Genomic DNA, 54,204 nt, shown 5'->3' on the forward strand with positions numbered 1-54,204 from the left:
CTTCGTCGTACCGCTCGTGGCGCTCATCGCCGGGATCGGCCTTGTCGGCTTTTTCACGGCTCGCACGCTCAACGGGCATATGACCGTCACGCGCGAAACGATCAACAACCTTTCGGATTTCCAGGCCCTTCGCAGCGCGTTTCAGGCTTTTGCCGACGATCCGAGCGAGGCGACGCGCGCCGCGTTGGTAGAGGCGATCGACGAGCAGGAGGCGGGGGTGAACGCGCTCGAAGCCCTGTTGGCGCGCGACGCGGACAAGGCCCAGATCGCTTCCGTTGTCGCCCTGGGCGGGCAGATGCGCAGCCAGACGGAGAAGCTCTGGGCCGTCGAGGTCGATCGGGACAGGGTGACGAACTCGCTGGAATCAGCGCTCGCCGAAATGACGAAGAACGGCAATCACGCCTACAAGCAGATCGACATCCTGCGGGAGGAGGCCGGGGAGAAGGAGGCTTTCGCCAAGGCATTGCTTTTCGATGCGGCGGCCTATCAAGGCCTGGCAGAGCGGATCAAGAAATTCCGCCTGCCGGTGACGATGGCCGTCAATCCCGACGCAAAGATCGAGCAGGCGAACAAGCTGCTGCCGCATCTGATGAAGCAGATCGACCAGGCGGAGGAGATCGCTTCTGAAAAGGTCAAGCAGCGGATCGGCGAGCTCAGGGCGCAGGCAGACAAGGTCAAAACCATTCTTGCCGGATCGGACGAGAATGAGAAGAAGAAGAATGCCCTCGTGCCGATCCTCAGCAAGTTCTCGAAGTATGAAGCGGACTTTGCCAAAGAGGCGGCGAAGAATTCCGATACTGCGGCAAAGCGCTTCGTCAGCATGGATGGCGAAATTTCGACGCTGAAGACGCTGATCACGCTGATGGGCGATACGTTCAAGGGTCTCGACAGCACGCGCCTCCACATCAGCGAATTGCATCGCAGGCTCGAGGCGGCAAGCCGTGACCTCGTGGTCGCCGATCTCAAGGCGGTTCGCGAAACGGCCGGCAAGCTGTCGGAGCTCGGCGGCAAGAATGCGACGCTGCAAGGCCTGCCGGCCAAGCTCGGTCCGTCGCTCGACAATATTGAAAAGGACAGTGCTGCTCTGATCGACGCCGGCACTCGCTGGAACACCGCCAAGAGCGAGGCGCTGGCCCTGGTCGCGGATGCCAGCGGCACGCTCGAAGGCTTCGTCAGCCAGGCCCAGGAAGCCGGCAAGCAGGACAGCCAGCGCTCGGCGACGATGTCGCTTGTCGCGATGGTCGCCGGAACCCTGCTTGCCATTGTCGGCGGGCTGATGCTGGTCGAGACGCTCAGGGGTCCGCTGAGACGCGTTACCGAAACCATGACCCGCCTCGCCAATGGCGACCTCGAAGTGGCGATCGAGGGCCGCAATCGTGGCGACGAGATCGGCGACATGGTGCGCTCCGTCGCGGTCTTCCGCGACAATGCGGTGGAAAACGTGCGTCTCGAGCGCGAGGCCGAGGCAGCTCGCAGGCTTTCGGCCGAGGAGGAGGCGCGTCGGTCTCAGGAACGCGCGCGCATCGAGGCAGAGCAGATGCAGGCCCTCGACGCGCTTTCCGACGTCTTGTCCCAGCTCGCCGCAGGTAACCTGGAGGAAGGCATGGCAGAGGACCTGCCGGCCGATTACGTCGTCATGGCGCGGACCTACAACAATGCGGTCGAAGCCCTGCGGGCGACGCTGATCGATGTCAGAACCGTGACGGACGAAATCACCGGAGGCACGGGTAACCTGTCGGCCTCGGCCGACGATCTTGCTCGCCGCACCGAGCAGCAGGCGGCAGCTCTCGAGGAAAGCTCAAGGGCGCTCCGGCAACTCACCGAGATCGTCCGCGCGACGGCGGAGAGCGCCAGGCAGACGACCGTCTCCGTGGACGAGACGAACTCCTACGCGCAGCATTCCGGCGAGGTCGTGGCCAAGGCGATCGACGCCATGGCGGCGATCAATCGATCATCGGAGAAGATCGGCACGATCATCGGGGTGATCGACGAGATAGCGTTCCAGACCAACCTCCTGGCTCTGAACGCCGGCGTCGAGGCGGCGAGGGCGGGGGAGGCAGGCCGCGGCTTCGCCGTCGTGGCGCAAGAGGTTCGCGAACTTGCCCAGCGATGCGCGAGCGCCGCCCGCGAGATCAAGGAACTGATTTCCGCGAGCTCCGTCCAGGTGCGCAGCGGCGTCGAGCTGGTTCAGGAAACCGGCAACGCGCTGTCGGTCATCAACGACCACATCGCGACCATTCACAGCCTCGTCAGCAATATCGAAGCTGCCGCCGCCGACCAGTACCGCGGCCTGAGCGAGGTCAATGCTGCGGTTCATGAGGTCGAACTGATCACCCAGCAGAATGCCGCGATGGTCGAGGAGAACACGGCCGAAATCCACGGCCTGCGCCGCCAGGTGGACATGCTCAACGAGAAGATCGAACGTTTCAAGACCGGGACGAGCAATGTGCCGTCGAGCTTTGGACACGAGCACTATCGCTCAGGCTATGCGGCGTAGGCGCAGTCGCGTCGGAAAAGGAGCTCCCCGCTGTACGCGTAACAGCGGGGCTTTTCACTTGGCGCCAATATCGGAACTGCGAGTGTGAACACCCCGCTCTGCCCTGCCGGGCAGAGGGGGGTGTTTCCTGAAGAGCAGGTCACCCCGCCACTCACCCCCCGGTCACACTCATATGCCGCGCGACCGCCGGGCGGTTGTGTTCGCGGTCGATGACGAAGTCGTGGCCCTTGGGCTTGCGGCCGATCGCCTCGTCGATGACCTGCGACAGGTAGGCGTCGTCGTCGGTGGCGCGCAGAGCCGCGCGCAGATCGGCGGCGTCGTTCTGGCCGAGGCACATGTAGAGCGTGCCGGTGCAGGTGAGGCGGACGCGATTGCAGCTTTCGCAGAAATTGTGCGTGAGCGGAGTGATGAGGCCAAGCCGACCGCCGGTCTCCTCGACCTCAACGTAACGGGCGGGGCCTCCCGTACGGTAAGGTATGTCCTTGAGCGTGAACTGCGTCGCGAGCCGCTCGCGCATCTCGGAGAGCGGCAGATAGTGGTCCGTGCGGTCCTCGTCGACCTCGCCCATCGGCATGGTCTCGATCAAGGTCAGGTCCATGCCGCGCCCATGCGCCCAGCGCATCAGCTCGGGGATCTCGGCGTCGTTGAAGCCTTTCAGCGCTACCGTATTGATCTTGACCTTGAGACCGGCGCTCTGGGCCGCATCGATCCCTTCGAGCACCTTCGCCAGTTCGCCCCAGCGGGTGACGTGGCGGAATTTTTCGGCATCGCGGGTATCGAGCGAGACGTTGATCCGCCGTACGCCGCAGTCGGCGAGCTCGGCGGCGTATCTCGACAGTTGCGAGCCGTTCGTCGTCAGCGTCAATTCGTCGAGCCGGCCGGCCTTAATCTCGTTCCCGAGTTCGCGCACGAGAAACATGATGTTCTTGCGCACCAGCGGTTCGCCGCCGGTGAGCCGCAGCTTGCGCACCCCCTTGGCGATGAAGGCGGAACAGAGCCGGTGAAGTTCCTCGAGTGTCAAGAGGTCCTTCTTCGGCAGGAAGGTCATGTGCTCGGCCATGCAATAGGTGCAGCGGAAATCGCAGCGATCGGTGACCGAGACCCGCAGATAGGTGATCGCCCGGCCGAATGGGTCGATCATCGGCGCGGTCGTCTCGGTCAGCGGGCGTGCTTTTGCGGGGTCGATGGTGGTGCTGTTCAATTTTCTTCTCCGGGCCTTCAATTTCGTGGCCAAAGGAGGTCGCGTCAAGGCGAACGCACCCGTAAAATGTTTCAAATTTCAGGAAAGCCATGCCTGAGCGTTTTCGCCCGGTCAATTCTGCTTTACTGAGACCATGACGAATGCGGGAGCGTTGATGATGAGTGATTTTTGGCCGATAGAACTGCGCGTATCGAAGGACCGCCAACTGCTCACCGTGACCTTCGACGACGGCGCCTCCTTCAAGCTTCCGGCGGAACTCTTGCGGGTGCTGTCACCTTCGGCCGAGGTGCAGGGGCACGGGCCCGGGCAGCGGGTCACGGTACCTGGAAAGCGCAACGTCCAGATCATCTCGGTGCAGCCGACGGGGAATTATGCGGTCAGAATCGGTTTCGACGATTTTCATGATACCGGCATCTTCACCTGGACCTATCTCCGCGAGCTCGGCGAGAAGGGCGACGACCTGTTCAAGGCATACGAGAAGGAGCTCGCCGACAAGGGCATGTCGCGCGACAAGGCCGAGAAGCCCCGCTGATCGCTTCGGCGGGCCAAGTAAGTCTTTGAATCCACGCCTTGTGCTTTCCGAAATCGGTTCCGATCTTCGGGCCGGTGCACTTGCAGCGCCGCACGTCCTATCAGACGCGCAAAGGTCGCTGTAGCACTTTGAATCGCTGCATGTCTTTGTCCTTGAATCGAGGTCGATTTAAGGAGACATGCAGTAGACCATCTGACGAATTCAGGACAGCTCGCGATCTTCCTTGAGCAGGACGGCGATCATCCGTTCCATCGATTCTGCGATCTTCATGCAGTCCTCGATTGGAGCTCCCCCGTGCGAGTCATCGATCAGAGCCGTCTGGATCTCCATCGCCTCTTCGGTCAGGACCCGTCCGGCGGCAGTCAGGGAAAGGCGCAAGATGCGCTTGTCCCTGGCATCGCCGCGCCGTTCGATCAGCCCCCGCTTCTCGAGCTGAGGCAACAGCATGCTCATGTTGGAGCGGCCGACGAGCAGTTTGCGGGCCAGCTCCTGCTGCGTGATTCCGTCAAAGCGATAGAGATTGATCAAGATATCGAGGTGAGGCGGCTTGATGTCGAGATGGGCGAGCCTGCGCGTCAACGTCTGCTGCATCAACTGACAGGCGCGCGCCACGGCGATCCAGCTGCGAAAACGCGGATGGTCCCAGGGAAAATGGTGATGCTCGTTACTCACTTGCTTTTTGTTCATCCTTGTACAATCATGTTCAGCATTGAACATTTATGGCGGTTTCACTATGGCATCCTTTGCGACCAAGGTCATCTCACTCGCGCTGAAGGCGGTATCGGCGGCCTCACCCGAAACGGCGGGCAGGATCGCATTCCGGCTATTCTGCCGTACGCCAAGCCGCAAGCCGAAGAACGTCAAAGAGCGGACGGCGCTTGCCGCGGCGGCGCCGATAATTGCGCGGTCGCAAAGGGTGACCTTGTCCTTCGCCGGCGGCTGGGTCGTTGCCCGGCATTTCAGACGGCACGCGGGTGGAGAGGGGCCGCGCGTCCTGCTTGTGCACGGATGGGGATCGCGCAGCGACTATCTTGCGACGATGATCGACGGCCTGCTCGCCGCCGGGTCGGAAGTGGTGGCGCTCGACTGGCCGGGCCACGGCGCCTCGCCGCGGCGTTCGCTGACGATGATCGAGGCGGTGAGGGCGGTGGACGCGGCCTGGCGGCATTTCGACGGCTTCGATGTCGGGATCGGCCATTCCTTCGGCGGCGCCAGCCTGGCTTGCGCGGCGGGAGCGGTGGTTTGCGACGTGCCGGCACGCGTGCCGGAGAAACTGGTGCTGATCGGCGCACCGAGTGAGATGAATTGGCTCGTCAAAGGCTTCGGCCGGATGCTCGCCCTGTCGCCGGCGGCGCAGGCGGCATTCGAGGGAATGATGGAGCGGCTCTCCGGGCGCCCGATCGACGGCTTCGATGCGGCGCGTATCCTCGCGGCGCTGAGAATATCGGTGCTGGTCATCCACGCCCAGGACGACAAGGAGGTCCCCGCCGCTCATGCCCGCCGTTACGGCGCCGCCGGGCCGAACATCAGCCTGCACTGGGCCAACGGCCTCGGGCACCGGCGCATCGTTTCGGCTCAGCCGGTCATCGACAAGGTGACGTCATTCATCCGAGAGGAGGAGTATGAAAGGCGGCAAGTGCTGATCGCCTGATGCGGTCATCGCTGTGTCATGCTATCCAGCCAAGGTCGGAGAGGGCGACGATCTGGCGCTGGAACGGCCGGGCCGCGGGAGAGCAAGATGACGATCGTAAGTACAGTCGAGGAACTGAAGGCGCTCTACGGCGAAACGAGCGAGGCGTCGGTCGCCAAGGTGACGGCGGCTCTCACAGGCGAATACCGGCGGATGATCGAGGCATCGCCATTCTTGGCGCTGGCGACCGTCGGGCCGGAGGGTCTCGATTGTTCGCCGCGCGGAGACGAGCGCTCGGTCGTCCGTGTCGCCGACGATCGGACCGTGTTGATCCCCGACTGGCGCGGCAACAACCGGGTCGACTCTCTCGCCAATATCGTTCGTGATCCGCGGGTGGCGCTGCTTTTTCTCGTTCCCGGCTCGAACACGACGATCCGCATCAACGGCAGGGCTGTCGTCAGCGTCGACCCGGCGCTGGTGGAGTCTTTCGAGGCCGACGGCAGACACCCGCGCAGCGTCATCGTCATCACGATCGACGAAGTCTATTTCCAATGCGCCCGGGCACTTCTGCGCTCGCAGCTCTGGAACCCTGAGCGTTTTGCCGACCCAGGGTCGCTCCCGACGCCCGGCGCCCTCCTGAAAGCGGCCAAGGCCGATTTCGACAAGGAGACCTATGATCGCGAATGGCCCGACCGTGCGGCGAAGACGATGTGGTAGGCTCGACGGAAGAGGGGCAATAGCCGGGTACTGCACCGACTGGGGCAAAACCTAGCGGATCTCTCGCGCCACCGATTGGAGTTTTCTGAACGCCTCGTATCTCTGCGCATGCAGCATGGCGGTTTCACCACCGGCAGGCGCGAAAGTGCGGTCCGTTCGGGAAAGCCTCGCCATCGCCGAGCGAACGTCCGGAAATTCGGCAGCCGCCACGCTTCCGAGGATTGCTGCGCCGAGCAGTACAGGCTCCTCGGAGCCTGTCGCCAGAACCGGTTTTCCGGTCGCGTCCGCCAGCAGCTGGCGGACGAGATCGAACTGGCCGGCGCCGCCGCTGATGACGATCTTGTCGATCACGGCACCGGAAGATGCCTGCGTATCGATGATCTGCCGCAGCCCGTAGCCGATGCCGCATAACCCCGCGACGTAGAGCGAGACCAGATTGTCGAGATCGCGCTCCATGCCGAGGCCCGCGACCACCGCCCGGGCATGCGGATCGGCAAATGGCGCGCGGTTGCCGAGGAATTCTGGGACGACATGGAGCCCGCCGGCGAGCCGCACCGACTCCGAGAAGGTCCGAGCCTGCGTCGCAGCGAGCTCCGCCAGTAGAGCGGGGAGCGAGACACCGCGGCGCTCTGCCATCTCCCGCGCCTCACCGGCCGCCGGGTGGAACGACAGAAGCTGCTCGATCGCTGCACCCGCCGCGGACTGGCCACCCTCGTTCAGCCACATGCCGGGAACCATTGCCGAATAATAGGGCCCCCAGACGCCTGGCACGAAGACCGGCTCCATCGTGGAAGTCATCGTGCAGGAGGAGGTTCCAAAAACATAGGCGAGATTGCTCTCCGGCGGGCCGTCGACGCCCACCGTGCCGATTCCGCCGGCATGGGCGTCGATCATGCCGGCTCCGACCGCTGTTCCGGGCCGCAGGCCGAGCTCTTTGGCGGCGCGCGGCGTCAGCCCGGTTCCGACCGGTGTGCCCGGATCCACGATACGCTGGCCTATGCGGGCGAAATTCTCGTCCGCGAGCTTCCCAAGGCCGATCTCACGGAAATAGTCCGGATCCCAGCGCTTCTCATGGGCGAGATAAGTCCACTTGCACGTCACCGTACAGGTCGAACGGGCGAGGTCGCCGGTCGCACGCCAGGTCAGGAAATCCGCAAGATCGAAGAACTGCCAGGCAGCATCGAAGACGTGAGGGCGGTTCTCAAGCAGCCAGAGAAGCTTCGGCGTCTCCATCTCGGGCGATATGCGCCCGCCGACATAGCGCAGCACAGCGTGCCCCTTGGCGTTGATTCGTTCCGCCTGGTCGACGGCGCGGTGATCCATCCAGACAATGATGTCACGCTCGGGGTCCTCGGACGGTCCGACCGGAAGGGATCGCCCATCCTCGCCAAGGACGACCAGCGAGCAGGTCGCGTCGAAGCCGATGCTTGCCACCTTTGCAGGATCGACGCCCGCCGCCGAAACCGCCTCGCGAACGGCTTCGCAGACCGCAGACCAGATCTCGGTGCTCGACTGTTCGACGATCGAACCGGCTTCGTGAAAGAGCGTGATGTCGCGCTTGCCAGTGGACAAGAGCTGTCCGCTCAGATCGAAAAGACCTGCTCTGGCGCTTCCGGTGCCGACATCAACGCCGATGAGATATCGATCGTTGGCCGCGGCGCGCGCGGAGGAAACATTGGTCATGGTCTACCGCCTGCAATCAGGAACTTCTATCGGCGGAGGCCTGAGCCTTGCGCCGGCGGGGGCAATCAGAGATCGACGCTGTTGGGCAGGATCACCAGATCGCGGATCGTGACGTTGCGCGGACGCGTCAGCATGAAGAGCACAGCATCCGCCACCTCTTTCGGTTGCATCAGGCTACCGTTGGCAAGCGCTTCCTCCATCTTCGCCTTGGGCCAATCATCGATGAGCGCCGTCACCACCGGTCCGGGCAACACGGCCCCGACACGCACGCCGTGGGGTGCGACCTGCCGACGGGTGCTGTGCACAAAAGCCTGTACGGCGAATTTCGACGCGGTGTAGATCGGCTCCCAGACCACCGGGACGACACCGGCGATCGAACTCGTGAAGAGGATGTCGCCCGATTTCTGCTCGATCATGTACGGCAGCACCGCGTGGACCGAGCGAAAGGCCGCATTGATGTTGAGGTTGAGCATGCGGTCCCAGGCGTCCGGGTCGCCCTCGGCCACCGGACCGCCGATATAGGCGCCGGCATTGGCATGGAAGACGTCCAGTTTGCCGGCGAGATCGAGGATGCCCGCAAGCATGCCGGAGACTTCCGCCGGGTTCAAAAGATCGACCACCAGCGGACGGGCATTCTCGCCAAGTTCGCCGCAGAGCTGTTCCAGCTTGTCTCCGGCGCGATCCACGAGAACAACCGTCGCGCCTTCCGCCAGGAGCGTGCGGGCGCATTCCAGCCCGATGCCGGATGCGGCGCCCGTGATGGCGGCAACCTTGCCTTTCATGAGGTCAGCCATGGTGAGAACTCCATTCCGATGGTTGGATCAGGCGCGTCCGTGGCTGACGCGGGAGCGACGGGCGAGCGAGTCGACGATGACCGCGACTGCCAGAACGCCGCCGGTGATCATGTAGCGGAGCGACGAGCTGAGATTGAGCAGCGTCAGGCCGTTTGAGATCGCCTGGATCACGATGATCCCGAGCAGGGCGGAATAGGCACTGCCGCGTCCGCCGAAGAGGCTTGTGCCGCCGATGACCGCAGCCGCAATCGCATTGAGGTTGACGTCGCCGGTGCCGGCCTGCTGGCTCGACGAAGCAAGACGCGCCGCCGAAAGGATGCCGCCGAGCGTCGCCAATGTGGAGCAGAGCACGAAGGCGCTCAGATAGATCCGGCGCACGTTGATGCCGGACCGCCGCGCCGCTTCGCGATTGCCGCCGACGGCGAACATCGAGCGGCCCCACTTCGTGCGCGTCAGCGCATAGTTGAGAACTACGGCAAGCGCGACGAACAGTCCGAACATCCACGGCACGCCGCGGCCGAGATTGAGATAGAAGATCGCCAGTTCAAGGATGACCGTAAGCGCCACCGCCTTGACGATCAGGGCGCCGACCGGCTGAGTGGAAAGATTCACGGTCTGCCGCTGGCGCCTCGTCCTTATGCCCTTGCCGATCATTACCAGACCGGGCAGAAGCGCCACTGCGTGGGAGAACCAGTCCGGCATGATCAGGATCTGCCCGAAGCGGACGAGCGGAGAGGCATAGGGCAGGTTGATCGAGCCGGTCGGGCCGAGGATATAAAGCTGCATGCCGAGGAGCGCGAGAAGACCTGCGAGCGTGGCAATGAAACTCGGCATGCCGAGGCGATTGTAAAGCGTCGCATATATCAGCCCCACCGCAACGCCCACCAGCAGCGCGACGACGATCGCTGCGGCGACCGGCCAGCCGGAACCGACCCACAGAACGCCGACGATGGCCGAAGCCAATCCGCTCATGGAGCCGACCGAAAGGTCGATTTCGCCCAGCACCAGGACGCAGATGATCCCAAGCGAGATCACGCCGACAGTGGCGCAGTCGAAGAGCAGGTTCACGAGATTGTTGGGCGCGAGAAAGACCGGATTGAGCGCCGAGAATATCGTCGAGATGACGATGAGGCCGACGGCGACCGGCAGCATGCCGAGATCGCCGGAGCGCACCCGGTCGATGAAGCCCCATGCCATGTCGAGGACCCCCTCGTCTTGGCGCAGGCGCTCGTCGGTGCGGTCAAGCCTCTGCTCCGCCCGGACAGCGGTGTTCGACGGGTTCTGGCTCATGCGGCTCCTCCGCTCTGCTCGTTCGCCAGACCGGCCTTGCGGTCGATGCGACGTGAAACGGCGTTTTCCGTGGCGCCGGTGATCGCGGCGACGAGTTCCTGGTTCGAAGCATCCGGCGAGAAGACACCGTTGTTTCGCCCAAGCCGAAGCACGACGACGCGGTCGGCCACAGCGCGCACGTCTTCCATGTTGTGGCTGATGATGATGACCCCCAGTCCGCGATCGCGAACCCTTTCGATCAGGTTGAGGACTTCCGCCGTCTGGGCCACGCCGAGCGCCGCAGTCGGCTCATCGAGCATGATGACCTTCGGGTCGAGCAGGAGCGACCGCGCAATGGCAACGGTTTGGCGCTGGCCGCCGGAAAGCGAGGCAATCGGCAGACGGACAGAGGGAATGCGCGCGGCCAGCTCGCGCAGAAGCGTCCAGGCGCGTACCTCCATCGCCACCTCGTCCAGTTGCCACGGCGACAGCTCGTGGCCGAGAAAGAGATTGGCGACGACATCGAGGTTTTCGCAGAGTGCAAGATCCTGAAAGACTGTCGCGATGCCGAGCGCCAATGCCTTTCGAGGATTCTCGATCTCTACGGGCTGCCCGCAAAACTCTATCGTGCCCGCGGATTGTTGGTGCACGCCGGCGAGGATCTTGATGAGTGTCGACTTGCCGGCACCGTTGTCCCCGACGAGTGCGACGACTTCGCCGGCATTGACCTCGAGCTCGATGTCCGTGAGGGCGGAAACCGCTCCGAAATTCTTGGATATGCCGCTAAGGCGCAGCACTGGCTCACCCTTGGCGGGAGCCGTCTGGATGTTGCGTGTCATCGCCCCACCTTTCGACGAAAAGAGGTGCCCGGTCGCAATCGGCGCGCCGGGCACGACGGCAAACTTACTTGATGATGCCAAGTTTGCGGCAGCCTTCAACATATTCTCCGGTGCAGATCTCTTCCGGCTTGTTGATGCCCTTGTCGAAGATCTCGGCCTTGATGTTCTCGGCCGTGACCACTGCCGGAACGAAGAGCTGAGAAGGTGTTTCGTAGAGCTTGTGGGTCGCCTCCGGCGTTTCACCCTTGATCAGCTTCACGGCGACGTTGGCCGCTGCGGCTGCCACGATCTCCGAAGGTTTCGAGATCGTGTTGTATTGGTCCCCGGAAATGATCAGCTGCAATGCGGCAGTCGTCGCATCGTTGCCGGTGACCGGGGGGAGCGGCTTGACGCCAGCCGCCTTGAGAGCGGCGATCGCACCGCCGCCGGTTCCGTCATTGGCCGCGACGATGCCCTTGATCTGGTCGCCGAAGCGGGTGATCTGCCCCGCGGTCCATTCCTGCGCTTTCGGCGGCGCCCAGTCCGGCGTGTCGTACTCGGCGAGCGTCTTGTAGCCGGACGCGTCGAGTGCGGAATCGATACCGTCGCGAATGAGACCGGCCGCCGCATCGGTCGGCGAACCATTGATCTGCAGCACGCCGGAACCTTCCGGAACGCCGCTCGCCTTCATGTGGTCGACGAGCGACTGCGCAATCGCGCGCCCGATGCCTTCATTATCGAACGAGACGTAGTAGTCGGCCGGAGTATCGGGGATCGGGCGGTCATAGGCGATCACCTTGACGTCCTGGGAATGGGCGATTTCGACGAGTGCCGCGGCGGCGGCTGAATCCACCGGATCGAGTACGACGACCTTGGCGCCCTGGGCGATCGCGGAGTTGAACTGCTGCTGCTGAAGCGCAACGTCCGCATTGGCATTCTGGTAGATGACCGTGCAGCTGGGGCAGAGCTTCTCCATTTCCGCCTTGAAGCCCGGATAGTCGTGCTCCTCATAGCGGGTGGAAGCCTGGTCCGGCATCAGGAAGGCCACGGTGGCCGCTTCCTGCGCGACGGCCACACTGTTGAGCGACACGGCAAGGCCGGTCGAGGCAAGCAAGTAACAGATCGTCTTCATAAGTTTCCTCCACGGTTGGTTTTCCGCAGGCGGCCTGAAGCTTCTGAAGGGCGACACCCCTCAATGTCAGGAGGTCGCCTGGATCAAGTTTCGCCCACGGCTCCCGCTTGCCCGTCCGGGCGTCGCCAGTCGCTCGCTGCAGCGGGTGTTGCAGCGCTGGATTATTGGTTTTTGTCTGACTCCTCCGGCCAGATTTTGGCGGCTTCATCGATTGTGCTCGCTTGCTCAATCGATGAAGCAGCATTGCTCCGTAACGCCATTGATGTCAAGGTGGCGCGTGAAAGTGGAGATCGAAATTCGTGAAGCGTGCAAGTCAGACGAAGAGGACTACGATCTACGACCTGGCCGAAATGGCCGGGACCTCGGCAAGCGCGGTGAGCGCCGTGCTCAATGGAAACTGGAAGAAGCGCCGCATCAGCGCCCAGCTTGCAGAAAAGATCACGCGGCTCGCCGAGGAACAGGGCTATGCCTTGAACATGCAGGCGAGCGTTCTGCGCCGCGAGCGATCGAAGATCGTCGGCATGATCGTCCCGAAATACGACAACCGCTACTTCGGCTCGATCGTCGAACAGTTCGAGGCCATGGCCCGGGAGAGGGGGCTCTTCCCGATCGTCACCTGCACACGCCGGGATCCGGCGCTGGAAATCGAGGCTGCGCGCGCCATGCTCTCATACCAGGTGGACTGCCTGATCGCGACGGGAGCGACCGATCCGGATCGCATCGCCGAAATCTGTTCTGCCGCCGGCGTCCGCGCCGTGAATCTCGACTTGCCGGGTTCACGTGTCCCCTCGGTCATCTCGGACAACTTCTCCGGAGCGCTCGAGCTCACCCGGCGCGTGCTTGCGAACTGCGAGAGGGAGTTCGGCGAAAAGACGCCGCTCCTGTTCGTCGGCGGCCGCGGGACCGATCACAACACATCGGAGCGCGTGAGAGGATTCCGCACGGCCCACGCCGAAACAGGGGTGGCGGTCGACGAGACGCTGGTGCTGACCTGCGGCTATGCGCCCGAGAAGGCGGAGAGCGCCATGAAGTCGCTCGCGGCAAGGGTTGAAACGCTTCCGCGGGGCATGTTCGTCAATTCGACCATCTCGCTTGAAGGGGTCATGCGATGGATCCGACGCTCCGGCCACTATACGGACCAGGTGCCGCTCCTCGGCTGCTTCGACTGGGATCCCTTTGTGGCCATGCTCGGGGATCACATCGAAATGATCCGCCAGGATGTTCCGAGAATGCTCGACGCGGTCTTCGAGATCATTGAGTCCGGCGCGACAGACGCGAAGGTGATCCAGATTCCGCCGATCGTGGAGAAGATCGGGTAACGCGGGCGCCGCGCGTCTTTTCAGGCGCCAAAGGTCGCAGTGACTCGAGGCGCTACTCGCCGCCGCGCGCCCGCGCGATCGCCTCGATCATCGCCGCCAACTCGGCTTCCGCAGCGTCAAGACGGGATGCGTCGCGTGCCCTGATGACGATCTCGGTCGAGAAGCTGTTGCCATCGAACTTCGGGTAGGACCCGATGCTGGTCTCCGGGTGGTTCTTCTGAACCTCGGCCAAGGCGACGCCGATATCCCCTTCGCCGTAAGGCGAGCGCACCGTTCGGGAGTGGATGGGCGTGCCCGTCGCAAGACTGGGCAGAAGACCGTCGAGCATTGCCTGGAAGACCTGCGGCACTCCCGCCATCACATAGACATTGCCGATCCTGAAGCCCGGCGCGGTCGATACCGGGTTGGCGATATGCTCGGCGCCCGCCGGCATGCGCGCCATCCGCTTGCGCGCCTCCGTGAACTCGATGCCCCGCCTGGCATACATCTGACCGAGCAAGTCCATGGCCTTCGGATCATGGATGCATTCAAGCCCGAAAGCCCTTGAAATCGCATCGGCAGTGATGTCGTCATGGGTCGGGCCGATGCCGCCGGAGGTGAAGACGTGATCGTAGCGGACACGCAGCGCATTGACCGCTTCGACGATCGCTTCCTCGTCGTCGGCAACGATCCGGACCTCGCGCAGATCGATGCCGATCATCGTCAGGGCATCGGCAAGATGGCCGATGTTCTTGTCCTTCGTGCGGCCCGAGAGAAGCTCGTCGCCGATGGCAAGCATTGCGGCGGTGACGATCGTGGCATTGGTCATGGCAACTCCCGGTATATGTGGGATCGTTCAACAGGATCTCTTCACTGTTCAAGAAAGATGAACAGTCTGTCGACTGCTCGGGTTCTGGCAACAGCATGCGATTTGATAAATCCTCCCGCCCGCGGCGATCAAGCGGAATTGCCGGACACCGAAGGAGTATTACTGTTGGCTAAGGTATTGGTTCTCTACTATTCGGCTTACGGGCATATCGAGAAGATGGCCTATGCTGTGGCGGAAGGCGCAAGATCGGCCGGTGCCGATGTGGACGTGAAGCGCGTCCCGGAACTCGTGCCGGAAGATGTGGCGAAGGCTTCCCACTACAAGATCGACCAGGCCGCTCCGGTCGCGACGGTGGAGGAACTGGTGGAATACGACGCGATCATCTTCGGAGCAGGAACGCGCTACGGGACGGTCGCATCGCAATTGCGCAATTTCATCGACCAGACCGGTGGACTTTGGGCGAAGGGCAAGCTCGTCGGCAAGGTCGGCTCCGCCTTCACCTCATCGGCCACGCAGCATGGCGGCCAGGAGTCCACTATCCTCGGTCTCATTCCGACGATGATGCATCACGGCATGGTGGTCGTCGGTCTTCCTTATGCCTTCCAGGGTCAGATGGGTGTCGAGGAGGTCAAGGGCGGCTCGCCCTATGGTGCATCCACGATCACCGGCGGTGACGGGTCCCGCCAGCCGTCCGAGGTCGAACTCGACGCCGCGCGTTTCCAGGGTGCGCACGTTGCCAGGATTGCCGCAAAGCTTGCATCCTGATCGCACCGGTACAACACATGCGAGCGCGGTTCCGCCACGGAGCCGCGCTCTTTTTTTCGGCAGGGGAAAGGGCGGAGCGGTGGCGGGAAGGCATATGAGCGACACCGCTCAAACGTCCTCAGCCTTGCAGCGAAGGTGTTTCCCTCCAAAGGCGCAGCCATCGATCAAAATTGGCACAACGATAGTTAATTTGTGTTAACATTGCGCCGCCTGGCACCGTCACAGGCAAGGAGGAGCATGGGGGCCGTGCGCGCACGGCCCGGCGAGAGCGATGTGCGTCGTCTCGGGCGCACCAGGGAAGGCTGTCGCACGTGAATGCTGCACGTTCTTTTCCCGAGGTCGGATACGCCTGGGGAAGACATGGGGTGGGCAGCATTGCCCTTTGAAAGTCCACGGGAGTGAAGGATGACGCGGATCACATATTCGATCGTTCCACACGACGGAGGCTGGGCTTACATGGCGGCCGACGTATATTCGGAGCCCTTTCCCACGCGCGACATGGCACTGACGGCGGCGAGGATTGCGGCTGCCGAGCAGCAGGTCGGCGGCGACGATGAGGAAATCAGCTTCCAGGACGAGAAGGGCAACTGGCATTTCGAACATGCCGATGGAGGAGATCGACCCGAAGCAATGGTCGAGGACGGCTGAAAACTGTGTCTGGAGGGCCTGTCCGGGGAAACGCCCGGAGGGAGCCCCTTCTGTGGTGATGACGCGAGGGAGGAGTTCTATGCATTACAATGTTCAGATCTTCACTTGGACCGCGCGCCAGGGATTGCATCAGGTGGGTTCGCCCATCGAAGTTGATGCGCCCAATCCCAAGGCAGCGGCAGTGTCGCTGCTCGGGTTACGGCTCGACGACAAGGGCGACTCGTCCAAGCTCGCAGTCCGGGTCTGGCGTCGCGAGGACGCGGTGAAGGCCGACTGCGACTGTTTCTACTATCACTGAGGTTCCGAAACACACGGCGCGGCGCGCCTCAGCGCCGCGCGTCTTAGCAGACGCGCAAAGCTCGAAGCTTTGGATTGCTGGAGGTCCTTGCCCTTGAATTGAGGTCACGCAGCTGCCGCGGTTTGGCGTGTCGTCAGCGCGGCTTGCGGACGAACATTCGTATCCAAGCCCGATGCTGGCCATAAGACTCGCTTGCCCGCAGTTCCGCCTGGCGCGCTGCGATGGCGTTTGCGAAAGCCTCCTTCATCGCATCGATCGAAAGCTGCGCCTCGGCAAGTTCGTCGCGATCAGCCGGAGCTTCATTCGTCATGCCGGGCTCTTCTGTTTCGGAGAGTGACTGACGAAGGCACGTGCGGCGATCAGCAAGGGTTGCTCGTTCCGGTTTCCTGCCTGGTACGCATGAATCAGCATCCTCGCGAGTCTAAGCGATTGCGCGCACTCACGCGGCCACTGGAAATCATCGCACAAGCGATCGAACACACGTTGAAGCGTGGCGAGATCCTCGGGGAACAAGGGGGTGTCGGATGCTTGCCGTGGACGCACGCAATGACCCTCGGGCGTAATGGGGACAGTTGGCGCTTACCTTGCCAGAAACACGCATGGATTGAGCCCCTGTGGAATGAGGGGTCGTGCAGATTTTTCTGCTGAGGCATCCAAGTGGATTCATCCGACGCCGCATAAAGCTGGCAAAGCAAAACCGTGGAACGGCGGCGCGAACCCAGTTCAGCGAATACCGCTCGAACCGGCAGGAGTTTATCTTGCTTCGAACGGACCGACCAATCCGGTCGCGATAACGGTGGAAATGGACAACAGAACCTGTGCTGCGAGGACAAGTGGCCGATATAGCCCTCCGAAATGCCCATCTTCGGCATTCAGTCCTCTTGGAGGAAGCGTTGTTCTGCTCGTTCCAGCACTTTTTCTCGAAACCACTGTTGACCGGCGAGGTTTCTTCTTCGTTGTTCTTTGTGGAACCTATTCACTCCACACGAGTTTCACCTGCGGCGTGAGGAATGAAGGAGAACTTCAATGACAGATAGAGATCCGCAGATAATCAATACCGGTGGAGGCGGCAGTGGTGGCGGCTGGGCGGTCGCTGCGATCGTCGTGGTACTGGTGCTCGTCGGCGCCTTGTTCCTCTTCCGTGGCGAGATTTTCACCGGCGGCGGCGGTGGTGGCACTGACGTCGACGTGAACGCGCCAACGGTCGAGACGCCCGCCGAGGGTGGTGGCACTGACGTCGACGTGAACGCGCCAACGATCGAGACGCCCGCCGAGGGCGGTGGCGCCGAGGCTCCGGCCGGCGGAGGCACAACGCCTGCACCCGCAGGTGGCGAAGGCACGCAGCCGGCACCGGCGCAATAGCCGACGATCGGCCGCGCCTCCCGTCCGCCGATGCATTGAAACCGGGCGGATCGCATTGGCGACGGAGGCGCGCCGAGGTGGGCATCATCGCCGGCGAACCCATGCGCCGGGCTCCGCCTTGGTTATGGGGAGGAGGGCAATTGCTGCAGGTGGACGGGTGTGGTGCGGACGACGGGGATCGAACCCGTACGGGCAAGCCCGAGGGATTTTAAGTCCCTTGCGTCTACCAGTTTCGCCACGTCCGCTTGCGGCTTAAATCAGGTACTTGGACGATTCAGTCAAGGAAATGTTTTCCAGACAACTCGCGCGTTTTTCAACTGAGGTTCGCCTTGCCCAGTGGGCCAGCCCTGGATGTGCCATCGAGTTTCGAGTTTCAGATTTCAACCAGAGGATCTTCATTTGAAGCGCGGCGGAGTGAGCCGCCGCGCTCTATTGCGCCGCGTGTCTTTTCAGGTCCTCTTCGCCCGGCGACATGTTCGTCGAGCCTGATCGTTCTCACCGGTAGTTGGTGGGAACCAGTGCCGCCCTGTACCGGGGCGCCTCCACTTCCGTCCGATCGAGGGCCAGGATGCTCATCACGAGAGAGACGAGGACGAGTATCAGCGCCAGAAATGCGATGCCTGCCTTATCCATGCCCCATCATGGTCGGGTGAATGCGGACATATCGGGGCGCCGGCGGACAAGAACGTCACCGATGCTTGTCATGGTAAATTTTGCCTGAACAAAGCCAAGGCATGACGCGGGCAGGGCGGGGGGTCCTCATTCGCACGACACCGGCAATATTCAAATGTGAGAAGCGCGGCGACGGAATGACTTGTGCGGCGGTCCGGAGAGCGGCCCGCTTGCTATTCCGCCGCGATCTTGAAGGGCTGGTCGACGGTCGCGCTCTTGCCGCCATGGATGTCGTTGAAGCGGAAGCGCAGGACATAATCGCCTGCCGGGGCGCCGCCGACGTCTACTGTGAGCGTTGCGTAGATTTCCTGGTTCCTGTGATAGCCGGTGAAGGTGAAGTCGCCGAAGGCGTTACGGCTGGCCAGGACGTCGCCTTTCGGGCTCATCACGTCGAGATCGACGGTGAAGCGCGTCTCGAGCTTGCCTTCGGCACCCGCATCCCTCCAGGTGAGCCCGACGGGCTCGACATAGGAGACGAGCTTCTCGCGGGGCTTGAAGGCCGAACCCTCCTTCTCTTCGTACATCCCGTAGCCCGTAGGTGTGGCGGTCACGAACACGGCCTTGCCGATCGCGAAGGGCAGGGTCCTTAAAAAATCGCCGACGGCCCGGCGCAGCGTTTCGCGGGCGGCATCCGCGTCGCCGGAGCTTGCCTGCTGCTCGGCCTTGGCCGCCGCATCGGCCAGCGGTCCCGCTTCGACGCGAGAGCCGGACGTCATCACGCTCGCCACGACGGCGGCCGCAAGAAAGGGCAGGTGTTTTCGCATCGCGTTCCCCAGACCCGATATATTGAAAGACTTTGGGGATTTGCGGTTGCAAGTCAAGATAACCAAAAAGGGCGAGCCTGTTCGGGCTCCCGCGTCTTAAGGCGAGAAGGCCGATGCCGGCGCGGCCGTTGTGCGGTTCAAATCGATGGCCTCCGGCATGACAATGTGCGATAGCCACAGCGATCGGCAACGAACGGATGATGTCACGAGATGAGGCAGGATGTTGGACAGGCGGCAGCGGCAATGCGCGAGATTTTCCCGGCAACGCCGCTGCAGCTCAACGAGCACTTGAGTGCGCGCTACGGCGCCTCCGTGTTTCTGAAGCGAGAGGATCTATCGCCGGTGCGCTCTTACAAGATCCGCGGCGCCTTCAACTTCTTCCGCAAGGCCATCTCCGCAGGTGCGGCGGGCAAGACCTTCGTCTGCGCTTCCGCAGGAAATCACGCCCAGGGCTTTGCCTTCGTCTGCCGGCACTTCGGCGTTCCTGGCGTCGTCTTCATGCCGGTGACCACGCCGCAGCAGAAGATCGACAAGACCCGCATGTTCGGCGGCGAATTCATAAGCATCCGCCTCGTTGGCGATATCTTCGACCAGTGCTACCAGGCGGCGCGCGATCATGTCGAGGCGATCGAAGGTGTCATGGTGCCGCCTTTCGACCACGAAGACATCATAGAGGGGCAGGCGACGGTCGCGGCGGAGATTTCCGAGCAATTGCCCGAGGGTGTCGTGCCCGACCTTGTCGTCCTGCCCGTCGGCGGCGGCGGGCTCGCCGCCGGCGTAACCGGATATTTCGGGGCCAGCCTTTCTTCCGATCGCTTTCTGTTCTGCGAGCCCGCGGGCGCGCCGAGCCTCCGGCAGAGCCTCGAGGCGGGCAGCGTCGTCACGCTCGATCAGGTGGATAATTTCGTCGATGGCGCGGCCGTTGCGCGGATCGGGGATCTCAATTTCGCGGCGCTCAGCGCCTATTCGCCGGAGCAGGTACTGCTTCTGCCCGAAAATGCCATCTGTCTCACGATCACCGAGATGCTCAATGTCGAAGGGGTGGTGCTGGAGCCGGCCGGCGCGCTTTCGATAACGGCGCTGGAGACACTCGGTCGCGAAGGGCTCGAAGGCAAGACGGTGGTTGCCGTCGTTTCCGGCGGCAATTTCGATTTCGAACGCCTGCCCGATGTCAAGGAGCGGGCGATGCGGCATGCCGGGCTCAAGAAGTACTTTATCCTGCGCATGGCGCAGCGGCCGGGCGCCTTGCGCGACTTCCTCAATCTGCTCGGTGACGAAGACGATATCGCCCGCTTCGAGTATCTGAAGAAGTCGGCGCGCAATTTCGGCTCGGTGCTGATCGGCATTGAAACGAAGCACGCCGAAAACTTTCCGGTGCTGAAGCAGCGCTTCGATGCCGCCGGACTGCGATACCAGGACATCACGGAAAACGAGGTTCTTGCCAACCTCATCATCTGAGGCCCAGGCGGCCATGCGGCGCAACTTTGGCTTTGACAGCGTCCGCCGCGGCGACTAACCATAAGCCATGGCATCGTTTTTCTCGAAACTCTTCGGCTTCTCGGGTGGCTCCGAAAAAGAGGCGCAGCCTGCGGCTGGCAAGGCGGAGAACTATGCGGATTGCCTGATCCGCGCGGCGCCGATTCGCGAGGGATCGCAGTACCGGCTCGCCGGCAGCATCGAAAAGACGATGCCGGACGGCACGACCAAGGTGCGCAATTTCATTCGTGCCGATCTCTTCTCGTCCGAGCAGGATGCCATCGACTCGGCGCTCCGCAAGGGGCGGCAGATCGTCGACGAGCAGCGTTCGTCCCTCTTCTCCGACGATACGCCGACCCGGTCCGTCTGAGGTTTCCGCGGTAGAATCTCTACGGGACGCGGGGTTAACGTGATTTTTTCACGGCTTGCGTGAGGCCGGACGCCTCCATGACGGGCGCCGATTGCATCGCCGCCCGTCGCTCACCGTTTCTCAGAGCCGGATGCGAAAGCGGGCAAATCCGTCGGGGCCTTCGCCGGCATCCTCAAGGGCAACCGCCTTGACCTCGGCAAGGAACTGCCGTGCCTTCGGGCTGCTGTCGAAGACGACGCTGGTGTTCTCCATGGCCGAGAATTTCCAATTGGCGTCGGCCGACGGATTGATCGTTCCCTGCTCGATGATGTAGCGCACGATCACGTCCCGGTTGGTGTCGGGGGCGACGAAGACGACCTTGTCGGCCGCAATCTCGGGGAAATGGCCGCCGCCGCCGGCGCGGTAGTTGTTGGTCGCAACCGCGAATTTTTGCGCGGGATCGATCGGCTTGCCGTCGAATTTCAGATCGCGGATGCGTTCGGCTTCCGGGTTCACCAGGTTTCCGTCCTTGTCGAACCTGGCCGGCTGCGACAGGTCGATCTCATAGGTGACGCCGTCGATCACGTCGAAATTGTAGGACGGGAAGTCGCCATTGATCAGGCCGGCGTCCGTGGCGCCGGGCGTGATCCGGTTGAAGATGCCGGCGGACATTTCGAGCCAGTTGCGCACCTGCTGGCCGGTGATGACCACGGCCTGCACGGTGTTGGGGTAGAGATAGAGGTCGGCGACGTTCTTGATCGCAATATCGCCTGCCGGGACGTCGGTGTAATAATCGGCGCCGCCGCGACCGCCGGCCTTGAAGGGAGCGGCGGCGGAAAGCACCGGCAGGTCCTTGTGCTCGGTGTCCTTGAGCATCTCGCGGATATACCAGGTCTGCGCCTGGCTGACGATCTGTACCGAGGGGTCGTCAGCAACGAGGGCGAAGTAGGAGTAGAGCGGCGCGGAGGTCTTGCCGACGGGGGTGCGGACATAGGCAAGCGTCGCCTCGTGATCCTTCGCGGCGGCCGCCAGGACCTCGGGCTTGTCGCCGACCTCGGCGATTACCTTCTTTTCCTCCCGCCTGAAGATCGGCCGCGCCTCGCTGGTCGAGCCGACCACCCGCCAGCTGCTACCGTCGCGTTCGAGGAGCAGGTCGATCAATCCCAGATGCGAGCCCCAGAAGCCGCCCATCACGCCCGGCTTGCCGGAGATCAGTCCCTTGGCATTGTCGACGCCGGCGAGGCCTTCGAATTTCGGGCCGGGGAAATCGAGATGGCTGTGGCCGGTGACGATGGCGTCGATGCCGTCGATTGCCGCCAGTGGAACGGAGGCGTTTTCGAGGTCCTCGGCATAGGCCTCCTGGCCAATTCCGGAATGGGAGAGCGCGATCACGATGTCCGCGCCTTCCTCCCGCATCTGCGGCACCCAGGCCTCGGCCGCCTTGACGATGTCGCGGGCATTCGCCTTGCCTTCGAGGTTCTTCGCGTCCCAGGTCATGATCTGCGGCGGTACGAAACCGATCAGGCCGATGCGGATCGGGTGCTCCTGGCCGCTGCCGTCCTTGATCTTGCGGTCGAGAATGACATAGGGCTTGAGGAAGAGCGCATCCTCGCGGGGATTGGCGGCTAGCGAGCCCTTCGTCAGGTTGGCGCAGACGAGCGGGAAATCCGCGCCGTTCAAGACGTTGAACATGAAGTCCAGGCCGTAATTGAATTCGTGGTTGCCAAGCGTGCCGCAATCGTAGCCGAGCACGTTCATCGCCGCGATGACCGGATGCATGTCGCCTTCCTTCATGCCGCGCTCGTAGGCGATGTAATCCCCCATCGGATTGCCCTGCAGGAAATCGCCGTTGTCGACGAGGATGGAATTCGTCGCCTCGGCGCGGATGCCGTCGATGATCGAGGCAGTGCGAGCGAGCCCCATCGTGTCGTTCGGCTTGTCGGCGTAGTAGTCATAGGGAAAGACGTGAACGTGCAGGTCGGTCGTTTCCATGATCCGCAGATGCGCCTGGTTCGCAGCCGCGCGGGCGGAGAAGGGATGGAGCAGCGCAAGCGCCGAGGAGGCGGCCAGGCCGCCGATGAGCGCGCGGCGGGAAATCGGAAAGAGAGCGGTCGTCGAAGGCATGAGCGAATCTCCGGGGACTGACATTGTTCGGGGCGGTACGTGAGTCGCCACCCCGGAGGGCGATCTTAGTACAACTTGACCGCGTGACCATGACGGAATGTGCGGCGCCGCCACGCCCCTCAGGGTTCGATGCCGATCTCTCCGTCGAGACGCACTTTCTCGAAATCGCTGACAAGGATCTCGACGCGCACATGCCAGGTTCCCGGCAGCGGGAGGGCCGCTTGGTCGATCCGCCAGTTCGTTTCGTCGTCCCTGACCGCCGCACGCCTGAACGGCTCGATCCCGGAATCGGGTTTCGACAGGACGAGCGTCACCTCCTTGGCATCGAGTGCTGCATATTCGCCTGTGAGGATGTTGATCGATATGTCGACCGGGCCGGCACGCCCGGGCAAGACCTCTATGAGGGCCATCGCCCGGTCGGTGTGGATGTGCTCGGTCGCGGGTCGGGCCGCCATGGCCGCGAGCGTGCGCGGCGGTGGCGTGAAGCGCCAGCAAGCTGCGACGGTCAAGATCAGGAGCACGATCACCGTTTCGGCTGCGATCGACCGGATCAGCCGGTAGGTGGCGGTGGCCCCACCCGCCAGCGCTGGCACGGTCAGGTGCCAGCGGTTGAAGGCCGCGAGCAGGAACAGCCCGGCAACGAGAAGCAACTTGACGATGAGCACATTGCCATAGGCGGTTCCGACGAGCGCGCCGGGCTCGCGGACCTGAACCACGGCCAGCACGACGCCGGCGGCAACGAGCACAAGCACGACATAGGGGATGGTTGCGGAGAAGCGGCGGAGCGCGGCGGCGGCCGCCGGATCGCCTCGCTTCAGCGCGAGGCCGAGAGGGACCAGCGCTCCCACCCAGTAGGCGATCGCGATGGCGTGAAGGAAAACCGCCGTACGCATGAGCCATTGCGGCTCGGCGGTGGCCACATGTCCGCTTAGCGACAGCGCCGCGCCAACGCAGAGGAGGGCTGCGAGCGACGAAATGCGTGAGGTCCAGCCGCGAGCCAGAAGAGCCGCCGCCGCCAGGGTGAAGCCCATGATGGCAATGGCGGCAGTGCGGCCGAGGCTGGTCGCCATCGCGGTGGACCACACGGCGAATTCATTGATACGTGTCAGGCGCTCGTCGAGCGCATCGAGTCCCTGGAAGCCGAGGGAAAGAAATATGCCGAGGAGGCCCACGCCGAGCGCCGCCGCGACGGCACGGCGCCCGGTTCGAACTCCGCCAAGTAGCCAGCGCGAGGCGAATGCGCCGCCGATGCCGACGAACAGGCCGAGGTAAAGCGCCAGTTTCGAGCTGAGGACGCCGGCGCGCACGACCCAGTCGATCTGCTCCCCGGTGGAAAGCGGCACGGCGGTTGCCGCGCCGATCGAGAAAACGACCGACCCGCCGACCGGATGCCCATCCGCGGAGGTCACGCGCCAGCTCAGCACATGCGTGCCCTGGGCAAGATCGGCCGGTGCGGCGATTTCGACGGTTCGATCCTTGACCTCGAACCGGTCGAGTGGGGTCGAGGCTCCGTCCGGTCGGACCAGCTTGAGCGACAACGGCGACACCGGTTCACTGAATGTCAGCGAATAGGTCGACGGCGCCGCCGCGACGACGGCGCCGTCCCTTGGGTCGGTCGAAATGAGAGACGCGTGCGCCCATGCCACGGCAATCTGCGCGAGAAGGCCGATCAGGGCCAGCGCCGCCAGCCCTACAAGGCGAACAAGGCGTTGTGACAGAACGAGCGGCATGGGACTCTCATTCAGTTGGCGGATCGCGGATCTGCGGGACGGGAAAGCCGATCCGATCAGTGGTCGCTTTTCTTTTCAAGCAGCCTAATCGCCGGTGCCGGGTATTCGAGATCATCTCCCGACTGCCCTTCCGCCGGGATCTCGATCCAGCGCTCGGCCGCGCCATCCGGGCATTCCTGCACGACCGGCACATGGAGCAACTTTCCGACAGGCAGGCTGTCGGTCAGGAAAGCGCGAAACACGAACTCGTCATACTCGTCGTCGGCGAGGTTGCCGCCTTTCCAGACGATCTCCTTCACACCCTCGGTGGTCGGCGTGCCGTGGTAGTCGTAGGATTTCTCGTACGGCCCCTTGACCTTTTCGACTGTCCAGCCCGGCTTCGGCATCGGCTTCGCCGCAATGACGCCTTCCGGAATCTGGACCCGCACAGCGATCGTCGGCTTGCCCTCGCAGCCATGCGGCACCCGGATCACCGCCTTGTACGCGGAGCCTACCGGCGCTTCCGTGGTTTCGAGGCTCGCATGGGCGAAAGCCGCTGTCGCGCTGACGGCGATCATGGCAGTGGCGGTCATCAGCTTTTTCAACATTTCGTGTTTCCTTCGAGGTATTGCATTTCTTTTCGGTGTGCCGTGCTGGCGGATGCGCCAGCCTCGCGTGGTTGCGCGCAGGGGAGGTGCGCCAATATCGCGGACGTTCGTCGCAGGGCGTGGAACGACCTTGCTCGAGCCGAAGTCAAACGCGGTGTGGCGCTCAGGGGATGATCGCGGGCACGCCCCGTGGTGAGCCGAAAAGGCGCAATCCAGGTTCAGGAGCAAGCCGCAGGCACCACCCTTCGACTGCAGGGCGTCGAGGCACGGAGCGGTAAGCGATCAGGAAATCAGCTTTGGGGGAGCGCGGGGGTATCCGGGATAATGGCCAGCGGCACGGACCGGGGCCTCCGGCGTGCGGATTGGGCCCGCCGTGGGCGATGCGGGGATCGGCAGCACCCAGCTCGCATCCGAACTGGCAGCGAGTTGCGAGGACGCCCAGCACCCGAGCATGCAGCAATCGGTAGCATGTCCGGAGCCGCCGCCATGGTCGCCGGTATCGGAGTGGTCCGCGCTCAAGCAGAGCGGATTGCCGAATGCGTCGAGTTGCGGGGAGGCGGGCATTCCGCCAAGCGCATGGGCACCGAGAACGGTTTGCAGGACGAGCAGGCAGGCTGCGACAAGCGCCAGTCCCCATCCGTTGCGTCGTCTCAACACGATCCCGATCTCCCTTCCGGCATCCCGCGAGAATGCCGCGGACAACGGATAACTATGCGGGACCGGTACACGCTTCATTGCGCCGCATCAAGCAGGCGGGCGATTTTCCGAGCTGCTTCAGCGGCACCCCGAAAGCGTTGAAATCCTGTGGGTTAGCGTCGCCGGTGCCCTGAAAGAGGAAGCTTTATTCAAGCTTTAACCTTAAGTAACGACTGGGTTGAATCGGAAGTCGCGCATGCCAAACGCCAATCTCATGCTCTTCCTCGGTGAGGCGCTGGTTTATGTCGCGGCCATGATCGGGTTGCTCCACCTGCGTTCGCGCCTCGGGCTCGGCGTTTTCGTCGCGGCACTCGGCGTCATGCATTTCATCGAGACCTATCTCGCTGCGGTCTTTTATGTCGAGCTTCCGTTCGGGGTGATTTCTCCCGGCTCCGCCGTCCTCTTCTCCGGCAAGCTGATGATGATACTCCTGCTCTACGTGAAGGAGGATGCGGCAACCGTCCGCCAGCCGATCTATGGTCTGCTCGTCGGCAATTTCCTGACCGTCGCGCTCAGCCTGCTGCTGCGGCAGCACGATACCGTCGATATCATTCCGAACCGCGCCGCGGATATCGCCTTTATCGACGAAATGGGATGGCTGATGCTCTGGGGCACGACGCTGCTCTATTTCGATTCGATCATCATCATCCTGCTCTATGAAAAGCTGGGCCGGTGGTTCCGCCGCTTCGTAACGATCCGGTTCCTCATCAGCGGCGCGACCGTGCTGACCTTCGACCAGATCGGCTTCTACATCGCGCTTTATTTCGTCAACGGTGCGCCTGCCGACGTCTTCTGGGGCGGGTGGATGGCAAAGATGTTGGCGGCGCCTTTCTATGCTCTGGCGATCGGCTTCTATCTCAATGCCTCCCGCCATGCGTTTCTGGCGATCTCGGATCGGCCGCTGGGGGATGTCTTCAACGATCTGACCTTCCGCGAACGTTATGAGGACCTCTTGTCGCGTTCCGGACAGGACACGCTGACGGGAGCGCTCGACCGCGGCCGCTTCGAACTCGAGGGGCGACAGATGCTGTACGAGGCGGCCACGAACAACGCTCCGGTCAGCCTGATGCTCATCGACGTCGATCAGTTCAAGAGCGTGAATGACGGGTTCGGCCATATGGAAGGCGATCGCGTCCTGAAAAAACTGGTCGAGACGATAAGCGTCGGGCTTCGTCCGACGGATCGTCTGTTCCGCTATGGCGGCGAAGAATTCGTGGCGCTTTGTCCCGGTCTTGCCTACGGTGATGCGCATGCCCGTGCCGAAGATATCAGGCTCGCGGTTTCGAAAAGGGTGGCGACGTCCGACGGTCACCCGGTTACGATCAGCATCGGCCTTTCCTCGACGCGTGCCGACGGCACCGGCGTTGGCGAACTTCTGTCACAGGCCGACATTCGCCTCTACGCCGCCAAGCGTGGCGGCCGTGATCGCGTCGTCGGTCGCTAGCGCACCGGCCCGAAAATCGGAACCGACCCGCGCCGTTCATATCCCCACGTTCGGGCGGTCGATGATTTCGCGAAGCGAGAAGCTCGAATTGATCTTGACCACGTGCGGCAGCGCGGACAGCCAGTCGCGGTGGATGCGTTCGTAGTCCTCGAGGTCTTTTGCCGCCACCCGCAGGATATAGTCGTACTCCCCCGACATCAGATAGCACACCAGAACGTTCGGGCAGAGCTTCACGGCCGCCTCGAATTCGGCAAGCGTCTTGGCGAACTGGCCGGACAGCGAAATATGCACGATGACCATGATCTTGTAGTCGAGCGCCTTGTGGGCGATGCGGGCGTGATAGCCGGCGATCGTTCCGGATTTCTCGAGAATGTCGACGCGCCGGGAGCAGGCGGAAGGCGACAGGCCCACCTTGGCGGCAAGATCCGCATTTGAGATCCGACCGTTCTGCTGCAGGATGCGTAGAATCGAACGATCAATGGCATCAAGCTCGCTCATTGGTGATTTCCATCAACGTGATAGGTGTTTGCGCAAGGATACACGAAATCAATGCGCGGTTGGGTGCGTCTTTGCAAGGACATTCGCGGCGTCATCTGTTTTGCTGAGCTTCTGGTTGAAACGCGGCGAAGGCCACAGACAGGAGAGGAACGCAAGGATGCGTGTCGGTTGCCCGAAGGAAATCAAAAACCATGAATACCGTGTCGGCCTGACGCCCGGATCGGTCCGTGAATATGTCGCCCATGGTCATGAGGTCATCGTCGAGACCAAGGCCGGGGTGGGGATCGGGGCCGATGACGACGCCTACCGCGCCGCCGGCGCGAGGATCGTCCCTACGGCCAAGGAAGTGTTCGGGAAATCGGACATGGTCGTCAAGGTCAAGGAGCCGCAACCCTCCGAATGGGCGCAGTTGCGCGAGGGCCAGATTCTTTACACCTATCTTCATCTGGCGCCTGATCCCGATCAGACGCGCGGACTCCTGAACTCGGGCGTCGCCGCGGTCGCCTACGAGACGGTCACGGATGAACGCGGCGGCCTGCCGCTGCTCGCGCCGATGTCCGAAGTCGCGGGCAGGCTTGCCATCCAGGCGGGCGCGACCTCATTGCAAAAGGCAAATGGCGGCCGGGGCATTCTGCTCGGCGGCGTTCCCGGCGTGCTGCCGGCAAAGGTCGCCATTATCGGCGGCGGCGTCGTCGGCCTGAATGCGGCGAAGATGGCGATCGGCCTCGGTGCCGACGTTTCTATCCTCGACCGGTCGATCCCGCGGCTCCGTCAACTCGACGACATTTTCAACGGTCGCGTTCATACCCGCTACTCGACGATCGATGCGCTCGAGGAGGAGGTGTTCTCGGCGGATCTGGTGGTGGGCGCCGTGCTCATTCCGGGTGCCGCCGCGCCGAAGCTCGTCACTCGGGAGATGCTGTCGGGAATGAAAAAGGGCTCCGTCGTGGTTGACGTCGCGATCGACCAGGGCGGTTGCTTCGAAACCTCGCATGCCACGACGCATTCGGAGCCGACCTACGAGGTGGATGGGATAGTGCACTACTGCGTCGCCAACATGCCGGGCGCCGTGCCGATCACCTCGACCAACGCACTCAACAACGCGACCCTCCAATACGGCCTGCAACTCGCCGACCGCGGCCTTCAGGCGATCGCCGAGGACCGGCACCTGCGCGCGGGTCTGAACGTGCACAGGGGTCGAGTGACGAATGCGGCCGTCGCCGAGGCGCTTGGCTACGATGCTTTCACGCCCGAGGCGGTGCTCAACGTCGCCTAGCGCATCGGTCCGAGGATCGGACCGATTTTTTGGAGAGCTCGCTGCGCAAAGAGGCACGACCCTGCGCGTCCGATAAGCAGCGCTTTAGAAAAATCGAACCGGCCCGCCGATCCTGCGGCGGGCCATTCAGGCTGCATATGGCGCTCTGCCGCGCTCATAAGACCCGCATTTCGATGCGGCACTGGTAGCAATTGTATTTGGCCGACCGCACATGGACGAAGGCGACATCGGGGCGCGTCAGCAATTCTTCGGCGCGCTCCTCGATCCTTGCCTGCGGAACGACCCCTCCGGTCCCGTAAACGATGCGTTCGTCCGCCCCGTATCCCCGCAGGAGATATTCGGTGCTGGCGGTCAGGATGGCCGGCCTTGCGTTCCCGTCCGGGGCGGGGCATTTGTCTGCATGCAGGAAGATCGGTCCGGTTTCGGCGTAAGGCTGGGCGGATGAAAAAGGCCGATATGCCAGGACCAGATAGGGCTCGCCATGCTCGACGTTGCGAAGGCAATGCCGACACGGCACGCCGTCACCGTCCGAAATGTTCTGCTCGGGCCGGTTGCCATAGGCGTCGTGGCCGCCCTGTTGCAGCTGCTCCGCCACGTCGTCGGGCATCGCGATATAGCGCAAAGTCATCGGACATCTCCTCGTAAGTCTTTGAAACTGCTGATCGCGCTTTCCGTAGATCGATTCCGATCTTCGGGTCGGTGCGGCAGAAGCCGTCGAGGAAAAATGCGCCTTCGCGCGGGGTCACGACACCCGAAACTTGCCGCGTGCCTGAAATGGGCACGGCGGCGCGATTGTCACGGCATCTGGGCGCCGGAAACCGCAACATAGATCGCGTACAGCGACGTCGTTGCGGTGATGAAGAGACGGTTACGGCGCCGACCGCCGAAGGTGAGATTCGCAACCGTCTGTGGCACCAGGATCTTGCCGATGAGCCTGCCGTCCGGCGCGAAGCAGTGGACGCCGTCACCGGCGCTCGACCAGAGATTTCCGGCCAGGTCGGTCCGGATGCCATCGGGAATGCCGTTGTCGATCGTCGCGAAGACACGTTCGTCGGCAGGCCGGCCATCGATGATGTCGAAGGCACGGATATGTCTTGGCAGATTGTCATCGTGACTGGCGCCCGAGTCCGCAACATAGAGCGTCTTTTCGTCGGGCGAGAAGGCAAGGCCGTTGGGCTGGTTGAAGTCGGTGACCACGGCGTCGAGTGCGCCGGTCCGAGGATCCAGCCGATAGACGTTCCGGCACGGCTGCTCGGGCTCGGCGCGGTAGCCCTCATAGTCTGAAAGGATGCCGTAGGTCGGGTCGGTGAACCAGATCGTGCCGTCGGCCTGGACGACGACGTCGTTGGGCGAATTGAGCCGCTTTCCCCGGTAGCTTTCAACGAGCGTCGTAATCGAGCCGTCGATCTCGGTGCGGGTGACCCGCCGCGTTCCGTGCTCGCAGGAGATCAACCGACCCTGCCGGTCGCGGGTGTGACCATTGGCGAAATTCGATGGCTGTCTGAAGAGCGAGACGCCGCCTTCCGGGGTCCAGCGCAGCATGCGCTCGTTCGGAATGTCGCTCCAGATCAACTGGTTGGCATCGCTGAACCAGACCGGCCCCTCCGCCCAACGGCAGCCGGTATAGAGTTCCTCGAGGCGCGCGCTGCCGACGATGAGATGGGTGAAGCGCGGGTCGTGAATCTCGTAGATGGAGTCTCTGGCCATGTGATCCGCCTTCGTACTTAGCGCGCCCCCGGCTGCCGCCCGCCTGCGAGCATGATGACGCTGATGATGATGAGCCCGGTCATGATCAGGCGGAAGCCTGCGCCGAGGCCGTAGGTGTTAAGCATGGAGACGACCAGGAACATGAAGAGCGAAGCGCCCCAGATGCCCGGTACGTTCGAGTCGCCGCCGGCCACCGCAGTGCCGCCGAGAACCACGACGGCGATCGACATGAGGAGGTATTCCGTGCCCATGTTGAGTGCCGCGCCGCCCGAGAAGCAGGCGAGGAGATAGCCCGCGAGCGAAGCGAGCACGGCGCAGAACACGTAAGTGATGAAACGGATACCGTCGACGGGAATGCCGGCCATGCGCGCTGCCGGGGTGCTCTGCCCGATCGCGGAGATCCAGCGCCCGTAAATGGTCTTTTCGAGCAGGAACCAGGCGATGACGGAAATCACCAGCGCCACAAGGGAAACATTGGGCACGCCGAGCGTCGTGGATGTCGTGAAGTCCGCGAGGAAGCTCGGTGGTTTGATGCGCAGGCCACGATTGGTCCAGATCGCCGCCGACTGGACGATGAAGCTCATCGACAGGGTCGCGATGATCGGCGGGATGCGCAGGGCCTTGATGAGTGCGTAGTTCGTAATGCCGACGGCGATCCCGATCAGGATTGCCGTTATCAGCCCCGGCAGGATCATGGCGTTGTCCACGTCCATGAGCTTGAGCGCGACTGTGCCTGCGAGCGTCATCGTGGCGGGAACCGACAGGTCGATGTTACCGGGACCAAGCGTGATGACGAACATCTGGCCGATGCCGACGATGATCGAGAAAGCGGCGAAGGTCAGCGCCGCCTGGGAGAGGCCGAGAGTGCTTGCGCCGCCTGTCACCATGATCGTCGCGAACCAGACCAGGAAGGCCGCGAACCACGACCATATCCAGGGCGCTCGCGAAATTCGGTCCACCATCCTCATCGCCGCTTATCCCGATTTTCCAGCCTGTTGAGCAGGAGACGCAAAGCGAGGACGATGATCAGGATGGCGCCCTGTGCGCCGATCTGCCAATCGGGCGAAATGCGCAAAAAGGAAAGGAACGAGCCGGCAAGCGTCAGCGTAAGTGCGCCGATGACGGCGCCGATCGGAGAAATGCGCCCGCCGATGAACTCGCCGCCTCCGAGGATCACGCCTGCGATCGAGAGCAGCGTATATCGAAGCGCGATGTTTGCGTCGGCCGAGGTGGTCAGGCCGACCAGCGAAATACCGGCAAGGACCGCAAAGACGCCGGCCAGCGCATAGGCAGCAGCGCGCGCGGCAAGGACGGACCAGCCGGCCCGCTCGACCGAGCGCTGGTTGCCGCCGACACCGCGGATGAGCACGCCGAGCGAGGAGCGCATGACGATGAAATGCGCGACGACAGCAATGACGACGCTCGCGACGATCGCCATCGGAGCGACAGGCGGTTTCATCGTCATCACCGTGCGCACCCATTCCGGCGCTTGTCCGCCTGGCGCCGGCAGCAAGAGAACGGCGAGCCCTGCCCAAACGAAACTCATGCCGAGCGAGACCACGATCGACGGCAGGTTGCGCAGATGAATGACGACGCCAAGCATTGCGTAGACGGCGACTGCCCCGGCAAGGATCAGCACACCGAAAAACGGCTCCTCACTCAAGAAGGTCGCTGTCACGCAGGCAACGAAGCTGACGAAGGTGCCCATCGCGAGATCGAGGTCGTTGACCGACATGATGAGCATTTGAGCGATCGTTGCGAGCGCGATCGGAACGGCGAGATTGAAGAGCAGGTTGAGGCCGATATAGCTCATCGCCCGCGGCTGCAGCCAAAACACGGCGCCGAGGAGGATGGCGAGCGAAAGGGCAGGGATCGCCAGCCGGATCGCATCGGCGGAAACCGTGCGTCTCATGCGGCCACCCCTGTGAAGGAAGAGGCAAGGATGTTCTCCTCGGTTACTGCGTCTCCAGCGAGTTCTGCAACGATCGCCCCCTCGCGAAAGACGTATACGCGGTCGCAGAGGCAGACTTCCTCCATTTCGGTCGAATACCAGACGAAGGTCCGGCCGTGCGCGGCCTCCTGCCGGATGATCTCATAGACCTCCTGCTTCGTGCCGACGTCGACGCCGCGCATCGGATCGTCCATCAGTACCACTGGCGCGCGCGTGGCGAGTGCCCTGGCGAACAAGACCTTCTGCTGGTTGCCACCTGAAAGCGACAGCATGCGGTTGGCCATGTTCGGCGTGCGGATTTCGATGCGCTGCTTCCATTCCCCGGCCCGTTGCACCTCGGCGTCCGCATTGACGACGCCGCGCGACGCAAGATCGCCGAGCGAGGCGACGGAGAAGTTTTTCAGGATGCTCCAAAGTTCGAAGACGCCGTTCAGGCGACGGTCCCCTGCGACGAAGGTGACCGCGGGGTCGCGGCGCGGCAGCCAATCGGCGCCGCTCGACGCATGCAGTTTCATCAGCATGTCCGTCTGGCCATGTCCGGCGAGCCCGGCAAGACCGACGATTTCGCCGCGTTTCGCCCGGAAGGGAATGCCATGGCCGATCTGTTCGACGACCACGGGCGCTTCGGCAAGATCGCGTATGGCACGACGATGCGCTTCGCCTTTGACGACGCTTCCCATGGCTTCGACCAGGCCGTTCTCCGTCCAGGCTTCGGCAGGTCTTTCGGCGACGATGCGTCCATCTTTCATGACCACGATCCGGCTCGCCGTCGTGATGATCTCGTGGAGGATGTGGGAAATCAGAATGACCGAGCCGCCGCTCGCGACAAAGCGCAGGACATGGGCAAGCATCTGCTCCGCAAGGCTCGCGTCGAGCGAGGACGTCGGTTCGTCCAAAATGATGAGCCGGGGCGGAATGCCGCCGTCGGAAAAGGCCATGGCGATCTCGACCATCTGCCGCTCGGCAATCGAGAGGTCGCCAACGATCCTGTCGCTGGCGATGCCATGGCCGGGAAACATCGTATCGAGGCTCCGCTCGATGACCTGTTTCGCCCGTTTGCGCCACCCTAAGCCGCCAAGATGGCGGTGCAGGATACGGGTATTTTCAAGGACGGTGAGGTTGGGGCAAAGCGATAGTTCCTGGAAGACGCAGCGCACTCCGCGGGCGCGGGCGGCATTGATGCCAAAGCGCGCGATCAACTCACCTTCGCCTAAAATGGTGCCCTGGTGTGGCGACAGACCGCCATTGATGACGCTGACGATCGTCGATTTGCCGGCGCCGTTGTGGCCGACGAGGCCTACGCATTCGCCGGGCATGATGGCAAGACTGACCCCGTCGAGTGCCTTGACGGCTCCGAAACTCACCTTGACATCGGCAACGTCGATTATCGCCTTCGGCATTCTGTCCGTCATGCTGCTCTTGTCTTCGATCGAGGGAGCGTCGCGCGGTCCGCCAGAACCGCGCGACGTGAGGACGCTGTTACTTTGCGCCTTCGATCACTTTGATCGCATCGGCTTGCGTGTATTCGACGTTCGCAACGCCGCCCGCCTGCGTCTTGGCGAGATTCTGCTCCAGGTTATCCTGGTCGATGCGCAGGAAGGGCACGACGAGGTCCTTCTTGACCTCCTTGCCGTCGAGGATTTGCTGGGCAACCCAGAATGCAAGCGTGGAGACTCCGGGCGCGATCGAGACCGACATGGTCTCGTAGTTTTTGGCGTCCTTCTGCTCCTTCCACCACTTCAGCTCGTCTTCGCGGTTGCCCATGACGATCACCGGCATCGGTCGCTTTGCGGCAGCGATCGCCTGTGCCGCGCCATAGCCGTCGCCGCCTTGCGTCACGACGCCGGCAATCTCCGGAAGGCTCGGCAGGATGCCGGCTACCGCCTTTTGCGCGACGTCCTGCGCCCAGTCGCCATGGACCGAGCCGACGATCTTGAACTGCGGGAACTGCTTCACGCCCTCGTGAATGCCCGCCGAGATCTCGTCGTCGACGAACACGCCGGCAAGGCCGCGGATCTCCAGGAGATTCCCGCCTTCGGGCAGCTTCTTCGACAGATATTCGACCTGGCTGCGGCCCATTTCCTTGAAATCGACGGCAATCCTCCAGGCGCAGGGCTCGCTCACGACGCCATCGAACGAGACGACGATGATGCCGGCATCGCAAGCCTCCTTGACTGCGCCGTTCAGCGCGGTCGGCGAGGCGGCATTGAGGACGATTGCGTCATAACCCTGCAGGATCATGTTCTGGATCTGCGCGGCTTGCTCGGTCGCCTGGTTTTCCGCCGTCGTGAAAGCATCGGCGGCGGCAACGACGCCTGCCTTGACCGCCTCGCCGGTGACTTTGTCCCAACTCGTCAGCATCGCTTGGCGCCACGAATTCCCGGCATAATTGTTGGAAAGCGCAATCTTCTTGTCGGAAGTGTCGGCGAGTGCCGACACCGGCATCGCGGCGCATGCAACGGCCACAGACGCTAGAAGCATCCCACGAAATGTCATGTTTTCCTCCCTCTGGATCCGCCGTTCGACCGGATCGCTTCATCGGCCGTCTTTTGGCGGCCGGCTGAAAATAGTTCTTGCACTGAGCTTCCTCCTCTCAGTAAGGGCAGGATGCGGGAGAAATGCCTGCCTGTACAGACAGGATACGGCAATGCGTTTGCGGGGTTCTGCACCAAAGGCTGCGTGTTCGTGCAGGACGAAAATGCCCCGGAAAGCGCTTAATGGAGAAAGCGGTCGCCGCATCGGAGGAATGGAAGCGATCGCGGGAGGAACTGCGGACATGCCGCACATGGCGCCGGCCGCGTTGGTCGATCACTATCTTGGAATATCCCGGCTGCTCGCTGGCCAACTCGACTTTCGCTCGGCGATACGCGCCGTCGCGGCGGAAGTGGCGCATATCATCCCCCACGACCATCTCGACGTCTGCATCCTTATGGTCGACGGCAATTATCATACTGCATACGAAACCGGCATGGACACCGCATGGGGAGATGCCGCCTCGGCGCCGGTCGTCAACAGTCCGATCCGCTCGCTCCTCTGGGGCGAGGCGGATTACCTGCTCACCGACGACGCGATCAATGATGCGCGCTTCCATTTCGAGGGCGCCTTCAAGCGACCGATCATCGAGCAATCGCTGCGCAGCCGCTTGCATGTGCCGATGAAGGTGCAAGGCACGATCATCGCGGCGCTCAGCTGCTCGTCGCAGACGGCTGGATTATACACGATGGAGGACGTAGCCCGGGCGCGGATCATCGCCGACCTGCTGGCGCCCTATTTCTTCGCGCTCAGGGCCGCCGAACAGGCCCAGCAATCGGCCATTGTCGAGGCTGAGGCGCGTGCACGCGAGGAAGGGCTGAGGCAGGGGGCGTTGAAGCTGACAGAGGCCCTGGAGCAGGAGCGCCAGCGCATCGGCATGGACCTCCACGACCAGACGCTCGCCGACCTCACGCGTCTGTCGCGCCGCATCGACCGCCTGGCTCGAAGCGGTGAGCTGAACAGCGAGGCACTGGAGCCGATTTCCAGGGGCCTCCACCATTGCATGCAGGACTTGCGGCAGATCATCGAGCAGGCAAAACCGTCCGTCTTGCAGCTCTTCGGGCTCGCCCAAGCAGTCGAGAACCACCTCGACCGATCGGTGCGCGACAGCGCGATGCCGATCGAGTGGGCGCTGATCGATGAAACCGGAGGAGCTCTCGACGGTCTCGAACCAACGGTAAGCGTCGCTCTTTTCCGGATTGCGCAGGAAGCAATCAACAATGCGGTGCGCCACGCCCAGCCGATAGCGATTACCGTGAGGCTTCGGCTGGAGGCCGGCCATCTCGCAATCGAGATTTCGGACGACGGGCGGGGTCTTTCGCGAGCCCGCGGGCGCATCGGCGGCGGCATTGACAGCATGAAGACGCGGGCAAGGCTCATTTCGGCGAAGTTCGCGATCGGACCGGGACGCGAGAACCGCGGCACCACGGTGAGCGTCCATCTGCCGCTCGAGCAGGGCTCGGCAGAGGCGGAGCGACAGCCATGAGGGAGGATCGGCGATGAAGGTACTGATCGTGGAGGACGACCCGCTTCACCGTTCGTACCTGCACGAGGCGGTCTGTGCGGCATTGCCCGAGTGCGACACCGTCATCGAGGCCGAGAATGGCGTCGCCGGCGAGCAGCTCGCCCGCGATCACAAATCCGCGCACATCGTGATGGACCTTCAGATGGCGAGCCGCAACGGAATCGAAGCGGCGCGCACGATCTGGAAGGAGCGGCCGGAAACGCGCATCCTCTTCTGGTCGAACTACTCCGACGAAGCCTACGTCCGTGGCGTTTCGCGCATCGTTCCGGACGGAGCCGCCTATGGCTACGTCTTGAAGTCCGCATCCGACGAGCGGCTGAAGCTGGCGCTACGCTCGATCTTCGTCGAAAGCCAATGCGTGATCGACCGTGAAGTGCGCGGTTTGCAGCAAAAGACCATCGGCCGCGCCAACAGCTTCACCGATTCGGAATATGAGGTGCTTGTCGATATCGCGCTCGGACTGACCGACCGGGCGATTGCGAAACGCCGGAGCCTGTCGCTGCGTAGCGTGCAGAACCGGTTGCAGCAGCTCTATGACAAGCTGGACGTCTATCAGGTGATCGCCGAGGAACAGGGCGACAGCCGATTCAATCTGCGTGCCCGCGCCGTCACCGTCGCATTCTTGCGCAAACTGTTGAATCACAGCGCCTTGGAGAGGGCCGAGGCGGAGCTGCAAGATTGGCTGAAAGAGCAGCTGTGATCCTGTGAACGGGTAATCGTCGTTCCGGTTCTACAGCTTTTTCGCAAAGGCGAGCAGCTCGTCGTCCGCCAGCGGTTTGATCACCGCTTCGCGGGTGGCAACCGGCGAGAAGCCGAATTGCTGATAGAGCTGTAGGGCGCGGGGATGATCGAGATTATTGGTCGTCACCGTGACCTTGCGCGGATCCATGGCCCAAGCCGCGAGCAAGGTCTGCAGCAGGAACCATTTGCCGAGCCCGAGGCCGAGCGCATGCTCCATGAGCCCGAAATGGGTGATCTCGATGACGTCGTCTTCCTGCTGCTGCAGTTCGAAGAAGCCGGCTGGCGCGCCGTTGACGTAGAGGACCGTCAACGTGGTTCGCTTGTCATGCAGCAGTGCGGCCAGTTCCTCGTCGCTCATTCGCAGTCGGTCCGCCCAATGCCAACGCCTGCCGACACGAAGGTAAAGGAAGCGATAATAGGCAAGCGGGATGTCGAAGACGCGCAGGATCGCTGTATGGATGTTCACAGGCATTGGCAGGCTCTGCTTCGGCGGCGACGTCATTTCGAGTTCGGTCACATGTGCCGAGATTGCGGCAGGGTTCGATCCTTGCATGGCTTTTACTCTCTACCGATTTCGACGGGGGTATCGGGCCGCCCGCCCCATTCCGACCAGGAACCATCATAAAGCGTATTGTCCGTATGGCCCAATGATTGAAGTGCCAGTGTTATAATGGCCGCGGTGACGCCGGATCCGCAGGTGGTGACAACCGGCTTCGCGAGGTCGATGCCGGCCTCGGCAAAGGTTTGGCGCAGGGCTTCGAGATCCTTGAACTTGCCCTCTTCGGAGAAAGCACCGGAGGGAAGACTCTTGGCGCCCGGCATGTGGCCCGACCGCATGCCGGCGCGCGGCTCCGGCTCTTCGCCGGCAAAGCGGCCGGCGCTCCGCGCATCGGCAATCTGCGCCAGTCGATTTTCAACGATATTCTTCATGCGCTCGAAAGAGGTGACGGCCTTTGCGTCGATGCTCGGCTGGAAGCTGCGTCGCGTCGGCCTCGGGACCTCGGTCGTCGTCGGCCGTCCCTCCGCCTTCCAGCCGTCCATGCCGCCGTCGAGAACGTAGACGTCCTTCGCGCCCATGATCCGGAACATCCACCAGACTCTCGGCGCGGTTAAGATGCCGGGGCCGTCATAAACGACGATCGTGTCTTCTTCGGTGATGCCCATGGCGCCAACGGCTTCGGCAAAGGCTTCCGCCGAGGGCAGGGTGTGCGGCAGGCCGCTTGTCTGGTCGGCGATGGCATCCTGGTCGAAAAAGATCGCGCCGGGGATATGGGCCGCCTCGTATTCCGCCTTGGGGTCGCGCTTCTGCGCCGGTAGATACCAGGACGCATCAACGATTTTGATGGCGGGATCGCCGAGGCGCTGCTCCAACCATGCGGCGGAGACAACGAAGGCGCTCTTGCTTTTGTCGTTCATCTCTTCACCTTTCGTTAGACGGCGGCTCGGTCTTGCGGCATTCCGAATCGTATTCGAAAGCGCCGGTTCTCTTTACCCTTCTTTTCGATCTTTGCGATGTAGATTGCGCCGACTTCCTGGGTCTCCGACACATGGGTGCCGCCGCAGGGCTGGCTGTCGACCGAGGAGTTATCGCCGATGCAGACGAGGCTCACGCGCCCGAGGCCGATTGGCGGGCGAACATTCTTCGATTTGACGATACCGGGATTGGCGGCGAGTTCTTCGTCCGTGATCCACTGCACATAGACGGGGTGGTTCTCCCCGACGAGCTTCATCAGCGCTGCGGTCACCTGATCCTTGTCGATCGTTTCGCTCATGTCGAAATCGACGCGGCTCTCCTCCTCGCCGACCGCCGCGCCGGTGATTGGATAGGGACAGACGACGGAAAGCAGATGGCAGGCGGTATGCATGCGCATCAGCCGATAACGGCGCGGCCAGTCGATGTGCAGGACGAGCTTCTCGCCGACGGCGGGAAGCGGCTGCCCGCTGGCCGGCAGATGCATGATGACATCCTTGGTGTCGCCATGTCGCGTGTCGACGATGGCGATGCGGCTGCCGTCTTCGCGCTCGAAAAAACCCGTGTCGCCTGGCTGGCCGCCGGAGGCGGCATAGAAGCAGGTCTGATCGAGCTCGATCCCGCCATCCTCCAGAATTGCGGTCACACGGGCTTCCGAGGTCGACAGATAGAAATCGTCACGGAAGAGGGCTGTCACTGTCCTGGTCATCGATTACTCGACTGGTTCGTAGGGCACGGTGATGGTCGAGGGCTTCGTGAGCCAGTCGGGTACCGGCAGGCCTTTCGAGGCGAGGAAGTCCGGATTGAAGAGCTTCGACTGGTAGCGGTTGCCATAGTCGCAGAGGATGGTCACGATCGTATGTCCGGGGCCGAGCTCGCGGGCGAGCCGCACGGCGCCGGCAATGTTGATACCGGTTGAGCCACCGACACAGATGCCTTCCTTCTCGATGAGCTCGAAGACATAGGGCACAGCCTCCGCATCGGGAATCTGGTAGGCGAAATCCGGCGTGAAGCCTTCGAGGTTGGCGGTGATCCGGCCCTGGCCGATGCCTTCGGTGATCGAGCTACCGCTCGCTTTCAATTCGCCATGGGCATAATAGTTGTAAAGAGCGGCCCCTTCCGGATCGGCGATGCCGATCTTGACGTTGGGGTTGCGCGCGCGCAGTCCTTCAGCCACCCCGGCGAGCGTGCCGCCGGAGCCGACGGCGCAGATGAAGCCGTCGACCTTCCCGTCGGTATCGCGCCAGATCTCCGGCGCCGTCGTGTCGACATGCGCTTGCCGATTGACGACGTTGTCGAACTGGTTCGCCCAGATTGCGCCGTTCGGCTCGGTCTTGGCGAGTTCGGCCGCCAGGCGCCCGGAAATCTTCACGTAATTGTTGGGGTTCCTGTAGGGAACCGCCGGAACCTCGACCAACTCGGCGCCGAGCAGGCGCAGCGCGTCCTTCTTCTCCTGGCTCTGAGTCTCGGGAATGACGATGACGGTGCGGTATCCAAGTGCGCTGGCGACGACCGCAAGGCCTATTCCGGTATTGCCGGCCGTGCCTTCGACGATAACGCCGCCGGGCCGTAGCTTGCCAGCCTTCTCGGCCTCGCGGATGATCCACAGCGCCGCCCGGTCCTTCACCGATTGGCCAGGGTTGAGAAACTCCGCCTTGCCCAGAATGTTGCAGCCGGTGGCTTCGGAAACGGCATTGAGCCGGATCAGCGGCGTATTGCCGATCGCTTCGAGCACGGACGGAAGAACACGCATTTAAAGAACCTCGCGCTGGAACTGGATGCCGGCTTCAAGCCAAGCACTAACCTTGATCAACGGCAAGCCGATAAACATCCGGTCTAAAGGGCAGGGCCGCCGAAATATTGGCATCTTTTCGGCCTAGGCTGTTGAATAGACAAGAAATAGCGTTTCGCAGCTTTCCTGTCCCGGGCAAAAATCGTCTCCGCGGTCAAATCAGTGGGCGGGAGCGGAGAATTGAGCGGCATCGCCGTCACGACGACCGGCCTCGGGATAAAACACGGGCTTTGCGGGAGAGGCAACGGTCCCGATCTACGTGAGGACGAGATGACGACTGCTTTTACCGCCCGCCCAGAACATGGATTGGTATGGATTACCGGGGCAAGCTCCGGAATAGGACGCGCCGTCGCGTTGCGGCTCGTCGAGGAAGGCTACGCGGTCGTCGTTACGGCGCGCAACCACGACAAGCTGGTCGCCCTCCAGCATGAGGCGACCGGACCCGGAAAAATCATCGTGCTCGACGGGGACGTGACCCACCCGGGTGACATGGACCGGCTCTTGACCGCGATCGAATACGATCATGGGCAGGTGGCGTTGGCGATCCTCAATGCCGGCGTGGCAATTCCGGTGCGCGGCGACGATCTCAAGCATGAAGCCTTCGACGAGAGTCTGGCCGTCAATCTCCAGGGCGTCGTCAATTGCCTTGTACCGCTGGTCGAGCACATGAAAGCAAAAGGGCAGGGGCAGATAGCGATAGTCTCTTCTGTCGCCGGCTATGGCGGACTGCCGATGGGCGCCGCTTACGGTGCGACCAAGGCCGCCCTGATCAACATGGCCGAGAGCCTGAAGTTCGATCTCGACCGGATCGGTATCCGCCTGCAACTTATCTGTCCCGGCTTCGTCGACACGCACGGCGCGGTAAAAGGCGACTTCCCCCGACCCGCACTGGTCAGCGTCGAGACGGCGGCGGAGCGGATATCGCGAGGCCTGAAGTCCCAACGCTTCGAGATATCCTTTCCGAAGCGCTTTACCTACCTCGTCAAATTGCTGCAGTTCCTCCCCTACGGCGCCTATTTCGCGCTCGTGAAGTGGCTGGTGCCGTGGCGTGCGCCGAAGAGCACGGCAAGGAAGAGGACGGAGGCACGCCCAAAGGGACAGCCGCATCAGGCGGTGTGAAGCACTACAGCGCCGCGCCTCTTATCGGACGCGCAGATGTCGCTGTAGCACTTTGAATTGCTGCATGTCTTTGTCCTCTAATCGAGGTCGATTCAAGGAGACATGCATAACACCGCCCCGAAAATGAGTGAGAGCCCGAGCCAGCCGACCGGCTTCAGTTTCTGCCCGAAAAAGATGCGGCCGCTGATCGCCGTTCCGAAGATCCCGGTGCCGCCGAGCACCGCATAAGCGATCGCCAGCTCCATGCCTTTGACCGCTTCCGCGAGCAAGCCGAAGGCGGCGAGCACCAGCAGGATCGACAGCGCGCCCCAGCCACGACGCGCAAAGCCGTTCGACTTCGTCGAGGCGAGGTTAGCGGCGACGTCGAGAATACCGGCCGCCACGGCCAAGGCAAAGGACAAGCCGGAGATGCTCACGCGGCATCTCGCGCGGGATCTTCCGCCGCGTGAGACCTGCCGGCATTGACGAGAAGGATGCCGGTGACGGCCATCGAAAGGCCAAGCAACTCGCGACCGGTCAGCGCATGGTCGAAAACGAGCACGGACACGAGTGTGATCAGCGCCACGCCCGAGCCTTCCCAGATCGCATAGGCGACACCGACCGGAATCGTCTTCACCGCTTTTGCAAGGAAAACGTAGGAAAGCGCGATCGAGCCGTACATGACCACATGACCGACATAGGAGCCCGAGGCGGAAGCCGCCTTCATGGCGGTTAGGCCGGCGATCTCGGTCGCGATCGCAAGCACCAGGAACAACCATGCGAAGCGCATGCGAACCCTTTCGAGGAATTTGGAACCGGGCGGAACCATCGGGGGGCAAATTGAACAGACGGAGTGGCAACCCGATTCTCGGAAAGCGCACACCTCAAAACCTGATAACCCAATCGGGAATGGGATCTCAATAGGCCCGCAACTCTCGCACTTCAGAGGAGGAGGGGGAGCGGGCACTGGTCATCGGGCTCTGCATGATGCTCGCTCGCCGGACGCGACGGCGCCGACTTCCACTGCTGAGCTTCCGGAGAATCGGGGATCGCCGCGATCGCGGCTACCGATCAATCGACGGCTTGCTTAGTGGCCCCTGCGGGTACGTAGACCGCGACGTCCGGACTTCTGGAGTCCAGGAAGGCGCTTCCGACAAGCAGATACATGGCAATCACCAGCATCGAGAGAAGCATTATGCCGACTGGAAAGCCGACCGATGCCTTTCGCTCGGGGCGGCGGAAATTGTCTCTCCCATACATTACGAGTTCCTCTCTCCAGCGATCGGATCACTTTTCTGGTAGTGGCGTTCCGGACCTTCGCGGCACCATGTTGTCCTCGAGGAGACCGATCATCACCGCTGGGCTCAATGGCCCTTATGACAGAACGTGTGGCGGCAGAGCCGTGAAGCAACGGTCATAAGACCTTTCTCGGTAATCTGTCGGACTAAGGTCCTGCGCCCGGAACCGTTCTTGGTTCTGATCGTTGGTCGGGCGTCTAACGAGAGGATAGGACAATGAAAAAGCTTGTATTCATCGCAGCGGCCGCCACACTACTTGCCGGTACCGTTGTGGCCCAGGAAAGCGACGGCAGGAACGCGACTACCGGTATGGTGGGTGGTGCGGCAACGGGCGCAATCCTGGGAGGTCCGGTTGGCGCCGGTGTCGGCGCGGTTGTTGGTGCCACGCTGGGTGGCGCACTCACGCCACCGCCTCCCGAGGTGGTTACCTACGTTCAGCAGCAGCCGGCACCGCCGTCCGTAGTCGTGCAGCAGCCGGTCGTGGTCGGGAAATCCATTCCCGAGACGGTCGTTTTGACCCCTATTCCTGAATCTCCCAATTACGCCTTTGCTGTCGTCAACGAACAGCGGGTGATCGTGGAGCCGAAATCGCGTACGGTCGTTCAGGTCATCAACTGATGTGAGCGGATTGCCCGCCGAGCGGCGGGCACAAGGTGGACCTCTCCCCGCAGGAGAACGGCGGGGAGAGTTGGCAACAATCAGAAGATCAGGAAGTCCGCATTTGTCAGCGCGAGGTTGGCGCTGAGGGTGGCGAAATGGACTGCCCCACCGGCGGCGTTGCCGTTGCTGTCGTAGAACAGCTTGCCCGTGTCGATTTCATAAAAGATGCGATCCTTGGCATCGTGGGCGGCCCCGCTCGTGCTCTTCCAGAACATGTCCGCTGAGAGTGTGCCGAGCTTGGCGCCGAGCTTCGTCATCACGGCATTGTCCAATCGGATGGTGTCGGCGGGAACCGAGAAATCGGTGATCGTATCGACATTTGACGCGCCGAGGTTCGTGTTGAAGACGAAGCTGTCGTTGCTGGCGCCGGTGCCGTTGATATTTGCACTGGAGTCTCAGGTCTTCGATCACCTCTTACCTCGACCGCTGCCATCGGGCGAGTTCAACTGGAGGCTCATGCGGGGCGGGAACGAATGCGCACGCCATGACGCGGAAGTTCGCCGCGAAGGCACGGTCGTCATTGAAATGACCAAACAAAAAGCCCCGCACCGTGAGGTGCAGGGCTTTGGAAACTGGCTCCCCGGGCCGGATTCGAACCGGCGACCTATCGATTAACAGTCGAGTGCTCTACCGCTGAGCTACCAGGGATCATCTGCGCCGCAGAAGTGAGGCTGCTAATACAAATGCTTTTCGGATTTGCCAAGCGATTTTTCAAAAAAAATCGTGAGCGCCGCTTGCTCGGCTGTGGAGAAGGCACCAACTTTGGGGAAGTCAAAGGAAAGGGAGCGATGGCGAACGGAGACAAGAACAGGCGTTTCGGTATCGACCCGAAAACACGACAGATCATCCTCGGCAAATGGCGCGTTCCATTGCCCGAGTCGCCGGCGGTGCGGATCGGGATCGGCCTGTTGCTTGTTGCGGCCGGGACGCTCGGTTTTCTGCCGGTCCTGGGCTTCTGGATGATCCCGCTGGGGCTTCTGGTGCTTTCCCACGACATACCGGCAGTGCGCCGCGCACGCCGGAGGCTCGCGGTGTGGTGGGCGCGCTGGCGTGGCAATGCAGAGAAGTCCTCCGGAAAATAGCCTATCGGGGTCTGGAGGACGCGCCGGGAAGCCCAGCCAAAGCGCGAATACGACCGCCAAGGTTCGCTTGCAATGCCGTGCGGACGACGTCCTCCTGAGCCGCTGTCGCGGATTGGTCCAATGTTTTCGCAAGCTTGGTGAGCAGTGTCGCGCGCATCTGCCGGAGCCGGAGATCGTTCGCACGGCGGCTAAAGGCGAAAATGCGCAAGAAGCTCTTTTCGCCCGTGCCGTCGACGCAGATGAGTTCCTCGCGACCCCGGCGATCGGTGACGACAAAATTGCCGGCATTGGAATCCATCAACACGATGTGAAGCCGCCGACAGCGCTCGAAGAACTCGTCGATCATCGCGAGGTGCCTTGTGGTGAACTTTCCCGACAGTGCCAGGTCGCGCAAGGTTGGGGCCACTTGCCCGCTTGCTTGCGTGATTTTCTCCACAACAAGACCAAGGCCGTGCTCGGTATGCACGAAGCCGAATACCCTCGGAATGGGAAGATCGGGGAGGTCCGCCAGGGTGAACTTTCTTCCCAGCTCGATGTATTCGTCGACTTCGCGCCGGAATGTCCTGTAGGCGCCGAAACGCTTGAATCTGTCGAGAAAGCGGAGTGCCCTGGTAGAATGGCGTTCCCCACCATCGCCCCTCGACCGCAGTACCTTGATCAGAACGTTGGGATAGAGCTCGTGCTCGAACACACTCCGCTGGTGCCCACCGGCGCAAAGGTGCCAATCGGAAAGGGAGATATTGCCGTCCAACATTCTGCGTCCCTTGGAATGTGACAGTTCTATTACGAAACTGCGTCAAGGGTCCAATTTCAAGGGCAAATCCACCTTGTAGATGTATTGTGACTGCGTTTTAGTCGTTGGTTGCATTTTTGCCACTTAAGGGCCTGCCGCGCCCGGCGGCGGTCTGGCCGGCGTGGAATCGGCCTTGGCGCAAGATGCCGGGGGAAGGGAGTGTTTTTAGGAAATTGCCTCTTGCGGTTCATCTCGAATGATTCTAAACGCTCGCCACGGCTTGAGAATTCAGGTCAGAGAGGCCTCGTGGCGGAGTGGTGACGCAGAGGACTGCAAATCCTTGTACGCCGGTTCAATTCCGGCCGAGGCCTCCATTGCCACACCTCAGTGGCTGTTTTGCAACCGATCGTCTCCGGAATTGCCCGGTTCCACGCCCCGCTTCGGGTGTGCCCCCAACCACCCCATTTGCATTGATCGCTTCCGGCGGCGCTGAAGCTCGCCGGCTCTCTTCATTCTCTCGCGTAGCGTTTGGTTCATTGTTTGGAACTTCGCGCGGGCTTTTCGGTTGGGACAGCGGCAAGGAGCAGAGCCATGGGCAAGCCGAGGAACGATCAACTTACCGATCAGCCCATGCCGTCGCCGACCTGGAAACCGGACCCGAAGGATATGGACCTGGACCCGAAGCCGGTGCCGGATGGGACGGCGAAGGAGGGCGACAGAGCGCCCGCCGAAGGCGGGAAATCCGGGGCCGAGCAGCCCCAACGAAGCCGGAGTCGATGAGCCGTTTCAATTGGTGAGGCGCGCAGGACCAGCTGACGACGACCGCACGCCTCGAATTCGCCTCTGCCTCGGCTCAATGAGGCGAGCGGACGCATGCCGCTTCGCATGCAGAGCGAAAGATCCTGCCTTACGGTTAATGATAGCGCCGGATCAGACCGACGAGCTTGCCCTGAATCTTGACCCGGTCCGGCCCGAATATCCGGGTCTCGTAGGCCGGGTTCGCTGCTTCGAGGGCGATTGAGGCACCTTTCCGGCGGAAGCGCTTCAAAGTTGCCTCTTCGTCGTCGATCAAGGCGACGACGATGTCACCGGGGCTTGCCGTGCTCGTATTGCGAATTATCACGGTGTCGCCGTCGAGGATACCGGCCTCGATCATCGAGTCGCCTTTGATCTCCAGCGCGTAGTGCTCGCCGCTGCCGATCATTTCGTGCGGAACGGAAATCTCATGCGTATTGTTCTGGATAGCCGAGATTGGCACGCCGGCCGCAATTCGCCCCATGACCGGCACGGCGATCGACGCCGTCTCCATCGGAGCTGGCTCCGATTTCGGTGGGGCAGGCGGCTTGCCGAGACTGCCCTCGATGACGCTGGGCGAAAAGCCGCGGCGCGGCTGGATCGCCCCTGAATAGGCCTCTGGAAGCTTGATGACTTCCAACGCGCGCGCCCGATTGGGCAGCCGGCGGATGAAGCCGCGCTCCTCGAGCGCCGTGATCAACCGATGGATGCCCGATTTCGATGCGAGATCAAGTGCGTCTTTCATTTCGTCGAAGGACGGCGGCACCCCGGATTCCTTCATTCGTTCATGAATGAAGAGAAGCAATTCCTGTTGCTTGCGGGTCAGCATGGCGCGTCACTCCAGAATCGCGAAACAAACCAAGAACAGACACTATCCGTTCCATAAGTGTTCCGCAAGTACCTAAGATTCCGTGAATTTCGCGGCGCATTTGCTTCGACCGTGCCAATCCCATGCGGGGGGCGACGCCTCCGGTCTTATGTGATCGAACGCTTTATCGCGTTTCAGTAGGCGAGGCGCAGGCCTCCGGGGCTGAGGACGTCGAAATCCGGTTCCGGATAGGGGCCGTACCACTGGGTGTAGGTCGTATTGCCGGTGGCGCCTGTGGTCGCGCATCCCGAAAGCGCCAGAAGCGCAATCGCCAGAGCTGCCGTCAGAAGTCGAAGAGGCATGATGGTCTCCACTCGTGGGAGTTGCTCTGATAGAAAAATGCAGACTTCAACTGTCCATCAATTCACATGCAATGGCAAGCAAAGTCGACCGGCCCGGAAACGGGCTTTTGCCTTCTTGGTAAATGGCTTGAGATATGATTCTGAGGGTTGGCGCCAGGGGTGTCGAGGCACTGATCGAACCGGGCAGTCCGGCTGGACACGACGGCCGGCCCGAGACATAGGCGACGTTTTGTACCGGACACATGGGTAACACTTTCCGCTTTTGGCCGGAGGGTGTTGATGCCGTAGAGAGTTCGATGGTGGAGGGACGCGCGCCCTCTGGAGGGGGAAGGCATGAGCGAGGTGTGCCGGGACTTCGGGATCGTGGACGTATCGACTGGAGGAGAGGCCTTGCAAACCATCGACAACCCGTTCGGCACGAGGTTGTCACCCATGTGTTAGGTACAAACTGTTACCTATGTCTCCGGGCTGGACATGATTTCATTGGTGGAGTCGAAGGGAGTCGAACCCTCGACCTCCGCAGTGCGATTGCGGCGCTCTCCCAACTGAGCTACGACCCCAGCGGCTCCACTATATAGAAGAATTCGATCACGGGCGCCAGCCCATCGGCAGGCGCGAAAAGGCTGTTTGCGATGGCATGACGCCTTGTACGTTCCGGCCCGCGATGATGGTGCCGCGGAAATAGCCCTATGTTCCGACGGATTCCGTTGACAAGCCGGGAAACAGTGCGTAAAGACCCGCCCAACGCCGGGCAGCGATGCCCGGTGTTTCATTTGACATGTCCCGTGGTTTTTCGCGTCCGCGTGATCGTGAGAAGCCTGTCAGAGCCCCCAAAATGGGTTCAGAGGAGGGCGTGTTTCCTTGATCCGGTTTGGCAACAGACCGGCCTAACAGATTGAAAGGAAATACGATGAGCAAGCGCGAATCGTCCAAGTACAAAATCGACCGCCGCATGGGCGAAAACATCTGGGGCCGTCCGAAGTCCCCGGTCAACCGTCGCGAATACGGCCCCGGCCAGCACGGCCAGCGCCGCAAGTCCAAGCTCTCCGACTTCGGCGTGCAGCTGCGCGCCAAGCAGAAGCTGAAGGGCTACTATGGCGACATTCGTGAGAAGCAGTTCCGCGCCATCTTCGACGAAGCTTCCCGCCGCAAGGGCGACACTCCGGAAAACCTGATCGGCCTGCTCGAGTCGCGCCTCGACGCGATCGTCTATCGCGCCAAGTTCGTTCCGACGGTCTTTGCCGCCCGTCAGTTCGTCAACCATGGCCACGTCAAGGTGAACGGCGTTCGCGTCAACATCGCTTCTTACCGTTGCAAGCCGGGCGACGTCATCGAAGTCAAGGAAAAGTCCAAGCAGCTCGTTTCGGTTCTCGAATCCGTCCAGCTCGCCGAACGCGACGTTCCGGATTACGTCGAGGTCGACCACAACAAGATGGTCGCCACCTTTGCTCGCGTTCCGGTTCTCTCGGACGTTCCGTATCCGGTCGTCATGGAACCGCACCTCGTCGTCGAATTCTATTCGCGCTAATCCGGGCGCTGCAGCGCCGCGCGTCCTGCCTGTCTTTCCTTTTGATCGACGTCGATTTCAAGGAGACATGCAGGAGCGTCAGGATCTTCGAAGCCGCCCGGAGACGGGCGGTTTTTCTGTAAGGGAATGTCGGAACGTTGCGGCCACTGATCGGCCCCTTGTTTCGTTCCAGTGCCGAGGAATGCCGTATGCCGGAGCAGAAAGCGCAGCAGGACCTGCAATCGATCCTCGACCACATCTACCACGAGCTGGCGCCGCGGTTCGGCGAGGGGAAGGTTGCCGACTACATTCCCCAGCTCGCCCGCGTCGACCCCAGGCATTTTGGCATGGCTATGGTCACGACGGACGGCGAACTGCATCGCGTCGGCGACGCGGAGGTCCCGTTCTCGATCCAGAGCGTATCCAAGGTGTTCACGCTCACTCTGGCGCTCGGAAAACACGGCGAGAACATATGGCACCGCGTCGGGCGCGAGCCTTCGGGCTCGCCGTTCAATTCGATCGTCCAGCTCGAACATGAGGGCGGAAAGCCGCGCAATCCCTTCATCAATGCGGGCGCGATCACCATCAGCGATCTGATCCTCGCCGGCCATACGCCAAGGGAGCTGATCGGCGAGATCATACGCTTCGTCCGCTATCTCGCCGACGACGAGACGATCGTGATCGATCACGAGGTTGCGCGGTCGGAAACGGCGACCGGCTACCGCAACTTCGCGCTCGCCAACTTCATGCGCTCCTTCGGGCGGCTTGATCACCCGGCCGAGCATGTGCTCGGCGTCTATTTCCATCATTGCGCCCTGGCGATGACCTGCAGCCAGCTCGCCAAGGCGGGGCTGTTTCTCGCCGCCGGCGGCAGCAATCCGCTGACGGGGCACTCCGTCGTCTCGCGCCAGCGGGCGCGGCGCATCAACGCGCTGATGCTCACCTGCGGCCATTACGACGGTTCCGGCGACTTCGCCTATCGCGTCGGCCTGCCGGCCAAGAGCGGCGTCGGGGGCGGCATCCTGGCGGTTGCCCCGGGCAAGGCGTCGATCGCCGTCTGGTCGCCGGGGCTCAACGAGAACGGCAACTCGCTGCTCGGCTCGCTCGCGCTCGAGATGCTCGCGGCGCGCACGGGATGGTCTGTTTTCGGGCCTTGACCGGCGGCCTCTCATCCGCCTGCCGGCACCTTCTCCCCGCCGGGCGGGGACAAGGTGGATGTCGCGCCGCTTTAGTCCGTCTCCCCGTCAGGACGGGCAGAGGGTTAGTCCTCGGGTTTAGCCCGAGGAGAGGGGCAATCACGCCAGCTTACGCAGTGCAGGTGGTTTTCCCTTGATCTTGGAGGTGAGACGGGGCAAGTGCTGGGCGATAGATTTAGCGACATCTGTTTTCGCCCCTCGCACATTCCGAGACGCTGCCATGGAACTCGCACGAACGTCTGAGCGCGATATGATGAACATCGCCGCCGACAAGGACGCGACCGGCTTCGACGCCGGAGATCATCCGCTGTTTTCGCGTATGCCGTCCGCCGTTTCCTTCAACAAGCTCCGGAAGCGTCTGCTCAGGCAGGTGCGCCAGGCGCTGGACGACTTTGCCATGCTCAACGGTGCGAAGCGTTGGCTCGTCGGTGTTTCCGGCGGCAAGGACAGCTACAGCCTGCTGGCACTTCTGATGGATCTTAAGTGGCGCGGCCTGCTTCCGGTCGAACTCATTGCCTGCAATCTCGATCAGGGGCAGCCGAACTTTCCGAAGCACATACTGCCGGACTATCTTTCCTCGATCGGCGTCAAGCACCGGATCGAATATCGCGACACCTATTCGATCGTGAAGGAGAAGGTGCCGGCCGGGGCAACCTACTGCTCGCTCTGTTCGCGCCTGCGCCGCGGCAACCTCTACCGCATCGCGCGGGAGGAGGGCTGCGACGCATTGGTGCTCGGCCATCATCGCGAGGATATCCTCGAGACCTTCTTCATGAACCTGTTTCACGGCGGACGGCTTGCATCCATGCCGGCGAAGCTCGTGAATGACGAGGGCGATCTCACCGTGCTGCGTCCGCTCGCCTATGCCGCGGAGGACGATCTCGCCAAATTCGCCGCGGCCATGGCGTTTCCAATCATCCCCTGCGATCTCTGCGGCTCCCAGGACGGCCTCGAGCGCAATGCCATGAAGGCCATGCTTGCCGATATCGAGCGCCGCATGCCGGGCCGTAAGGATACGATGCTACGCGCGCTCGGGCACGTGAACCCGTCGCACCTCCTCGATCCCAAGCTGTTCGATTTCCTTTCCCTTTCCCCGGAGCCCTGAGAATGAGCCATTCCGTCGACGTTGCCGCCCTTGCCAACCTTCTGCAGGAGGCGGCGGTGAAGGAAATCCTGCCGCGGTTCCGGAATCTCCAGACGGGCGAGGTGCGGATGAAAACGGAGGCGATCGACCTCGTCACCGAGGCGGACGAGGCGGCGGAAAGGTTGATCGAGGCGCGAATAGACGCGGTCGCGCCGGGCGCGGTCTTCATCGGCGAAGAATCCGTGGCCGCCGATCCGGGGCTCATCGAGAAGCTGGCGGATGCCGATCTCGCCATCGTCGTCGATCCGATCGACGGAACGTTCAATTTCGCGGCTGGCCTGCCACTCTTCGGCGTCATGGCAAGCGTCGTCGCGAAGGGCGAGACCATCGCCGGCATCATCTACGATCCGCTCGGCAAAGATTGGGTCATCGCCGAGAAAGGCTCCGGCGCCTGGATGTGCCGGCCGAATGGCTCGCAGGAAAAGCTGACGGTAACGGCCAGCGTGCCGCTCGAAAACATGGTCGGCGGCGCCTCGACCGCCTTCTACGAGGTAGACGACCGGCGCATCGTCATGGGAAATTTGGCGAAGGTCAGGATCGCCACCAGCTATCGTTGCGCGGCGCACGAATATCGCACCTTTGCCGCCGGTCACCTGCACTTCCTGATGTACCGGAAGCTCATGCCCTGGGATCACCTCGCAGGCACGCTGATCGCGGAGGAGGCCGGGGCATTTGCGGCCCGTTTCGACGGGTCCCGCTACCTGCCGGCGCATAACAATGGCGGGCTGCTTCTCGCGACCGACCGGGAAAGCTGGGACGCGCTGCGGCGCGAGGTCTTCACCGTTTGACGTTCGTGATCCCTAAAACGCAGTTCGTCACAGCACCCCAGTCAGCTCGAGTGTCTGGTAGCTGGCCAAAAGCGTGATCAGAGTTCCAACAAGCCGCAGAAGTGTCGACTCCTTCAATGCCTTCACCATCCATCCCGCCAACGGCGCCGCCAAAACGCCGCCAATGATCAGCCCGCCAACCGATGTGAGATAGTTGCCAAGTCCGCCCACAGGTTGCCAGTGGCCGGTTACAAATGCGGCGAGGAAGCTCAGCGACACCGAAAGCGCAATCAGGAACTCGCTCGCGTTGACCGTGCCGATGACGAACCGCGGCTGACCGCCCGCGCCGAGCAGGCCGGTGGTGGCGACAGGTCCCCAACCACCTCCGCCTGCAGCATCCAGGAAGCCGGCAGCCGCGCCGAGGGGGGCAACAATTCTCAACTTCACGGGATTGGTTGGGATGCGACGAAACGACCGGATGAGCAGCCAGATTCCAATGACGGCGAGATAGGTTGTCACGAAAGGCTTGACCTGATCTCCGTCGAATGAAGTGAGCACGTAGGCGCCCAAGATTCCGCCACCTATGCCGAAGGGAATGAGCCGCCGGAACAGCTTCCAGTCGATGTTACGATGATAAAGATGCGCCGATCCGGAAGCCGCGGTGGTGAACAATTCCGCAGCATGGGCCGAAGCTGAGGCTTGCGCCGGAGGTACACCAAATGCGAGGAGCACCGTAGAAGAAATCACGCCATATGCCATCCCGAGTGCACCGTCGACAGCCTGGGCGAGAAACCCGACTGCCGCGAATAGTAGGAAGTCTTCCATCAGAGGCTCCGCGCATTTGGCCATCTCGCATAGCAAAGCCTCGCGCGTGCAATGCATGCGGAGGCTTAGTTCATGGTGCCTTTGGCACGGATGAAAGCTAGCACGCCTCGGCTTGTTTCGCGAGCGCGGACTCAAAGTTGAGCTGGCTTACTCGTATTCCTAGTTCAGCTGGAACGGGTTATCCCCTAGATGGCCGTCTGCTCGCCTTCGTTGAGAAGGCGCATCAGCGCGATAACCTTTTCCCTCATCCAACGGTGCAGCGGGTTTGAAGCCGAACGTCGATGCCAGACGGCGATGATCAAGGGCGGATCGATCGGCATGGGGGGGCGGTAGATCTCCAGGCCCATCTGTGGAGCGACCCGTTCGGCGAGCTGTCGCGGGACCAGCGCGATCAGGTCGCTCTCGGCGACGGCGCGGCAAACGCCGGAAAACACCGGCAGGGTCATCACCACTTTCCGCCGCCGGCCCACTTTGGCGAGGGCGGCATCGCCCATCGCCGAGAAGTTTCCCTGGGGTGAGAAAAGCGCCTGGCCAATCTCGCAGAAGAGGTCGATCGGCACCGTGTTACCGGGCGCCACGCCCGCGCTCGTCAAATGGAGATGGTTTCGCCGGGCGATCACGACGAAGCTCGAATAGAAGAGCGGTTGGCTGCTGGTCCAGTCCGGGATCGACTGGTCCGGAATGAGGGCGAGGTCGGCGTGATAGGTCTCGAGGCTATCGATGTAGCTGTTCGGAACGAGGTCGACGAGTTGCGCCCGGATGCCGGGCGCCAGTTTGCGCAGCAAATCCGCAAGCGGCGGCATCAGCATTTCGGCGAAGAAATCGCTTGCGGTAATTCGGAACGTCCCCTCGGCGGTCGCCGGATCGAAGGTGCTAGGCGGCGCCAGAATGGCTGCGATCCGGTCGAGCTCCTCCCGAAGCGGCAGTTCGATCGACCTGGCGTAGTCGGTCGGAACCAAGCGGTTGCCATGCCGGACGAGGAGTTCGTCCCCGAGCGAGTGCCGCAATCTACCCAAGGCGCCCGATACCGCGGACTGGGACATGTTCAACCGCTTGCCCGCCTGCACCGTGGACCCCTCGCGCAGAATGGCATCGAGCACGCGCATCAGATTCAGGTCGAA

Annotated in this window: 57 protein-coding genes and 4 tRNA genes (2 of these 61 only partly in view); 23 read left to right on the plus strand and 38 right to left on the minus strand. The window is 62.4% G+C overall.

All coding sequences use genetic code 11. The features are described 5' to 3' along the window. Positions 1-2,497 carry the 3' portion of a methyl-accepting chemotaxis protein gene (locus tag J2Z31_RS24260; protein ID WP_209605482.1) on the plus strand. 56 nt of this gene lie to the left of the window's left edge, so the window shows 2,497 of its 2,553 coding nt (coding positions 57-2,553); its start codon lies off the left edge, out of view; its stop codon occupies positions 2,495-2,497. 151 nt (positions 2,498-2,648) lie between these two features. On the opposite strand, the gene moaA is transcribed toward J2Z31_RS24260, so the two are convergent. Continuing rightward, positions 2,649-3,638, minus strand: coding sequence for a GTP 3',8-cyclase MoaA (gene moaA, locus J2Z31_RS24265; RefSeq protein ID WP_234939646.1), 990 nt, complete (start codon positions 3,636-3,638; stop codon positions 2,649-2,651). Between the two features lie 217 nt (positions 3,639-3,855). Here moaA and J2Z31_RS24270 point away from each other — a divergent pair, with 217 nt between their 5' ends. After that, a complete protein-coding gene (locus J2Z31_RS24270) occupies positions 3,856-4,230 on the plus strand; it encodes a gamma-butyrobetaine hydroxylase-like domain-containing protein (RefSeq protein WP_209605486.1) in 375 nt (124 codons plus the stop codon). Positions 4,231-4,431: 201 nt separating this feature from the next. Here J2Z31_RS24270 and J2Z31_RS24275 read toward each other — a convergent pair whose 3' ends face one another. Next, positions 4,432-4,917, minus strand: a complete 486-nt coding sequence (locus tag J2Z31_RS24275) for a MarR family winged helix-turn-helix transcriptional regulator (RefSeq protein WP_209605488.1) — start codon at positions 4,915-4,917, stop codon at positions 4,432-4,434. Between the two features lie 46 nt (positions 4,918-4,963). Here J2Z31_RS24275 and J2Z31_RS24280 point away from each other — a divergent pair, with 46 nt between their 5' ends. Beyond that, positions 4,964-5,881: an alpha/beta fold hydrolase gene (locus J2Z31_RS24280; RefSeq protein ID WP_209605490.1), complete on the plus strand. Its 918-nt coding sequence runs from the start codon at positions 4,964-4,966 to the stop codon at positions 5,879-5,881. Between the two features lie 87 nt (positions 5,882-5,968). Then, the gene (locus tag J2Z31_RS24285; RefSeq protein WP_209605493.1) at positions 5,969-6,577 is read left to right on the plus strand and encodes a pyridoxamine 5'-phosphate oxidase family protein; all 609 of its coding nucleotides are present in this window, start codon (positions 5,969-5,971) and stop codon (positions 6,575-6,577) included. A gap of 51 nt (positions 6,578-6,628) precedes the next feature. Here J2Z31_RS24285 and J2Z31_RS24290 read toward each other — a convergent pair whose 3' ends face one another. From J2Z31_RS24290 to J2Z31_RS24310, 5 genes are all read right to left on the minus strand, one after another. Then, a complete protein-coding gene (locus J2Z31_RS24290; RefSeq protein ID WP_209605495.1) occupies positions 6,629-8,260 on the minus strand; it encodes an FGGY-family carbohydrate kinase in 1,632 nt (543 codons plus the stop codon). Between the two features lie 65 nt (positions 8,261-8,325). Next, positions 8,326-9,054, minus strand: a complete 729-nt coding sequence (locus tag J2Z31_RS24295) for an SDR family oxidoreductase (protein WP_209605497.1) — start codon at positions 9,052-9,054, stop codon at positions 8,326-8,328. A gap of 27 nt (positions 9,055-9,081) precedes the next feature. Then, positions 9,082-10,344 carry a sugar ABC transporter permease gene (locus J2Z31_RS24300; protein WP_209605499.1) on the minus strand — a complete coding sequence of 421 codons (1,263 nt, stop codon included), beginning with the start codon at positions 10,342-10,344 and terminating at the stop codon, positions 9,082-9,084. Next, on the minus strand, positions 10,341-11,162 hold the full coding sequence (locus J2Z31_RS24305; RefSeq protein WP_209605501.1) for an ATP-binding cassette domain-containing protein: 822 nt from the start codon (positions 11,160-11,162) through the stop codon (positions 10,341-10,343). The genes J2Z31_RS24300 and J2Z31_RS24305 overlap by 4 nt, the downstream gene beginning before the upstream one ends. A gap of 64 nt (positions 11,163-11,226) precedes the next feature. Beyond that, the gene (locus J2Z31_RS24310; RefSeq protein ID WP_209605503.1) at positions 11,227-12,273 is read right to left on the minus strand and encodes an ABC transporter substrate-binding protein; all 1,047 of its coding nucleotides are present in this window, start codon (positions 12,271-12,273) and stop codon (positions 11,227-11,229) included. Between the two features lie 299 nt (positions 12,274-12,572). Here J2Z31_RS24310 and J2Z31_RS24315 point away from each other — a divergent pair, with 299 nt between their 5' ends. After that, a complete protein-coding gene (locus tag J2Z31_RS24315; RefSeq protein WP_209605505.1) occupies positions 12,573-13,592 on the plus strand; it encodes a LacI family DNA-binding transcriptional regulator in 1,020 nt (339 codons plus the stop codon). Positions 13,593-13,644: 52 nt separating this feature from the next. On the opposite strand, the gene J2Z31_RS24320 is transcribed toward J2Z31_RS24315, so the two are convergent. Then, on the minus strand, positions 13,645-14,400 hold the full coding sequence (locus J2Z31_RS24320; RefSeq protein WP_209605508.1) for a competence/damage-inducible protein A: 756 nt from the start codon (positions 14,398-14,400) through the stop codon (positions 13,645-13,647). Positions 14,401-14,565: 165 nt separating this feature from the next. Between J2Z31_RS24320 and wrbA the strand changes: the two genes are divergently transcribed. The 3 genes from wrbA (at position 14,566) to J2Z31_RS24335 (ending at position 16,111) form a co-directional block, all read left to right on the plus strand. Then, positions 14,566-15,165, plus strand: coding sequence for an NAD(P)H:quinone oxidoreductase type IV (gene wrbA, locus J2Z31_RS24325; RefSeq protein ID WP_209605509.1), 600 nt, complete (start codon positions 14,566-14,568; stop codon positions 15,163-15,165). A gap of 405 nt (positions 15,166-15,570) precedes the next feature. Further along, entirely contained in the window at positions 15,571-15,813 is a 243-nt protein-coding gene (locus J2Z31_RS24330; protein WP_209605511.1) for a DUF2188 domain-containing protein, read from the plus strand. 79 nt (positions 15,814-15,892) lie between these two features. After that, positions 15,893-16,111, plus strand: a complete 219-nt coding sequence (locus J2Z31_RS24335) for a hypothetical protein (RefSeq protein ID WP_209605513.1) — start codon at positions 15,893-15,895, stop codon at positions 16,109-16,111. A gap of 133 nt (positions 16,112-16,244) precedes the next feature. On the opposite strand, the gene J2Z31_RS24340 is transcribed toward J2Z31_RS24335, so the two are convergent. After that, positions 16,245-16,421, minus strand: coding sequence for a hypothetical protein (locus tag J2Z31_RS24340; protein WP_209605515.1), 177 nt, complete (start codon positions 16,419-16,421; stop codon positions 16,245-16,247). A gap of 716 nt (positions 16,422-17,137) precedes the next feature. Between J2Z31_RS24340 and J2Z31_RS24345 the strand changes: the two genes are divergently transcribed. Next, positions 17,138-17,473 (plus strand): hypothetical protein, encoded by a 336-nt coding sequence (locus tag J2Z31_RS24345; protein WP_209605517.1) that lies wholly within the window; start codon positions 17,138-17,140, stop codon positions 17,471-17,473. A gap of 160 nt (positions 17,474-17,633) precedes the next feature. On the opposite strand, the gene J2Z31_RS24350 is transcribed toward J2Z31_RS24345, so the two are convergent. The 3 genes from J2Z31_RS24350 to J2Z31_RS24360 all read right to left on the minus strand — a co-directional run bounded on the left by J2Z31_RS24350 (position 17,634) and on the right by J2Z31_RS24360 (position 18,909). Further along, positions 17,634-17,718, minus strand: a tRNA-Leu gene (locus J2Z31_RS24350). Between the two features lie 250 nt (positions 17,719-17,968). Next, the gene (locus J2Z31_RS24355; protein ID WP_209605519.1) at positions 17,969-18,106 is read right to left on the minus strand and encodes a hypothetical protein; all 138 of its coding nucleotides are present in this window, start codon (positions 18,104-18,106) and stop codon (positions 17,969-17,971) included. A gap of 212 nt (positions 18,107-18,318) precedes the next feature. Then, positions 18,319-18,909, minus strand: coding sequence for a hypothetical protein (locus J2Z31_RS24360; RefSeq protein ID WP_209605521.1), 591 nt, complete (start codon positions 18,907-18,909; stop codon positions 18,319-18,321). Between the two features lie 210 nt (positions 18,910-19,119). Between J2Z31_RS24360 and ilvA the strand changes: the two genes are divergently transcribed. Together ilvA and J2Z31_RS24370 are read left to right on the plus strand one after the other, a co-directional pair. Next, the gene (gene ilvA, locus J2Z31_RS24365; RefSeq protein WP_209605523.1) at positions 19,120-20,367 is read left to right on the plus strand and encodes a threonine ammonia-lyase; all 1,248 of its coding nucleotides are present in this window, start codon (positions 19,120-19,122) and stop codon (positions 20,365-20,367) included. Between the two features lie 67 nt (positions 20,368-20,434). After that, the gene (locus tag J2Z31_RS24370) at positions 20,435-20,755 is read left to right on the plus strand and encodes an HlyU family transcriptional regulator (RefSeq protein ID WP_209605524.1); all 321 of its coding nucleotides are present in this window, start codon (positions 20,435-20,437) and stop codon (positions 20,753-20,755) included. A 120-nt stretch (positions 20,756-20,875) separates the two neighbouring features. On the opposite strand, the gene J2Z31_RS24375 is transcribed toward J2Z31_RS24370, so the two are convergent. From J2Z31_RS24375 to J2Z31_RS24390, 4 genes are all read right to left on the minus strand, one after another. Continuing rightward, on the minus strand, positions 20,876-22,858 hold the full coding sequence (locus J2Z31_RS24375; RefSeq protein ID WP_209605526.1) for a bifunctional 2',3'-cyclic-nucleotide 2'-phosphodiesterase/3'-nucleotidase: 1,983 nt from the start codon (positions 22,856-22,858) through the stop codon (positions 20,876-20,878). 119 nt (positions 22,859-22,977) lie between these two features. Beyond that, a complete protein-coding gene (locus J2Z31_RS24380) occupies positions 22,978-24,588 on the minus strand; it encodes a copper resistance CopC/CopD family protein (protein WP_209605528.1) in 1,611 nt (536 codons plus the stop codon). Between the two features lie 56 nt (positions 24,589-24,644). Beyond that, a complete protein-coding gene (locus J2Z31_RS24385; protein WP_209605530.1) occupies positions 24,645-25,175 on the minus strand; it encodes a YcnI family copper-binding membrane protein in 531 nt (176 codons plus the stop codon). Positions 25,176-25,457: 282 nt separating this feature from the next. Beyond that, positions 25,458-25,832, minus strand: a complete 375-nt coding sequence (locus tag J2Z31_RS24390) for a DUF2946 family protein (protein WP_328243638.1) — start codon at positions 25,830-25,832, stop codon at positions 25,458-25,460. Between the two features lie 235 nt (positions 25,833-26,067). Between J2Z31_RS24390 and J2Z31_RS24395 the strand changes: the two genes are divergently transcribed. Further along, a complete protein-coding gene (locus J2Z31_RS24395; protein ID WP_209605532.1) occupies positions 26,068-27,315 on the plus strand; it encodes a GGDEF domain-containing protein in 1,248 nt (415 codons plus the stop codon). Positions 27,316-27,351: 36 nt separating this feature from the next. On the opposite strand, the gene J2Z31_RS24400 is transcribed toward J2Z31_RS24395, so the two are convergent. Then, positions 27,352-27,813: an Lrp/AsnC family transcriptional regulator gene (locus tag J2Z31_RS24400; protein ID WP_209605534.1), complete on the minus strand. Its 462-nt coding sequence runs from the start codon at positions 27,811-27,813 to the stop codon at positions 27,352-27,354. 157 nt (positions 27,814-27,970) lie between these two features. On the opposite strand from J2Z31_RS24400, the gene ald reads away from it, so the two are divergent. After that, positions 27,971-29,089, plus strand: a complete 1,119-nt coding sequence (gene ald / locus J2Z31_RS24405; protein ID WP_209605536.1) for an alanine dehydrogenase — start codon at positions 27,971-27,973, stop codon at positions 29,087-29,089. A gap of 154 nt (positions 29,090-29,243) precedes the next feature. Here ald and J2Z31_RS24410 read toward each other — a convergent pair whose 3' ends face one another. The 6 genes from J2Z31_RS24410 to J2Z31_RS24435 all read right to left on the minus strand — a co-directional run bounded on the left by J2Z31_RS24410 (position 29,244) and on the right by J2Z31_RS24435 (position 35,243). After that, positions 29,244-29,717 carry a DUF1203 domain-containing protein gene (locus J2Z31_RS24410; protein WP_209605538.1) on the minus strand — a complete coding sequence of 158 codons (474 nt, stop codon included), beginning with the start codon at positions 29,715-29,717 and terminating at the stop codon, positions 29,244-29,246. A 167-nt stretch (positions 29,718-29,884) separates the two neighbouring features. Further along, positions 29,885-30,796, minus strand: coding sequence for an SMP-30/gluconolactonase/LRE family protein (locus J2Z31_RS24415; protein WP_209605540.1), 912 nt, complete (start codon positions 30,794-30,796; stop codon positions 29,885-29,887). A 17-nt stretch (positions 30,797-30,813) separates the two neighbouring features. Continuing rightward, positions 30,814-31,764 (minus strand): ABC transporter permease, encoded by a 951-nt coding sequence (locus tag J2Z31_RS24420; protein WP_209605542.1) that lies wholly within the window; start codon positions 31,762-31,764, stop codon positions 30,814-30,816. Further along, positions 31,761-32,708: an ABC transporter permease gene (locus J2Z31_RS24425; RefSeq protein WP_209605544.1), complete on the minus strand. Its 948-nt coding sequence runs from the start codon at positions 32,706-32,708 to the stop codon at positions 31,761-31,763. Before J2Z31_RS24425 ends, J2Z31_RS24420 begins: the two co-directional genes overlap by 4 nt. Next, positions 32,705-34,159 (minus strand): sugar ABC transporter ATP-binding protein, encoded by a 1,455-nt coding sequence (locus J2Z31_RS24430; RefSeq protein ID WP_234939633.1) that lies wholly within the window; start codon positions 34,157-34,159, stop codon positions 32,705-32,707. The genes J2Z31_RS24425 and J2Z31_RS24430 overlap by 4 nt, the downstream gene beginning before the upstream one ends. 67 nt (positions 34,160-34,226) lie before the next feature. Beyond that, positions 34,227-35,243, minus strand: coding sequence for an ABC transporter substrate-binding protein (locus J2Z31_RS24435; RefSeq protein ID WP_209605546.1), 1,017 nt, complete (start codon positions 35,241-35,243; stop codon positions 34,227-34,229). Positions 35,244-35,523: 280 nt separating this feature from the next. On the opposite strand from J2Z31_RS24435, the gene J2Z31_RS24440 reads away from it, so the two are divergent. Together J2Z31_RS24440 and J2Z31_RS24445 are read left to right on the plus strand one after the other, a co-directional pair. Continuing rightward, positions 35,524-36,765 (plus strand): GAF domain-containing sensor histidine kinase, encoded by a 1,242-nt coding sequence (locus J2Z31_RS24440; protein WP_209605548.1) that lies wholly within the window; start codon positions 35,524-35,526, stop codon positions 36,763-36,765. A gap of 13 nt (positions 36,766-36,778) precedes the next feature. Continuing rightward, on the plus strand, positions 36,779-37,504 hold the full coding sequence (locus J2Z31_RS24445; RefSeq protein ID WP_209605550.1) for a response regulator transcription factor: 726 nt from the start codon (positions 36,779-36,781) through the stop codon (positions 37,502-37,504). A gap of 30 nt (positions 37,505-37,534) precedes the next feature. Here J2Z31_RS24445 and J2Z31_RS24450 read toward each other — a convergent pair whose 3' ends face one another. From J2Z31_RS24450 to J2Z31_RS24465, 4 genes are read right to left on the minus strand one after another with little or no spacing between them, the layout of a single operon-like run. Continuing rightward, positions 37,535-38,098 carry a GNAT family N-acetyltransferase gene (locus J2Z31_RS24450; protein WP_209605552.1) on the minus strand — a complete coding sequence of 188 codons (564 nt, stop codon included), beginning with the start codon at positions 38,096-38,098 and terminating at the stop codon, positions 37,535-37,537. Between the two features lie 5 nt (positions 38,099-38,103). After that, on the minus strand, positions 38,104-38,961 hold the full coding sequence (gene sseA / locus J2Z31_RS24455; RefSeq protein WP_209605554.1) for a 3-mercaptopyruvate sulfurtransferase: 858 nt from the start codon (positions 38,959-38,961) through the stop codon (positions 38,104-38,106). A gap of 14 nt (positions 38,962-38,975) precedes the next feature. Beyond that, entirely contained in the window at positions 38,976-39,725 is a 750-nt protein-coding gene (locus tag J2Z31_RS24460; RefSeq protein WP_209605556.1) for an alanyl-tRNA editing protein, read from the minus strand. A 3-nt stretch (positions 39,726-39,728) separates the two neighbouring features. Next, positions 39,729-40,769, minus strand: a complete 1,041-nt coding sequence (locus J2Z31_RS24465) for a cysteine synthase A (RefSeq protein WP_209605558.1) — start codon at positions 40,767-40,769, stop codon at positions 39,729-39,731. Between the two features lie 309 nt (positions 40,770-41,078). On the opposite strand from J2Z31_RS24465, the gene J2Z31_RS24470 reads away from it, so the two are divergent. Beyond that, the gene (locus J2Z31_RS24470; RefSeq protein ID WP_209605848.1) at positions 41,079-41,927 is read left to right on the plus strand and encodes an SDR family NAD(P)-dependent oxidoreductase; all 849 of its coding nucleotides are present in this window, start codon (positions 41,079-41,081) and stop codon (positions 41,925-41,927) included. A gap of 92 nt (positions 41,928-42,019) precedes the next feature. Here the strand turns inward: J2Z31_RS24470 and J2Z31_RS24475 are convergent, their stop codons facing one another. From J2Z31_RS24475 to J2Z31_RS24485, 3 genes are all read right to left on the minus strand, one after another. Then, positions 42,020-42,343, minus strand: coding sequence for an SMR family transporter (locus J2Z31_RS24475; protein WP_209605560.1), 324 nt, complete (start codon positions 42,341-42,343; stop codon positions 42,020-42,022). Beyond that, positions 42,340-42,696 carry an SMR family transporter gene (locus tag J2Z31_RS24480; protein ID WP_209605562.1) on the minus strand — a complete coding sequence of 119 codons (357 nt, stop codon included), beginning with the start codon at positions 42,694-42,696 and terminating at the stop codon, positions 42,340-42,342. The genes J2Z31_RS24475 and J2Z31_RS24480 overlap by 4 nt, the downstream gene beginning before the upstream one ends. A gap of 281 nt (positions 42,697-42,977) precedes the next feature. Beyond that, positions 42,978-43,166: a hypothetical protein gene (locus J2Z31_RS24485; protein WP_209605564.1), complete on the minus strand. Its 189-nt coding sequence runs from the start codon at positions 43,164-43,166 to the stop codon at positions 42,978-42,980. A gap of 254 nt (positions 43,167-43,420) precedes the next feature. On the opposite strand from J2Z31_RS24485, the gene J2Z31_RS24490 reads away from it, so the two are divergent. Next, the gene (locus J2Z31_RS24490) at positions 43,421-43,822 is read left to right on the plus strand and encodes a DUF1236 domain-containing protein (RefSeq protein WP_209605566.1); all 402 of its coding nucleotides are present in this window, start codon (positions 43,421-43,423) and stop codon (positions 43,820-43,822) included. 80 nt (positions 43,823-43,902) lie between these two features. Here J2Z31_RS24490 and J2Z31_RS24495 read toward each other — a convergent pair whose 3' ends face one another. Further along, positions 43,903-44,121, minus strand: coding sequence for a hypothetical protein (locus J2Z31_RS24495; RefSeq protein WP_209605568.1), 219 nt, complete (start codon positions 44,119-44,121; stop codon positions 43,903-43,905). Positions 44,122-44,437: 316 nt separating this feature from the next. Further along, positions 44,438-44,512 (minus strand) — tRNA-Asn (locus tag J2Z31_RS24500). Between the two features lie 140 nt (positions 44,513-44,652). Here J2Z31_RS24500 and J2Z31_RS24505 point away from each other — a divergent pair. Next, the gene (locus J2Z31_RS24505) at positions 44,653-44,946 is read left to right on the plus strand and encodes a hypothetical protein (RefSeq protein WP_209605570.1); all 294 of its coding nucleotides are present in this window, start codon (positions 44,653-44,655) and stop codon (positions 44,944-44,946) included. A 1-nt stretch (position 44,947) separates the two neighbouring features. Here the strand turns inward: J2Z31_RS24505 and J2Z31_RS24510 are convergent, their stop codons facing one another. After that, on the minus strand, positions 44,948-45,700 hold the full coding sequence (locus tag J2Z31_RS24510) for a YrbL family protein (protein ID WP_209605573.1): 753 nt from the start codon (positions 45,698-45,700) through the stop codon (positions 44,948-44,950). Positions 45,701-45,979: 279 nt separating this feature from the next. On the opposite strand from J2Z31_RS24510, the gene J2Z31_RS24515 reads away from it, so the two are divergent. Beyond that, positions 45,980-46,053 (plus strand) — tRNA-Cys (locus J2Z31_RS24515). A 539-nt stretch (positions 46,054-46,592) separates the two neighbouring features. Here J2Z31_RS24515 and lexA read toward each other — a convergent pair. The 3 genes from lexA to J2Z31_RS24530 form a co-directional block, all read right to left on the minus strand. Then, entirely contained in the window at positions 46,593-47,303 is a 711-nt protein-coding gene (lexA, locus tag J2Z31_RS24520; RefSeq protein WP_209605575.1) for a transcriptional repressor LexA, read from the minus strand. A gap of 173 nt (positions 47,304-47,476) precedes the next feature. Further along, on the minus strand, positions 47,477-47,644 hold the full coding sequence (locus J2Z31_RS24525) for a hypothetical protein (RefSeq protein WP_209605577.1): 168 nt from the start codon (positions 47,642-47,644) through the stop codon (positions 47,477-47,479). Positions 47,645-48,128: 484 nt separating this feature from the next. Further along, positions 48,129-48,204: transfer RNA gene (locus tag J2Z31_RS24530), tRNA-Ala, on the minus strand. 350 nt (positions 48,205-48,554) lie between these two features. Here J2Z31_RS24530 and rpsD point away from each other — a divergent pair. The 4 genes from rpsD to J2Z31_RS24550 all read left to right on the plus strand — a co-directional run bounded on the left by rpsD (position 48,555) and on the right by J2Z31_RS24550 (position 52,279). Then, positions 48,555-49,172 (plus strand): 30S ribosomal protein S4, encoded by a 618-nt coding sequence (gene rpsD, locus J2Z31_RS24535; RefSeq protein WP_209605578.1) that lies wholly within the window; start codon positions 48,555-48,557, stop codon positions 49,170-49,172. A gap of 188 nt (positions 49,173-49,360) precedes the next feature. Beyond that, positions 49,361-50,308 (plus strand): glutaminase, encoded by a 948-nt coding sequence (locus J2Z31_RS24540; RefSeq protein WP_209605580.1) that lies wholly within the window; start codon positions 49,361-49,363, stop codon positions 50,306-50,308. A gap of 259 nt (positions 50,309-50,567) precedes the next feature. Continuing rightward, complete coding sequence (gene ttcA, locus J2Z31_RS24545) at positions 50,568-51,452, plus strand: tRNA 2-thiocytidine(32) synthetase TtcA (protein ID WP_209605582.1); 885 nt, start codon at positions 50,568-50,570, stop codon at positions 51,450-51,452. Positions 51,453-51,454: 2 nt separating this feature from the next. Next, entirely contained in the window at positions 51,455-52,279 is an 825-nt protein-coding gene (locus J2Z31_RS24550; RefSeq protein ID WP_209605585.1) for an inositol monophosphatase family protein, read from the plus strand. Positions 52,280-52,306: 27 nt separating this feature from the next. On the opposite strand, the gene J2Z31_RS24555 is transcribed toward J2Z31_RS24550, so the two are convergent. Together J2Z31_RS24555 and J2Z31_RS24560 are read right to left on the minus strand one after the other, a co-directional pair. Next, positions 52,307-53,083: a sulfite exporter TauE/SafE family protein gene (locus J2Z31_RS24555; RefSeq protein WP_209605587.1), complete on the minus strand. Its 777-nt coding sequence runs from the start codon at positions 53,081-53,083 to the stop codon at positions 52,307-52,309. Positions 53,084-53,268: 185 nt separating this feature from the next. After that, positions 53,269-54,204 carry the 3' portion of a LysR family transcriptional regulator gene (locus tag J2Z31_RS24560; RefSeq protein ID WP_209605589.1) on the minus strand. It continues 15 nt past the right edge of the window, so only the last 936 of its 951 coding nucleotides appear in the window; the start codon falls outside the window, past its right edge — the gene reads right to left on this strand; it ends in the stop codon at positions 53,269-53,271.

Origin of the sequence: Sinorhizobium kostiense (genome assembly GCF_017874595.1) — a bacterium.
GTDB lineage: Bacteria > Pseudomonadota > Alphaproteobacteria > Rhizobiales > Rhizobiaceae > Sinorhizobium > Sinorhizobium kostiense.

Bases quoted from the DNA above. Each gene is read 5' to 3' on its own strand.
- moaA (WP_234939646.1), bottom strand. From the start codon at position 3,638: ATGATCGACCCATTCGGCCGGGCGATCACCTATCTGCGGGTCTCGGTC.
- J2Z31_RS24270 (WP_209605486.1), top strand. From the start codon at position 3,856: ATGAGTGATTTTTGGCCGATAGAACTGCGCGTATCGAAGGACCGCCAA.
- J2Z31_RS24275 (WP_209605488.1), bottom strand. From the start codon at position 4,917: ATGAACAAAAAGCAAGTGAGTAACGAGCATCACCATTTTCCCTGGGAC.
- J2Z31_RS24280 (WP_209605490.1), top strand. From the start codon at position 4,964: ATGGCATCCTTTGCGACCAAGGTCATCTCACTCGCGCTGAAGGCGGTA.
- J2Z31_RS24285 (WP_209605493.1), top strand. From the start codon at position 5,969: ATGACGATCGTAAGTACAGTCGAGGAACTGAAGGCGCTCTACGGCGAA.
- J2Z31_RS24290 (WP_209605495.1), bottom strand. From the start codon at position 8,260: ATGACCAATGTTTCCTCCGCGCGCGCCGCGGCCAACGATCGATATCTC.
- J2Z31_RS24295 (WP_209605497.1), bottom strand. From the start codon at position 9,054: ATGGCTGACCTCATGAAAGGCAAGGTTGCCGCCATCACGGGCGCCGCA.
- J2Z31_RS24300 (WP_209605499.1), bottom strand. From the start codon at position 10,344: ATGAGCCAGAACCCGTCGAACACCGCTGTCCGGGCGGAGCAGAGGCTT.
- J2Z31_RS24305 (WP_209605501.1), bottom strand. From the start codon at position 11,162: ATGACACGCAACATCCAGACGGCTCCCGCCAAGGGTGAGCCAGTGCTG.
- J2Z31_RS24310 (WP_209605503.1), bottom strand. From the start codon at position 12,273: ATGAAGACGATCTGTTACTTGCTTGCCTCGACCGGCCTTGCCGTGTCG.
- J2Z31_RS24320 (WP_209605508.1), bottom strand. From the start codon at position 14,400: ATGACCAATGCCACGATCGTCACCGCCGCAATGCTTGCCATCGGCGAC.
- J2Z31_RS24330 (WP_209605511.1), top strand. From the start codon at position 15,571: ATGACGCGGATCACATATTCGATCGTTCCACACGACGGAGGCTGGGCT.
- J2Z31_RS24335 (WP_209605513.1), top strand. From the start codon at position 15,893: ATGCATTACAATGTTCAGATCTTCACTTGGACCGCGCGCCAGGGATTG.
- J2Z31_RS24340 (WP_209605515.1), bottom strand. From the start codon at position 16,421: ATGACGAATGAAGCTCCGGCTGATCGCGACGAACTTGCCGAGGCGCAG.
- J2Z31_RS24345 (WP_209605517.1), top strand. From the start codon at position 17,138: ATGACAGATAGAGATCCGCAGATAATCAATACCGGTGGAGGCGGCAGT.
- J2Z31_RS24355 (WP_209605519.1), bottom strand. From the start codon at position 18,106: ATGGATAAGGCAGGCATCGCATTTCTGGCGCTGATACTCGTCCTCGTC.
- J2Z31_RS24360 (WP_209605521.1), bottom strand. From the start codon at position 18,909: ATGCGAAAACACCTGCCCTTTCTTGCGGCCGCCGTCGTGGCGAGCGTG.
- ilvA (WP_209605523.1), top strand. From the start codon at position 19,120: ATGAGGCAGGATGTTGGACAGGCGGCAGCGGCAATGCGCGAGATTTTC.
- J2Z31_RS24370 (WP_209605524.1), top strand. From the start codon at position 20,435: ATGGCATCGTTTTTCTCGAAACTCTTCGGCTTCTCGGGTGGCTCCGAA.
- J2Z31_RS24375 (WP_209605526.1), bottom strand. From the start codon at position 22,858: ATGCCTTCGACGACCGCTCTCTTTCCGATTTCCCGCCGCGCGCTCATC.
- J2Z31_RS24380 (WP_209605528.1), bottom strand. From the start codon at position 24,588: ATGCCGCTCGTTCTGTCACAACGCCTTGTTCGCCTTGTAGGGCTGGCG.
- J2Z31_RS24385 (WP_209605530.1), bottom strand. From the start codon at position 25,175: ATGTTGAAAAAGCTGATGACCGCCACTGCCATGATCGCCGTCAGCGCG.
- J2Z31_RS24395 (WP_209605532.1), top strand. From the start codon at position 26,068: ATGCCAAACGCCAATCTCATGCTCTTCCTCGGTGAGGCGCTGGTTTAT.
- J2Z31_RS24400 (WP_209605534.1), bottom strand. From the start codon at position 27,813: ATGAGCGAGCTTGATGCCATTGATCGTTCGATTCTACGCATCCTGCAG.
- ald (WP_209605536.1), top strand. From the start codon at position 27,971: ATGCGTGTCGGTTGCCCGAAGGAAATCAAAAACCATGAATACCGTGTC.
- J2Z31_RS24410 (WP_209605538.1), bottom strand. From the start codon at position 29,717: ATGACTTTGCGCTATATCGCGATGCCCGACGACGTGGCGGAGCAGCTG.
- J2Z31_RS24415 (WP_209605540.1), bottom strand. From the start codon at position 30,796: ATGGCCAGAGACTCCATCTACGAGATTCACGACCCGCGCTTCACCCAT.
- J2Z31_RS24420 (WP_209605542.1), bottom strand. From the start codon at position 31,764: ATGAGGATGGTGGACCGAATTTCGCGAGCGCCCTGGATATGGTCGTGG.
- J2Z31_RS24425 (WP_209605544.1), bottom strand. From the start codon at position 32,708: ATGAGACGCACGGTTTCCGCCGATGCGATCCGGCTGGCGATCCCTGCC.
- J2Z31_RS24430 (WP_234939633.1), bottom strand. From the start codon at position 34,159: ATGACGGACAGAATGCCGAAGGCGATAATCGACGTTGCCGATGTCAAG.
- J2Z31_RS24435 (WP_209605546.1), bottom strand. From the start codon at position 35,243: ATGACATTTCGTGGGATGCTTCTAGCGTCTGTGGCCGTTGCATGCGCC.
- J2Z31_RS24440 (WP_209605548.1), top strand. From the start codon at position 35,524: ATGCCGCACATGGCGCCGGCCGCGTTGGTCGATCACTATCTTGGAATA.
- J2Z31_RS24445 (WP_209605550.1), top strand. From the start codon at position 36,779: ATGAAGGTACTGATCGTGGAGGACGACCCGCTTCACCGTTCGTACCTG.
- J2Z31_RS24450 (WP_209605552.1), bottom strand. From the start codon at position 38,098: ATGCAAGGATCGAACCCTGCCGCAATCTCGGCACATGTGACCGAACTC.
- sseA (WP_209605554.1), bottom strand. From the start codon at position 38,961: ATGAACGACAAAAGCAAGAGCGCCTTCGTTGTCTCCGCCGCATGGTTG.
- J2Z31_RS24460 (WP_209605556.1), bottom strand. From the start codon at position 39,725: ATGACCAGGACAGTGACAGCCCTCTTCCGTGACGATTTCTATCTGTCG.
- J2Z31_RS24465 (WP_209605558.1), bottom strand. From the start codon at position 40,769: ATGCGTGTTCTTCCGTCCGTGCTCGAAGCGATCGGCAATACGCCGCTG.
- J2Z31_RS24470 (WP_209605848.1), top strand. From the start codon at position 41,079: ATGACGACTGCTTTTACCGCCCGCCCAGAACATGGATTGGTATGGATT.
- J2Z31_RS24480 (WP_209605562.1), bottom strand. From the start codon at position 42,696: ATGCGCTTCGCATGGTTGTTCCTGGTGCTTGCGATCGCGACCGAGATC.
- J2Z31_RS24485 (WP_209605564.1), bottom strand. From the start codon at position 43,166: ATGTATGGGAGAGACAATTTCCGCCGCCCCGAGCGAAAGGCATCGGTC.
- J2Z31_RS24490 (WP_209605566.1), top strand. From the start codon at position 43,421: ATGAAAAAGCTTGTATTCATCGCAGCGGCCGCCACACTACTTGCCGGT.
- J2Z31_RS24495 (WP_209605568.1), bottom strand. From the start codon at position 44,121: ATGACGAAGCTCGGCGCCAAGCTCGGCACACTCTCAGCGGACATGTTC.
- J2Z31_RS24505 (WP_209605570.1), top strand. From the start codon at position 44,653: ATGGCGAACGGAGACAAGAACAGGCGTTTCGGTATCGACCCGAAAACA.
- J2Z31_RS24510 (WP_209605573.1), bottom strand. From the start codon at position 45,700: ATGTTGGACGGCAATATCTCCCTTTCCGATTGGCACCTTTGCGCCGGT.
- lexA (WP_209605575.1), bottom strand. From the start codon at position 47,303: ATGCTGACCCGCAAGCAACAGGAATTGCTTCTCTTCATTCATGAACGA.
- J2Z31_RS24525 (WP_209605577.1), bottom strand. From the start codon at position 47,644: ATGCCTCTTCGACTTCTGACGGCAGCTCTGGCGATTGCGCTTCTGGCG.
- rpsD (WP_209605578.1), top strand. From the start codon at position 48,555: ATGAGCAAGCGCGAATCGTCCAAGTACAAAATCGACCGCCGCATGGGC.
- J2Z31_RS24540 (WP_209605580.1), top strand. From the start codon at position 49,361: ATGCCGGAGCAGAAAGCGCAGCAGGACCTGCAATCGATCCTCGACCAC.
- ttcA (WP_209605582.1), top strand. From the start codon at position 50,568: ATGGAACTCGCACGAACGTCTGAGCGCGATATGATGAACATCGCCGCC.
- J2Z31_RS24550 (WP_209605585.1), top strand. From the start codon at position 51,455: ATGAGCCATTCCGTCGACGTTGCCGCCCTTGCCAACCTTCTGCAGGAG.
- J2Z31_RS24555 (WP_209605587.1), bottom strand. From the start codon at position 53,083: ATGGAAGACTTCCTACTATTCGCGGCAGTCGGGTTTCTCGCCCAGGCT.